At 60.0% G+C, this 55,400-nt stretch carries 55 protein-coding genes and 4 pseudogenes (2 of these 59 cut by a window edge); 26 read left to right on the forward strand and 33 right to left on the reverse strand.

All coding sequences use genetic code 11. The features are described 5' to 3' along the window. Together AAZU54_RS00515 and AAZU54_RS00520 are read right to left on the reverse strand one after the other, a co-directional pair. Positions 1-679: the 5' portion of an MFS transporter gene (locus AAZU54_RS00515; protein WP_312151288.1), read on the reverse strand. It extends 515 nt beyond the left edge of the window; the window shows 679 of its 1,194 coding nt (coding positions 1-679); its start codon is at positions 677-679; the stop codon falls past the left edge of the window. Positions 680-760: 81 nt separating this feature from the next. Then, the gene (locus AAZU54_RS00520) at positions 761-1,789 is read right to left on the reverse strand and encodes an alpha/beta hydrolase (protein WP_312151299.1); all 1,029 of its coding nucleotides are present in this window, start codon (positions 1,787-1,789) and stop codon (positions 761-763) included. A gap of 223 nt (positions 1,790-2,012) precedes the next feature. On the opposite strand from AAZU54_RS00520, the gene AAZU54_RS00525 reads away from it, so the two are divergent. After that, complete coding sequence (locus AAZU54_RS00525; protein WP_312151287.1) at positions 2,013-2,960, forward strand: AraC family transcriptional regulator; 948 nt, start codon at positions 2,013-2,015, stop codon at positions 2,958-2,960. A gap of 469 nt (positions 2,961-3,429) precedes the next feature. On the opposite strand, the gene AAZU54_RS00530 is transcribed toward AAZU54_RS00525, so the two are convergent. The 5 genes from AAZU54_RS00530 to AAZU54_RS00550 all read right to left on the reverse strand — a co-directional run bounded on the left by AAZU54_RS00530 (position 3,430) and on the right by AAZU54_RS00550 (position 8,053). Next, positions 3,430-4,431 carry an NADP-dependent oxidoreductase gene (locus AAZU54_RS00530; protein WP_434726309.1) on the reverse strand — a complete coding sequence of 334 codons (1,002 nt, stop codon included), beginning with the start codon at positions 4,429-4,431 and terminating at the stop codon, positions 3,430-3,432. Positions 4,432-4,484: 53 nt separating this feature from the next. Continuing rightward, positions 4,485-5,228, reverse strand: coding sequence for an SDR family NAD(P)-dependent oxidoreductase (locus AAZU54_RS00535; protein WP_312151285.1), 744 nt, complete (start codon positions 5,226-5,228; stop codon positions 4,485-4,487). A 26-nt stretch (positions 5,229-5,254) separates the two neighbouring features. Beyond that, positions 5,255-6,241, reverse strand: a complete 987-nt coding sequence (gene acuI / locus AAZU54_RS00540) for an acrylyl-CoA reductase (NADPH) (protein WP_434726310.1) — start codon at positions 6,239-6,241, stop codon at positions 5,255-5,257. A 62-nt stretch (positions 6,242-6,303) separates the two neighbouring features. Beyond that, a complete protein-coding gene (locus AAZU54_RS00545; protein WP_405129777.1) occupies positions 6,304-7,158 on the reverse strand; it encodes an alpha/beta fold hydrolase in 855 nt (284 codons plus the stop codon). A gap of 55 nt (positions 7,159-7,213) precedes the next feature. Beyond that, positions 7,214-8,053, reverse strand: a complete 840-nt coding sequence (locus tag AAZU54_RS00550) for an alpha/beta fold hydrolase (RefSeq protein WP_312151283.1) — start codon at positions 8,051-8,053, stop codon at positions 7,214-7,216. 129 nt (positions 8,054-8,182) lie between these two features. Here AAZU54_RS00550 and AAZU54_RS00555 point away from each other — a divergent pair, with 129 nt between their 5' ends. Beyond that, a complete protein-coding gene (locus AAZU54_RS00555) occupies positions 8,183-8,773 on the forward strand; it encodes a TetR/AcrR family transcriptional regulator (protein WP_312151297.1) in 591 nt (196 codons plus the stop codon). 62 nt (positions 8,774-8,835) lie between these two features. On the opposite strand, the gene AAZU54_RS00560 is transcribed toward AAZU54_RS00555, so the two are convergent. Continuing rightward, positions 8,836-9,720: a LysR substrate-binding domain-containing protein gene (locus AAZU54_RS00560; protein WP_312151281.1), complete on the reverse strand. Its 885-nt coding sequence runs from the start codon at positions 9,718-9,720 to the stop codon at positions 8,836-8,838. 150 nt (positions 9,721-9,870) lie between these two features. On the opposite strand from AAZU54_RS00560, the gene AAZU54_RS00565 reads away from it, so the two are divergent. The 8 genes from AAZU54_RS00565 (at position 9,871) to AAZU54_RS00600 (ending at position 17,554) form a co-directional block, all read left to right on the forward strand. After that, complete coding sequence (locus tag AAZU54_RS00565) at positions 9,871-10,728, forward strand: transketolase (protein ID WP_264233523.1); 858 nt, start codon at positions 9,871-9,873, stop codon at positions 10,726-10,728. Continuing rightward, positions 10,725-11,726, forward strand: coding sequence for a transketolase family protein (locus AAZU54_RS00570; RefSeq protein WP_434726311.1), 1,002 nt, complete (start codon positions 10,725-10,727; stop codon positions 11,724-11,726). The genes AAZU54_RS00565 and AAZU54_RS00570 overlap by 4 nt, the downstream gene beginning before the upstream one ends. Positions 11,727-11,854: 128 nt before the next feature. Further along, a complete protein-coding gene (locus AAZU54_RS00575; RefSeq protein WP_434726312.1) occupies positions 11,855-13,156 on the forward strand; it encodes an MFS transporter in 1,302 nt (433 codons plus the stop codon). A 30-nt stretch (positions 13,157-13,186) separates the two neighbouring features. Then, entirely contained in the window at positions 13,187-13,588 is a 402-nt protein-coding gene (locus AAZU54_RS00580; protein ID WP_434726313.1) for a glucose dehydrogenase, read from the forward strand. An 11-nt stretch (positions 13,589-13,599) separates the two neighbouring features. After that, positions 13,600-15,630, forward strand: coding sequence for a pyrroloquinoline quinone-dependent dehydrogenase (locus tag AAZU54_RS00585; protein WP_434726314.1), 2,031 nt, complete (start codon positions 13,600-13,602; stop codon positions 15,628-15,630). Between the two features lie 60 nt (positions 15,631-15,690). After that, positions 15,691-16,443, forward strand: coding sequence for an SDR family NAD(P)-dependent oxidoreductase (locus AAZU54_RS00590; protein ID WP_434726315.1), 753 nt, complete (start codon positions 15,691-15,693; stop codon positions 16,441-16,443). A 36-nt stretch (positions 16,444-16,479) separates the two neighbouring features. Next, positions 16,480-17,115 carry a glutaredoxin 2 gene (gene grxB, locus AAZU54_RS00595; protein ID WP_312151271.1) on the forward strand — a complete coding sequence of 212 codons (636 nt, stop codon included), beginning with the start codon at positions 16,480-16,482 and terminating at the stop codon, positions 17,113-17,115. Positions 17,116-17,125: 10 nt separating this feature from the next. Beyond that, a complete protein-coding gene (locus tag AAZU54_RS00600; RefSeq protein WP_434726316.1) occupies positions 17,126-17,554 on the forward strand; it encodes a winged helix-turn-helix domain-containing protein in 429 nt (142 codons plus the stop codon). Positions 17,555-17,628: 74 nt separating this feature from the next. Here AAZU54_RS00600 and AAZU54_RS00605 read toward each other — a convergent pair whose 3' ends face one another. The 7 genes and pseudogenes from AAZU54_RS00605 to AAZU54_RS00635 form a co-directional block, all read right to left on the reverse strand. Further along, positions 17,629-18,393, reverse strand: coding sequence for a DUF72 domain-containing protein (locus AAZU54_RS00605; protein ID WP_434726317.1), 765 nt, complete (start codon positions 18,391-18,393; stop codon positions 17,629-17,631). 80 nt (positions 18,394-18,473) lie between these two features. Continuing rightward, positions 18,474-19,319, reverse strand: a complete 846-nt coding sequence (locus AAZU54_RS00610; protein WP_331245230.1) for an IS3 family transposase — start codon at positions 19,317-19,319, stop codon at positions 18,474-18,476. Then, complete coding sequence (locus AAZU54_RS00615) at positions 19,316-19,675, reverse strand: transposase (protein ID WP_225915574.1); 360 nt, start codon at positions 19,673-19,675, stop codon at positions 19,316-19,318. The genes AAZU54_RS00610 and AAZU54_RS00615 overlap by 4 nt, the downstream gene beginning before the upstream one ends. 15 nt (positions 19,676-19,690) lie before the next feature. Then, positions 19,691-20,084: pseudogene (locus AAZU54_RS00620) on the reverse strand (ferritin-like domain-containing protein); the annotation flags it as partial. Positions 20,085-20,333: 249 nt separating this feature from the next. Next, on the reverse strand, positions 20,334-21,218 hold the full coding sequence (locus AAZU54_RS00625) for a manganese catalase family protein (RefSeq protein ID WP_312155634.1): 885 nt from the start codon (positions 21,216-21,218) through the stop codon (positions 20,334-20,336). Positions 21,219-21,899: 681 nt separating this feature from the next. After that, positions 21,900-22,124, reverse strand: coding sequence for a DUF2188 domain-containing protein (locus AAZU54_RS00630; protein ID WP_264233501.1), 225 nt, complete (start codon positions 22,122-22,124; stop codon positions 21,900-21,902). Positions 22,125-22,347: 223 nt separating this feature from the next. After that, positions 22,348-22,465, reverse strand: a pseudogene (locus AAZU54_RS00635) (DUF6555 family protein); the annotation flags it as partial. Between the two features lie 98 nt (positions 22,466-22,563). Between AAZU54_RS00635 and AAZU54_RS00640 the strand changes: the two are divergent. After that, positions 22,564-22,836, forward strand: a pseudogene (locus AAZU54_RS00640) (PLP-dependent aminotransferase family protein); the annotation flags it as partial. Here the strand turns inward: AAZU54_RS00640 and AAZU54_RS00645 are convergent. Both AAZU54_RS00645 and AAZU54_RS00650 read right to left on the reverse strand, forming a co-directional pair. Further along, entirely contained in the window at positions 22,829-24,019 is a 1,191-nt protein-coding gene (locus AAZU54_RS00645) for a CynX/NimT family MFS transporter (RefSeq protein WP_434726318.1), read from the reverse strand. The pseudogene AAZU54_RS00640 and the gene AAZU54_RS00645 sit on opposite strands and share 8 nt — an antisense overlap. Continuing rightward, positions 24,016-24,474 carry a nucleoside deaminase gene (locus AAZU54_RS00650; RefSeq protein WP_264233497.1) on the reverse strand — a complete coding sequence of 153 codons (459 nt, stop codon included), beginning with the start codon at positions 24,472-24,474 and terminating at the stop codon, positions 24,016-24,018. The genes AAZU54_RS00645 and AAZU54_RS00650 overlap by 4 nt, the downstream gene beginning before the upstream one ends. A gap of 216 nt (positions 24,475-24,690) precedes the next feature. On the opposite strand from AAZU54_RS00650, the gene AAZU54_RS00655 reads away from it, so the two are divergent. Further along, positions 24,691-26,220: a catalase gene (locus tag AAZU54_RS00655; protein WP_186555175.1), complete on the forward strand. Its 1,530-nt coding sequence runs from the start codon at positions 24,691-24,693 to the stop codon at positions 26,218-26,220. A 6-nt stretch (positions 26,221-26,226) separates the two neighbouring features. Here AAZU54_RS00655 and AAZU54_RS00660 read toward each other — a convergent pair whose 3' ends face one another. Beyond that, a complete protein-coding gene (locus AAZU54_RS00660) occupies positions 26,227-27,243 on the reverse strand; it encodes an AraC family transcriptional regulator (protein ID WP_186555174.1) in 1,017 nt (338 codons plus the stop codon). A gap of 169 nt (positions 27,244-27,412) precedes the next feature. On the opposite strand from AAZU54_RS00660, the gene AAZU54_RS00665 reads away from it, so the two are divergent. From AAZU54_RS00665 to AAZU54_RS00675, 3 genes are read left to right on the forward strand one after another with little or no spacing between them, the layout of a single operon-like run. Continuing rightward, positions 27,413-28,597 carry an acetyl-CoA C-acyltransferase family protein gene (locus AAZU54_RS00665; protein WP_186555173.1) on the forward strand — a complete coding sequence of 395 codons (1,185 nt, stop codon included), beginning with the start codon at positions 27,413-27,415 and terminating at the stop codon, positions 28,595-28,597. A 12-nt stretch (positions 28,598-28,609) separates the two neighbouring features. Then, positions 28,610-29,458 (forward strand): 3-hydroxybutyryl-CoA dehydrogenase, encoded by an 849-nt coding sequence (locus AAZU54_RS00670; protein WP_186555172.1) that lies wholly within the window; start codon positions 28,610-28,612, stop codon positions 29,456-29,458. Positions 29,459-29,471: 13 nt separating this feature from the next. Then, entirely contained in the window at positions 29,472-30,056 is a 585-nt protein-coding gene (locus AAZU54_RS00675; RefSeq protein ID WP_434726319.1) for a TetR/AcrR family transcriptional regulator, read from the forward strand. Positions 30,057-30,096: 40 nt separating this feature from the next. Here the strand turns inward: AAZU54_RS00675 and AAZU54_RS00680 are convergent, their stop codons facing one another. Next, on the reverse strand, positions 30,097-31,089 hold the full coding sequence (locus tag AAZU54_RS00680; RefSeq protein ID WP_405130352.1) for a bile acid:sodium symporter family protein: 993 nt from the start codon (positions 31,087-31,089) through the stop codon (positions 30,097-30,099). 123 nt (positions 31,090-31,212) lie between these two features. Between AAZU54_RS00680 and ampC the strand changes: the two genes are divergently transcribed. Beyond that, on the forward strand, positions 31,213-32,364 hold the full coding sequence (gene ampC / locus AAZU54_RS00685) for a class C beta-lactamase (protein ID WP_434726320.1): 1,152 nt from the start codon (positions 31,213-31,215) through the stop codon (positions 32,362-32,364). A gap of 327 nt (positions 32,365-32,691) precedes the next feature. Beyond that, on the forward strand, positions 32,692-33,024 hold the full coding sequence (locus AAZU54_RS00690; protein WP_186555168.1) for a hypothetical protein: 333 nt from the start codon (positions 32,692-32,694) through the stop codon (positions 33,022-33,024). Positions 33,025-33,106: 82 nt separating this feature from the next. On the opposite strand, the gene AAZU54_RS00695 is transcribed toward AAZU54_RS00690, so the two are convergent. From AAZU54_RS00695 to AAZU54_RS00710, 4 genes are all read right to left on the reverse strand, one after another. Continuing rightward, positions 33,107-33,412, reverse strand: coding sequence for a hypothetical protein (locus AAZU54_RS00695; protein WP_186555167.1), 306 nt, complete (start codon positions 33,410-33,412; stop codon positions 33,107-33,109). A gap of 142 nt (positions 33,413-33,554) precedes the next feature. Then, a complete protein-coding gene (locus AAZU54_RS00700) occupies positions 33,555-33,743 on the reverse strand; it encodes a hypothetical protein (RefSeq protein WP_186555166.1) in 189 nt (62 codons plus the stop codon). Positions 33,744-33,883: 140 nt separating this feature from the next. Continuing rightward, positions 33,884-34,204 (reverse strand): YbjQ family protein, encoded by a 321-nt coding sequence (locus AAZU54_RS00705; protein WP_186555165.1) that lies wholly within the window; start codon positions 34,202-34,204, stop codon positions 33,884-33,886. Between the two features lie 92 nt (positions 34,205-34,296). Next, a complete protein-coding gene (locus AAZU54_RS00710) occupies positions 34,297-35,184 on the reverse strand; it encodes an EamA family transporter (protein WP_392463847.1) in 888 nt (295 codons plus the stop codon). A gap of 303 nt (positions 35,185-35,487) precedes the next feature. Here AAZU54_RS00710 and AAZU54_RS00715 point away from each other — a divergent pair. Next, positions 35,488-36,681: pseudogene (locus tag AAZU54_RS00715) on the forward strand (substrate-binding domain-containing protein); the annotation flags it as partial. A gap of 27 nt (positions 36,682-36,708) precedes the next feature. On the opposite strand, the gene AAZU54_RS00720 reads toward AAZU54_RS00715, so the two are convergent. Then, entirely contained in the window at positions 36,709-38,931 is a 2,223-nt protein-coding gene (locus AAZU54_RS00720; protein WP_434726321.1) for a TonB-dependent siderophore receptor, read from the reverse strand. Positions 38,932-39,264: 333 nt separating this feature from the next. On the opposite strand from AAZU54_RS00720, the gene AAZU54_RS00725 reads away from it, so the two are divergent. Next, complete coding sequence (locus tag AAZU54_RS00725) at positions 39,265-40,356, forward strand: TerC family protein (protein WP_186555162.1); 1,092 nt, start codon at positions 39,265-39,267, stop codon at positions 40,354-40,356. A gap of 117 nt (positions 40,357-40,473) precedes the next feature. Here AAZU54_RS00725 and AAZU54_RS00730 read toward each other — a convergent pair whose 3' ends face one another. From AAZU54_RS00730 to AAZU54_RS00740, 3 genes are all read right to left on the reverse strand, one after another. Beyond that, on the reverse strand, positions 40,474-40,872 hold the full coding sequence (locus AAZU54_RS00730) for a hypothetical protein (RefSeq protein WP_434726322.1): 399 nt from the start codon (positions 40,870-40,872) through the stop codon (positions 40,474-40,476). Beyond that, positions 40,865-42,271 carry a PAAR domain-containing protein gene (locus AAZU54_RS00735; protein ID WP_434726323.1) on the reverse strand — a complete coding sequence of 469 codons (1,407 nt, stop codon included), beginning with the start codon at positions 42,269-42,271 and terminating at the stop codon, positions 40,865-40,867. Before AAZU54_RS00735 ends, AAZU54_RS00730 begins: the two co-directional genes overlap by 8 nt. Before the next feature lie 140 nt (positions 42,272-42,411). Continuing rightward, entirely contained in the window at positions 42,412-42,894 is a 483-nt protein-coding gene (locus tag AAZU54_RS00740) for a GNAT family N-acetyltransferase (RefSeq protein WP_186555159.1), read from the reverse strand. 320 nt (positions 42,895-43,214) lie between these two features. On the opposite strand from AAZU54_RS00740, the gene AAZU54_RS00745 reads away from it, so the two are divergent. After that, complete coding sequence (locus AAZU54_RS00745) at positions 43,215-44,567, forward strand: SPFH domain-containing protein (RefSeq protein ID WP_186555158.1); 1,353 nt, start codon at positions 43,215-43,217, stop codon at positions 44,565-44,567. A 77-nt stretch (positions 44,568-44,644) separates the two neighbouring features. Here the strand turns inward: AAZU54_RS00745 and AAZU54_RS00750 are convergent, their stop codons facing one another. Then, complete coding sequence (locus AAZU54_RS00750) at positions 44,645-45,871, reverse strand: acyl-CoA dehydrogenase (protein WP_186555157.1); 1,227 nt, start codon at positions 45,869-45,871, stop codon at positions 44,645-44,647. A gap of 140 nt (positions 45,872-46,011) precedes the next feature. Between AAZU54_RS00750 and AAZU54_RS00755 the strand changes: the two genes are divergently transcribed. Both AAZU54_RS00755 and AAZU54_RS00760 read left to right on the forward strand, forming a co-directional pair. Next, a complete protein-coding gene (locus AAZU54_RS00755; protein WP_186555156.1) occupies positions 46,012-46,938 on the forward strand; it encodes a LysR family transcriptional regulator in 927 nt (308 codons plus the stop codon). A gap of 164 nt (positions 46,939-47,102) precedes the next feature. Beyond that, complete coding sequence (locus tag AAZU54_RS00760; RefSeq protein ID WP_434726324.1) at positions 47,103-48,257, forward strand: cysteine desulfurase family protein; 1,155 nt, start codon at positions 47,103-47,105, stop codon at positions 48,255-48,257. Positions 48,258-48,324: 67 nt separating this feature from the next. Here the strand turns inward: AAZU54_RS00760 and AAZU54_RS00765 are convergent, their stop codons facing one another. The 3 genes from AAZU54_RS00765 to nfsB all read right to left on the reverse strand — a co-directional run bounded on the left by AAZU54_RS00765 (position 48,325) and on the right by nfsB (position 49,514). Continuing rightward, positions 48,325-48,534, reverse strand: a complete 210-nt coding sequence (locus AAZU54_RS00765; protein WP_186555154.1) for a hypothetical protein — start codon at positions 48,532-48,534, stop codon at positions 48,325-48,327. 68 nt (positions 48,535-48,602) lie between these two features. Beyond that, entirely contained in the window at positions 48,603-48,758 is a 156-nt protein-coding gene (locus AAZU54_RS00770; protein WP_405129456.1) for a hypothetical protein, read from the reverse strand. Positions 48,759-48,863: 105 nt separating this feature from the next. Then, entirely contained in the window at positions 48,864-49,514 is a 651-nt protein-coding gene (gene nfsB, locus AAZU54_RS00775; protein ID WP_186555152.1) for an oxygen-insensitive NAD(P)H nitroreductase, read from the reverse strand. A gap of 185 nt (positions 49,515-49,699) precedes the next feature. Here nfsB and AAZU54_RS00780 point away from each other — a divergent pair, with 185 nt between their 5' ends. Beyond that, positions 49,700-50,530 (forward strand): AraC family transcriptional regulator, encoded by an 831-nt coding sequence (locus AAZU54_RS00780; protein ID WP_186555151.1) that lies wholly within the window; start codon positions 49,700-49,702, stop codon positions 50,528-50,530. A 50-nt stretch (positions 50,531-50,580) separates the two neighbouring features. Further along, positions 50,581-51,165, forward strand: coding sequence for a LysE family translocator (locus AAZU54_RS00785; protein WP_186555150.1), 585 nt, complete (start codon positions 50,581-50,583; stop codon positions 51,163-51,165). Between the two features lie 18 nt (positions 51,166-51,183). Here AAZU54_RS00785 and AAZU54_RS00790 read toward each other — a convergent pair whose 3' ends face one another. Next, positions 51,184-52,389 carry a sugar transporter gene (locus AAZU54_RS00790; protein ID WP_405129454.1) on the reverse strand — a complete coding sequence of 402 codons (1,206 nt, stop codon included), beginning with the start codon at positions 52,387-52,389 and terminating at the stop codon, positions 51,184-51,186. Positions 52,390-52,589: 200 nt separating this feature from the next. Here AAZU54_RS00790 and AAZU54_RS00795 point away from each other — a divergent pair, with 200 nt between their 5' ends. Then, the gene (locus tag AAZU54_RS00795) at positions 52,590-53,906 is read left to right on the forward strand and encodes a hypothetical protein (RefSeq protein WP_186555148.1); all 1,317 of its coding nucleotides are present in this window, start codon (positions 52,590-52,592) and stop codon (positions 53,904-53,906) included. Positions 53,907-53,968: 62 nt separating this feature from the next. Here AAZU54_RS00795 and AAZU54_RS00800 read toward each other — a convergent pair whose 3' ends face one another. Further along, entirely contained in the window at positions 53,969-55,021 is a 1,053-nt protein-coding gene (locus AAZU54_RS00800; RefSeq protein WP_186555147.1) for an NAD(P)-dependent alcohol dehydrogenase, read from the reverse strand. A gap of 179 nt (positions 55,022-55,200) precedes the next feature. Between AAZU54_RS00800 and AAZU54_RS00805 the strand changes: the two genes are divergently transcribed. Beyond that, on the forward strand, positions 55,201-55,400 hold the beginning of the coding sequence (locus AAZU54_RS00805; RefSeq protein WP_186555279.1) for an AraC family transcriptional regulator. 706 nt of this gene lie beyond the right edge of the window; 200 of the gene's 906 nt are visible here — the first part of the coding sequence; the start codon lies at positions 55,201-55,203; the stop codon falls past the right edge of the window.

The raw sequence follows: 55,400 nt of genomic DNA on the forward strand, positions 1-55,400 counted from the left end.
ACAGGAAGGCTACTGCAGCCATGCCGAGGGCGACCTTGCTATCTACCAGCAAACGCAGGGATCCGAGGGCCGATACTTGGGTCCGTTCGCTCGGCATGGCTGGCAGCGTGAAGGCTTGCCAGATCAACGCCAAGGCGGCCAAAGGCACAACGCAAACGAATGCTCCTCTCCAACCAATCATGCCACCCAGATAACTTCCAGCGGGCGCCGCAATTGCCGTAGCCAACGCGGTACCGCCCTGCATAACGGCAATGGCCTTGGGCACAAGCGCCTCAGGTGCGATGCGCATCATCACTGCAGTGGACATCGACCAGTAGCCGCCAATGGCAATGCCCAGCACGGCGCGCCCTACCATCAACGTCAGGTAGTTTGGGGCAAACGCCACCATCCCCCCGGAAACCAGCATGAGCGAAGTTGTGACCAACAGCACAGGCTTGCGGTCGATCCCCTGGGTGACGGTGGCAAGCAGCAGACTGGTGATTACAGCGAACAAACCCGAGATGGAAATGGCCTGCCCAGCTTGGCCTTCGGTAAGTGACAACTCGGACGCAATCGGCGTGAGCAAGCTCACTGGCAGGAACTCAGAGGCCACCAGGGCGAAGGCACAGAGCGACATCGCAAGGACAGCGCTCCATATCTGACGGCTTGAATGTTGAAGGGATATTGCAGTGCTGCTCATGGCGGTTCTCGATGTACCCATTTCAAAAGACACGGATGCCCTAGCCCAGCGTGTAAGAGCGGGGCCCAGTGACAGCAGTAGTTACTTGAGGTTCTCGCCGAAGAAAGTGGTCAACGTGCTGAAGGGGATCAATTCAACGCGGTCGTAGAGATCGACATGGCCTGCGCCTGGTACGATTACCAGCTCTTTAGGCTCACCGGCCAGGCGATAGGCCTCCTCGCTGAACTCACGGGAATGAGCGTTCTGCCCTGCAATGAACAGCATCGGACGTGGCGAGATCGTCTCGATGTCATTGAACGGATAGAAGTTCATGAACCTGACATTGCTGGTCAGCGTGGGATGCGTCGTCAGAAGCGGCGACAACCCTTTGGGGGTGAATTCACCGCGTGGGGTGCGGTAGAAATCGTAAAACTCCCGCTCGATGTCATTGGACTGCTCAGTCAGCTGATCAACCGTGCCGCTGGTGTATTGGGTGTCCCCACCGGCAAATTCGACATCACGCTGGGCAGCCGCTTCGGCAATAACCTGCTTGCGCTGCTCGACAGTAACACCCTGCTTGAGTCCATTGCGATTGGCGGCGCCCATGTCGTACATGCTGACCGTCGCAATGGCTTTCATGCGTGGGTCGATCTTCGCGGCACTGATGGCGAAGCTACCGCTGCCGCAGATGCCCAACACGCCAATACGGTCACGATCCACGAAGCCCTGGGCGCTGAGATAGTCGACTGCCGCACTAAAGTCTTCGGCGTAGATGTCCGGTGATACCAGGTTACGTGGACGCCCGTCGCTTTCGCCCCAAAACGACAGGTCGATGGCAAGGGTAACGAAGCCTTGTTCAGCCAGTTTCTGTGCGTAAAGATTCGAGCTCTGCTCCTTCACCGCCCCCATTGGGTGCCCGACGATGATGGCAGGATGCTTGGCATTGACGCTCTGTTTTCTCGGAAGGTACAGGTTGCCGACCGTGGTCATCTGGAACTGGTTTTTGAAGGAAACCCGTTCGAGTGAAACCTGCTCACTCTTGTAGAAATTGTTGGCCCCAAAGGACATATCGGCGGCTCCCGCAGTGAATGGAATGACCATCAAGGCAAACGCAACGAATAAAGACCTCATGCACATCTTCCTGTCTGCTCAAAATGGGAGTGCAACGAGTGGCCTTCATTGCTAAAAACACTGACCATCTCGCCTAGCCCTAATCTTCTGCGCGTGAAGCGGCGCATCAGTAGAGCAAACGGTCAGTTTTCTTGCCTAAATGTCCAGACCGTACGCTTCGGACATGGACAGCTGAAGTGACGCGCAAGTAGTGTTTTGCCATACGATGATCGGAATCCTCACCATGGCCGCCACCGCACCGCTACCCGTAAGCACGAACCCACTGGCCACCCTGTGCAGGGTGATCGGCGCCCACGCGCCCACTGCCGGTGATTTCGCGACAGGCATTGCCGACCTCAGCGTGTATAGACGTAACGCCCCAGCCCCTCCAATCACCTGCATCGTCGAGCCGAGCGTCGTGCTGGTCGCGCAGGGCGCCAAGGAAATGGTCATTGGCGGTGATGTATTCCCCTACGATACGACTCGCTTTCTGGTCACCTCGCTGAACATTCCCGCCAATTCAGCCGTCACGATGGCCAGCGATGCAGCACCGTGTCTTGGCTTGGTATTCAAGCTCGACCTGCGCACGCTGGCGGAGCTGATTGCGCAAGATGGTCATCTTCCTGTAAATGGTCAGCCTTTCCATACCAGCGCTGGCGTGGGAGAACTGAGCCCGAAATTGCTGGAGAGCTTCGCCCGTCTGATTCAGCTGCTAGAGGAGCCGGCTGCGATACCGGTACTTTGGCCTCTGGTACAACGAGAGATCCACTATCGGTTGCTGTTGAGTGACCAGGCACCTCTGCTGCGCCATATCGCCTCCGTAGGCAGCAAGGGCCATCGAATTGCCAAGGCCATCGACTGGATGAAGCTGAACTACGCCGCGCCGCTGCGAGTGGACGAACTGGCCTCCCAGGTTCAGATGGGGCTCTCCACCTTCCATCAGCATTTCCGTCAGCTCACCGCCATGAGCCCGCTGCAGTACCAAAAATGGCTGAGGTTGAACGAGGCAAAAAGGTTGATGCTCAACGAGCATCTGGATGCCGCTACCGCTGCCTTCAAGGTCGGCTATGAAAGCCCGTCACAGTTCAGCCGCGAGTACGTGCGTCAATTCGGTACACCGCCAAAGCGCGACATCGCAGAACTGCGCTCAAGTGCAGAGAGAGCTGCTGCCGTCACTCCTGGCCTACCTTGAGCCTCAGCGCTCCCATAGAACGGAACGGTGATCGCGATCTGACCGATTGCTTTGAGCGGTTATCAGACTGAACCATGAATTAGACAAGTTCATGACTGAACACAGCTTCTTGAACACGATGTTTCAGGCCAGCAGGGCGATGCGGCCCTCGCCAGTCGACCCCTGCATATGAAGCTGGGCGGCAAGGCTGATCTTTGAGACAGGCATTTCAAACAGAGGAATGTGAATGACCGCAATGGATCGAAAGGATTACCTGAAGACCACCTGCGGCACCCCTGCTCACGTTTGCCCCCGCATGCGGTGCTTGGAGTGGTGCTCGTGAGTGCCATGGTCACAGCATTCGTGTGCTTCTTGACTACCGAACCAGGGCCAGGGCGGAATACGTCGTCGATGGTTTATTGAGCCACACCCCTACGAACCCCCTAGCCATGAAAAAGGGGAGCTTTCGCTCCCCTTTGCTCTCAGGTGATCACCTCACCTTCACGACCACCTTGCCTTTGGCTCTGCCTTGCGCGACGTAAATCAGAGCATCACGCGTCGAGCCCAACGGGTAGGTGCGATCTACCACAGGCTTGATATCGCCGGCTTCAACCAGCTTGGCCAGTTCAGCCAGTTGCGCACCACTTTCCCTCATGAACAGAAACTTGTAGCTGACGCCCTTCTGCTCAGATTTTTTCCTGATCCCACGGCTGATCAAACGCACGACCTGCTTGAACAACCAGGAAAGGCGAAGCTGCTCAGCAAACTCAGGGGTAGGTGGGCCAGAGATGGAAATCAACTGACCACCTGGCTTCAGTACCTGGAGGGATTTTTCGAGAACATCACCGCCCAGCCCACTGAGCACGACATCGTAATCACTCAACTGCGATTTGAACTGCTGGGTCTTGTAATCGATCACCACATCGGCACCCAGCGCCTTAACCCACGGCACATTGACGGTACTCGTGGTTGTTGCGACGAATGCTCCCAGGTGCTTGGCGACTTGGATGGCGATGCTACCGACGCCACCGGAGCCGGCATGGATCAAAACCTTTTGCCCTGGTTGAACGTTAGCCATTTCCGCCAAAGCCTGCCAGGCTGTGAGAGCCACCAATGGCAGTGAAGCCGCCTCCTCCATGCTCAGATTGGTAGGCTTGGGCGAGACTGCCGCTTCTTTGACGGCGACGAATTGCGCAAAGCCGCCCATACGCGCCTGGTCTACACGTGCGTAGACCTCGTCGCCCACACGCAAACGACTGACTTTCCTACCAATCCGCTTCACGCTGCCAGCGACATCGTTACCCAAGATCAGGGGCATCTGGAAAGGCAGAATCAACTTGAACTCGCCCTTGCGGATTTTGATATCAAGAACGTTCACGCTTGCAGCGTGAGTCTCAATCAAAACATCGAAATCGCCCACCTTGGGCTCTGGAACTTCAGAGATATCACCAACGACATTTTTGCCGTAGCGATCAATCAGAAACGCTTTCATATCTTCAGCATTCCAAAATGTTGACGTGCCCGAACTGCTGGAGGATCAGGCAATCACCAATTTTCTTTGAACGGCCTAAGGTCGAGTTCTTGAGTCCAGGCGGATCGTGGCTGGCGATGTAACGTCCAGTAGTTCTCAGCAATCGCCTCGTATCCCAACAGCCCTTCTGCCCCGATGCTCTCCACCCTGCCCGGGGCGGCATTTCGCAGTCGGTCACCCAGGATGCCGCCATCGATCACGACATGAGCAACGTGAATGCCGTTAGGCCCATACTCGCGTGCCATGCTCTGGGAGATCATTCGCAATCCCGCCTTGGCGGCGGCAAAGTGGGCAAAGCCAGGCTTACCCCTCAAGCTTCCAGAAGCACCGGTAAAAATCACGGTGCCTCGCCCGAGAGGAACCAGCCGCCTGGCTGCTTCTCTGCCAACGAGGAAGCCGGCGTAGCAGCCTACTCGCCAAAAGTCCTCGAACTGGCTGGCCGTGAGCTGAGTGAAATCGATCAGGGCGTTATTGCCCGCGTTGAAGACCACGACGTCGGCAGGGGCTCGGCCCGCGCCTGGAGACATCGCAAGATCAAACGCTGCGATGACTTGCTCTTCGACGGTGACATCAGTTTGCAACGCTTCGGCGCTCCCGATGCCGGAACTCCGAATGTCTGCAACGACTTCCTCGATCTTTTCCAAGGTTCGGCCTGTGACAATGACGTGATACCCCTCTTGGGCAAAACGCTTACAGACCGCTCCCCCAACACCGCGGGTAGTGCCAACACCAAACACGATTGCGCTAGGCTGACTCATTTATCCGACTCCTCGAAGTGATGGCCTCACTCGTTCACATTGACCACAGTACGTCCACGCACCTTCCCTTCGAAAAGCTCTCGAACAACGCGCGGTACATCTGCCAAACCAACGGTTTGGACGGTCTGACCCAGCTTGACCAAATCGAGGTCGCGTGCCAGGCGAGACCACGCTTGAAGGCGCACTTCACGCGGTGCATTCACCGAGTCGATTCCGGCAAGCGTCACGTTGCGCAGAATGAAGGGCAGCACCGACCCAGGAAGATCAGCGCCTTGAGCCAGGCCAAAGGCGGCTACCACACCGCGATATTTCGTTTGAGCCAAGACGTTGGCCAGGGTATGGCTGCCAACCGAGTCTATCGCACCGGCCCAACGCTCTGCCCCGATTGGGCGACCTGCTTCAGACAACGTATGACGGTCGATGACCTCAGCGGCACCAAGCGACTTGAGGTAATCCGACTCGCTGAGACGACCTGTTGAGGCGACCACTCGATAACCAAGCTTCGCCAGCAGCGCGATAGCGATAGAGCCAGCACCTCCGTTGGCCCCGGTCACCAAGATATCGCCACGCTCGGGAGTCAGTCCGCCGTGCTCGAGTGCCAGCACGCTCAGCATCGCTGTGTAACCAGCGGTTCCGATGGCCATGGCGTCTTTGGTGGTGAATTCATCCGGGATTTTGACCAGCCACTCGCCCTTCACCCGGGCCTTTTGAGCAAAACCACCATGGTGGCTCTGGCTAAGCTCCCAGCCATTTGCGAGCACCCGATCTCCTGCCTTGAATTCCGGGTTGCTCGACTCGATGACGGTACCGGCGAAGTCGATCCCAGGGATCAAGGGGTAACTGCGCACCACACCACCGCGACCGGTGAGAGCCATCGCATCTTTGTAGTTCACCGTGGAAAACTCCACAGCGACGGTAACGTCCCCTGGCATGAGATCCCCTTCGGAGAAATCAACCACGTTCGACGAGACCGATTCGCCCTCTTTGGTGAGAAGCAGCGCTTTGAATGTCATGAGGTACTCCTTCAGCAAGAAAAACGGGAAGCCCCGCTCTTGCTCAAATGTTGATAAATGGATCAGGCAGCAAGAAATGCGAGCGCTTTCGCGGAGAAGTCAGCGTGGTTCTGGAAAATCCCCCCGTGGCCCGCATCCTCGTAGATAACCAGCGTAGAGCCGCAAATGCGCTCTGCCATATCACCGCTCAGTTCGGACGGCACCATGATGTCTTGGTCGCCGTTGGCGATGAGTACTGGAATATCCAGGCTAGACAAGTCCTGCGGGGCTTGCTGCCCCCAAGCCTGGATGGCTTGAAGCTGGCGACCGAAGACTTCCTGGGTGACTGGAACATCCCGGTCGGTCTGGCGCTCAAGCATGGCCTTCAGAAAAGCGTTGGCAGCCTGCTGGCTCGCCTCACTCGAAGTGAAGAAGAGATAGGTCTTCGGATCGATCCCTTCGGACATCGCCCTCTCAATCAGCGGCATGGAAACTACGGCGACCTGGTCGATGTCCTTGCCCCCTGCAGGGCCTGTGCCGGTCAGAATCAGTTTGCGCACCAGGCCGGGTTGGGTGATCGCGATATCCTGAGCAACAAAGCCACCCAACGAGAAGCCGAAGAGGTCGACCTTGTCGAATCCCAATGCCTTGATCAAGCCTACGCAATCGCGGGCCATTTCTGCGACGGTGAGCGGTGCAACGCCACCAGACAAACCAACGCCGCGATAGTCCGTGGCAATCACATGGTGATGCTTGGCCAACTCATCGACGATGCGTGGATCGAAGTTGTCGAGAACGGCCCCCCAGTGGTTCAGGAGGATGAGGGGGACACCACCTTTGCGTCCCAGCTCACGGTAAGCGAAGGCAACACCATCGACCTTGAGAGTCTTGTTGGGTGCAGCGATGTACTTGATTTCAGTGTCAAAAGACTGAGTCATGTGGCTAATCTCAAATGGGTAACGGTCCGCTTGCAGCAGCCCAGCAGGCGTGGTCTTACTCTTCCAGGAATTGGAGCGCGTGCTTCAGGAAGCGCTCGGGATACTGGAAATGAGCGGCGTGACCGGAGTCGGGGTAGATCAGCAACTGGGCATCGGGGATGTTCTGCACCAGGTTCCACGAATTGATCGAAGGGATCATGACGTCGTCGACGCCATTGACTACCAAGGTGGGCTGCTTGAGATCGTGGAGGTAGGAGAAGCGGTTCTCTCCCTGCGCCGACTGGACATAGGCTGCAAAAGCAGCGCCCTGGGCCAGGGCGACGTCAATGGAGCTTGGGGTGTCCTGATCGGAACGCTGGTTGCGCCGTTCCCAGAAAGCCAGGCCCGCTTTTTTGGCAGTTTCCGAACGACCGAAGAAAAGAAACAGGAAGTCTTCGATGGTCGGAACGGGGTTCGAAGCGGCTTCTCTCACACCCTCCGCCATGGTTGGATCACCGCCGCGCAGTCCGGTGCCGATCAGCAGAAGCTTGCGCACCAACTCAGGGTGACGAAGTGCCACTTCCTGAACCTGCAGTCCACCGATTGAGAAGCCGAGCAGGTCGACTTGGGTCAGCCCCAAGGCCTTGATGGCTGCTGCAATGTCATCCGCCATTTGCTCAATGGTCGTGGCCGGAATACCCGACGAAGAAGCCACACCTCTACCGTTGAGCAGGATGACTTCACGTCCCGCCGCCAGACCATCAGTGATGATCGGATCCCAGTGATCGAGCCCGCCACGGAAGTGGGCGATGAAGACCAGCGGCACACCAGAAGGATTGCCCCAGCGACGGTAAGTGAAAGCGTCACCGCCTACTTCAACTGTGCGGGTCGGAACGGTGAAATGGGTATAGCTCATGACGTTTTGCTCTCTCGGTGGAAGACATGGGCTAATGATGATGATCATAATCTTACCAGTCAACGCCTTTGATGATGAACATCATCAATGTATGATATTGGTTGGCTTGATAGCGGAGACAGCACAGAAATGAAGGTCACAAAGGCCCAGGCACAAGCTAACCGGGCCCATATCGTGGAAACGTCTTCTACGTTATTCCGTGAACGCGGCTACGACGGCGTGGGTGTTGCCGACCTCATGGCTGCTGCCGGCTTTACCCACGGCGGTTTTTACAAGCACTTCAAGTCCAAGGCGGACTTGATGGGCGAATCCGCGACTTGCGGAATCAATAAGACGGCCGAGCAGCTGCACGGCATCCAGTTGGCCGACTTCGTCAATTTCTACCTGTCTCGCAAGCACCGCGATGAGAAAGGAAAAGGTTGCACGCTAGCGGCACTGGGAGGAGACGCTGCTCGCCAGTCAGATGACATCAAAGCAGTTTACGAGGCTGGAATTGAGGGGGTGCTGGAGGTTTTACAGGGAAACGAGCCTAAGGTAAGCCGGGCGGAAATCATCGATACATTTGCGCACGTCCTCGGCGCCTTGATTCTGTCTCGAGCCTGCCCGGACGATTCTCCGCTTGCTGATGAAGTGCTAAGCGTGTGTCGTGAGCAGATCTTGGACAAATTGGCGCCTCAAGGCGATAAAAAGCAGGTGCAGCAAGGCCGCCAGCCGGTCTGATATTACGAGCTGAACTTGAAGCTTGTCCCGAAATGATAGGAGTTCCGAGCCCCCATTCAGCATCAAGGGACAGCTAACTCTTTGAACAGCCACTGCTTGAACTGAGTCACTGCGTGCGGTTGCCTATGCCGCCGAGGATGCACGAGGTAGTGGCCAACGTAGCGGACACTGTTGCTGACATGCCGAAGCGGGCTGACCAGCCGACCGCTTGCCAGCTCCTGCTCAGCCACCAGGTCAGATTCAAGCACTACTCCCAGGCCGCCCGCCGCTGCTGCAATACCCATGGAGCTTCGATCGAACGCCAAGCCATAACTGTTCGGCGGAGGCATTCCATTGGCCGCAAACCACCCTTTCCATTGCACGGATTGACCATCGCTCTGGATAAGAAACTGGGAGTACAGATCCTGCGGCGAGCGAAGATGCTGGGCAACCTCAGGACTGCATAGGGGTGTTAGCTCTTCAATGCGCAGCGGCGTCTTTTCGTGCGAAGAGACCCTGGGTTCGCCGTAGACGATGTCCAGGTCGAAATCATCGTTGTCGAACAGTGCATAGTCAGTACTGGCGGATATCCGCAGGTCGATGCCGGGATGATCACGCAGAAAGCCGGCCAGGCGCGGCACCAACCACTGGCTGGCGAACGTCGGTGCCACGTGAAGGCGCAGCGGCACTGCGGGCTCATTGGTCGCAATCGCCAATCCCCGGCTCATCTCCTCGAAACCACGCTGCACATGATCCAGCAGCATGGCGCCCTCGGTTGTCAGCGCCGTATGGCGCGTACTGCGAGTGAAAAGAGAGACTTCAGCGGCGACTTCCAATTTGCGTATGGCATGGCTTACCGCGCTTGACGAGAGATCCAGCTCCTTTGCTGCTTCTACAAAAGAGCAGGTTCGACCCGCCGCTTCGAATACCCTCAGGGCTGAGAGAGGTACCTTTTTCAAGATCTTCATTGGTGAATCCAATTCATTGACTGGCGAATTTAAACCTTTTGTCGAGCCTGTATTTTTACATGATCATCAAGGGGTTACTCAATTCGGCTGGTTACTGATGAATCCGTTGCGTCAGTAACTCCGGATCGCTGGTCACCAATGGAGAACAATATGACCGAGAGTCGCAATGACCATTTTGCCCGGATGTCGACGCATGCATGGCGAATCCGACGGTTCGCCCTGCGTATGGGCGAAGTCCAGGGCCAAGGATATGTCGGCCAGGCATTGGGCTGGGCCGACGTACTGGCTGTTGCCTACTGCCACGCGATGAACATTCGCGCGGATCAACCCGAGTGGGAAGGCCGTGACCGCTTCCTGCTTTCCCATGGGCACTACGCAATCGCCCTGTATGCCGCGCTGCTGGAAGCCGGCGTATTGCCAGAAGATGAGCTGCAAACCTATGGCTCCGACGACAGTCGCTTGCCGATGTCCGGCATGGCCACGTACACACCCGGCATGGAAATTTCGGGCGGCTCCCTAGGCCAGGGGCTGGCTATTGCGGTGGGTCAGGCGCTGGGTTTGCGCATGAAAGGTAACGATGCGTTCGTCTACAACTCGATGTCCGATGGCGAGCTGGACGAGGGCGCGGTGTGGGAGGCTGCCATGTCGGCTTCGCACCACAAGCTCGGCAACCTCATCAATCTGGTGGACATCAACCGCCAGCAAGCGGACGGCCCTTCCCACGACATCCTCCAGTTCGAGCCTCTTGTCGACAAGTGGGCCGCGTTCGGTTGGCATGTGCAACGCGTCGACGGCAATGATCTGCAGGCTGTGATCCAGGCCTTCGACATCGCGCGGGCGGTACAAGGCGAAAAACCGAGAGTCATTCTTTTCGACACTCTGATGGGTAAAGGCGTGCCCTTCCTGGAGCAGCGTGACAAGAACCACTTCATCCGGGTCGAGCCCCAGGAGTGGCAGCAAGCCCTCGCAGTCCTCGATGAGATCCACGCGCCAAGGAGCCCACAATGACCGCCGCCTCCCCAGCAAAGCCGAAGCTCACCACGTCGTCCATGATCGCGTCCATCGCCAGCGAGGGACAGCGCACCACGTCCGCACCGTTTGGCCACGCCCTGGTCAAGGCAGGCCAGAAGGACCCTCGCATCGTCGGCATGACAGCTGATCTGGCCAAGTACACCGACTTACATATCTTCGCCCAACGCTATCCAGAGCGATTCCTGCAGATGGGTATGGCCGAGCAACTGCTCATGGCTGCGGCTGGAGGTATGGCAAAAGAAGGTTTCGTACCGTTCGCCACCACCTATGCGGTATTCGCCACTCGCCGAGCTTATGACTTCATTCATCAGGTAATCGCTGAAGAGAACCTGAATGTGAAGATTTGTGCGGCGCTACCGGGCCTGACTACCGGCTACGGCCCAAGCCATCAGGCCACCGAAGACTTGGCGATGATGCGAGCAATCCCCCAGATGATGGTCATCGATCCTTGCGATGCGCTGGAGACGGAGCAATGTGTAGCCGCTATAGCGGAGCACAACGGCCCGGTCTACATGCGCCTACCTCGTGGACGCGTACCCCTCATCCTCGATGAGTACGACTACACATTCGAGCTGGGCAAAGCCAAGTTGCTGCGTGACGGCAAAGATGTGCTGATCATTTCCTCGGGCCTCATGACTATGCGCGCCCTTGAAGCAGCAGACGAACTGGCCAAGCACACAATCGACACCGCGGTCTTGCACGTACCGACGATCAAGCCGCTCGATGTCGCGACCATCCTGGAACAATGTCGCCGCGAAGGCCGGCTGGTTGTCATCGCGGAAAACCACACCCAGATCGGTGGCCTCGGTGAGGCCATAGCCATGGCGCTGCTACTAGCCCGCGTGCAACCGGAAGTTCGTCACGTGGCGCTGCCTGACCAGTTCCTGGATGCAGGTGCGCTGCCGACCCTTCATGACCGCTACGGCATTTCCAAAGAAGTCATGGTCGCCAACATCCAGCGTTGGCTGGGCTGATCGATTGCTGATCTGCGATGGCCGCTCACTCTGCGTTGCCCACTGCCCGGGCAAGGTGAGCGAGCCATTGTGCCGACGCCCCGAGTGTTTCGTCCCTGGATCGTCCCTATAACTACAAGGTGATGGCGATGCAAAAAGACACCAGTCTGTTGAAGAAAAAGCGTGTGTGGATCTACGCGTTTCTCTTCACCCTGACACTGATCAACTACGTTGACCGAGTTTCGCTTTCGGTTGCCTCCAAAGTGCTCAAAGAGGAATTCGATATCTCGCCGGTTGCGATGGGCTACCTCTTCTCGTCCTTCGTATGGCTCTACTTTCTGGCCCTCATCCCCATGGGCTACCTCGTAGGCCGCTTTGGCCCTAAAAAGGTCAACGGTTACGGCATCGGGGTATGGTCGGTAGCCACTGCCTGCACCGCATTGTCGACCGGGTTTATTTCATTGCTCACGTGCCGGCTAATCATGGGCATGGGCGAAGCCACTACCTACCCTGCCGGCGCGCGCGTCATCCGCGAATGGATGCCACTCAAAGAGCGTGGCATGGCCACCGCCGTGTTCCACAGCGGCAGCCTGGTAGGCCCGGCCATCGGCGCCATTGGCTTTGGCTGGCTGATTAGCGCGTTTGGCTGGCGCATCGCGTTTGTCGTAGCCGGTGCGTTGGGATTCCTCTGGCTGGCTGCCTGGTTGAAATGGTACAGCCACCCTGCCAAAGCCCCATGGCTTGACGATGCTGAACGCGCGGAGATTGCTGAAGGTAGCGTCTCACACGGGGCCGAGCCGGCGCAGGCTGTGTCGCTTGGCCTCAAGGGCCTCGCACGCTCCAGCAGCATGTGGGCCATTGCCCTATCGCATGGGTGCGCTGTTTACGCTACCTACTTTTTCCTGACCTGGCTGCCGACCTACCTGCAGGCTGAGAAAGGCCTGACAGTGATGTCCAGCGGCATCTACACCGCTATCCCATACCTTGGTGCGGCGATTCTCGCCATCGTTATTGGCCGCCTGAGTGACAAGGCGATGCGCCCAGGTGCAGCCGAAACAGGACAGCGTCGCATGGTGGTAGCGAGTGTGTTGCTCGCCTCTTCGGTCATCTTTCTGGTGCCAGCGATCGACAGCACCTGGTCAATTCTGTTTGTGATCACCCTGTCGTTGGCGACCTGCGCTTCGGCGATTTCTCTGAACCTCTCGCTTGTGAACGACTTGGTGCGCTCTGAAGACGACGTCGGCACTGCAGCAGGCTTCATCACAGCGGTCGGCAATCTGTTTGGGCTGCTGGCGCCGATCGTGACCGGATATGTGGTTGCCGGCTCGGGCAGCTTCGCCTTGGCCTTCGTGGTGGTTGGCGCCTTGTTGGTAGTGGGCGCCATCCTCTCGATGTTCTGTACACGCCGCCCGATCGGGCTGGTCAACACTGACAATCGGGCAATGGCCTGAATTACTTGAAATGAAGGAAGCAGTAGCGTCATGAATCAACGTAGTGGTGTATCCCGCAACAACGGCCAGGCCCAGCCTGGTTCTGGCGGGAAGTGGCGGCTGGCAACCGTTGTATTGGCTTTGGCCCTTGGTGCTTTTGGCATGGCCCTGTTCGGAGGCGGGGTATGGCTGATCGCTTTGGGCGGTAGCTGGTACTACGCCCTGACCGGCGCAGGATGCGTGATAACCGCCGCCCTGCTGTGGGGGCAGAGACGCGGTGCCCTGCATCTGTTCGGCGTGATCTGGGTGTTGACCGTGATCTGGGCATTGTGGGAGGTCGGGCTTAACTGGTGGGGTCTGGTGCCACGTCTGGTGGCTATGACCGTGATTCTGTTGCTCATTCTTTTCCTATCGCCGGCGCTGCGCCGCGCCCCCCACCGCACTGCTGCGTAACGAGGACTGTTATGTTCACATCCGTCAAAAGCGGTGGCGCACTTGCCATTGCGATCTCTTGCGCATTGCAGATGCAGTTCGCTCAGGCTCAGGACGTGCCGCAGGTCGGCAGCGACTGGCCGTTCTATGGTGGCGATCACAACGCCCAGCGGTTCAGTCCGCTCAAGCAAATTACGCCAGAGAACGTCGGGCGCCTTGAGCGCGCCTTCGTCTATCACACTCGGGATCTTCCGAACCCAGGCAGCCGCTATTCGCCGGAAACAACACCAGTGAAGGTAGGCAACGATCTGTTGATGTGTTCTGCCAAGAACATACTTATCTCGATCAACGCCGCAACCGGTAAAGAGAACTGGCGCCATGATCCGGGCGTCCCTGATCAGGCAATTCCTCATGCTGCTGCCTGCCGAGGCGTCGCGGTGTATACCGCGCCGCAACTCCCCGAGACCGCCCAGTGCCGGAGCCGCGTGGTTGAGGCCACGCTCGATGCTCGACTGGTCGCGGTCGACTTGCGCACCGGTGAGCCCTGCAAGGACTTTGGTCAAAACGGCACGGTTGATCTGTGGGAAGGCTTGGGCAAGAAAGTGCCCGGCTGGTATGCAGTGACAGCTCCGCCAACCATCGTCAACGGCGTGGTTGTCACCGGTGCGCAAATTCGTGATGGCCAAGATGAAGATGCGCCCTCAGGTGTCATTCGCGGCTATGACGCAGTAACGGGAAAAATGGCTTGGGCCTGGGATCTGGCTAACCCGGATAACGTTCATGGCCCAGCTGAGGGCAGCACCTACACCCGTGGCACGCCGAACATGTGGACGGCAGCAGTTGGCGACGAGGAGCTTGGCTATGTCTATCTGCCGATCAGCAACTCTTCGATCGATTACTATGGCTCCAACCGCAGCGCAGCCGAGAACAAATATTCCACTTCACTGGTGGCGGTAGACGTAAAAACGGGTAAAGACGTCTGGCACTTCCAGACCATTCGCCACGATGTCTGGGACTACGACCTGGGCAGTCAACCGACCATGCTGGATTACCCGGGCAAGGATGGGAAGCCGGTACCCGCGGTGCTGCTGCCGACCAAGCAAGGTGATATCTACATCCTGGATCGTGCCACAGGCGAACCGCTGATCCCTATCGGCGAGGTGAAGGCCCCGAAAGGCGGATCTGTGGAGCCAGACTTCCTGGCCGATACTCAGCCCACCTCCGAGTGGCACACCTTGCGCAAGGCCCCCAAGACCGAAGCAGACATGTGGGGCTTTTCCCCACTTGACCAGCTGATGTGCCGTATTCAGTTCCGCCAGGCGAACTACGAGGGCTATCTAACGCCGCCTTCCGTCGATCGCCCATGGATTCAATACCCTGGCTACAACGGTGGGTCGGATTGGGGCTCGGTGGCCATCGATCCGGTGCGACGGCTGTTGATTGCCAACTACAACGACATCCCCAACCTCAACCAACTGATCCCGCGAGAGCAGGCTGACAAGATGGGGCTTAAACCTATCTACGCGCCGAAGCCTGACGAGACGGCCTTGAACAAGGCCGGCAGCAAGTCAGGTAAAGGTGAAGGCGGCGCCTCGACTTATCCGCAGGTCAACGCACCGTATGCGATCAGCGTAAATGCCGGCTGGCGCAACTGGGGCACCGGCGTGCCGTGCTCGGCGCCACCCTACGGTGGAATTCGTGCAGTCAGCCTGGACACCGGTAAGACCGTATGGGACGAACCTCTGGGCACCGCGCGTCGCAACGGCCCGTTCGGCATCCCGTCGCACTTGCCACTCAATATCGGCTTGCCCAACAACGGTGGCACCGTGACCACGGCGGGCGGACTGACATTCGTTGGGGCTGCAACTGACAACCTGTTCCGCGCCATCGACACGGCCACCGGTGAAGTGCTGTGGGAAGACGTGCTGACAGTGGGTGCGCAAGCCAATCCGATTTCCTATGAAGTCAACGGCGAGCAATACGTACTGGTTTCTGCTTCTGGTCATGCCTTTATGGAAACCGGAACCAGCGACGAGATCATTGCCTACAAGCTACGCAAGTAAGGCCAGCGTCGGGGCTCGCTAGGGCCCCGTCTTGGAGCTATTCGACAGAGGAGAAAAACCATGGATCTAGGTCTGCAGGGTAAACGCGTTTTGGTCAGCGGCGCATCGCGGGGCATTGGCCGAGCAATCGTCCAGCTCTTTCTCGCCGAAGGCGCGCACGTTGCGTTCTGCGCTCGCGGTGAAAAGGGCGTGCGCAACGCCCAGATCGAATTTGGTGAACACGCCTCGGGCACTGCCGTAGACGTCACCCAACCAGAACAGGTTCGTGCCTGGGTAGATAATGCGGCGACGCGCTTGGGCGGGCTCGACATTGTCATACCAAACGTCAGTGCCCTGGCCGGGGGAGATGATCTGCAGACCTGGCGCCGAGCTTTCGATACCGACCTGCTGGGCAGTGCCACGATGATCAAAGCGGCTATGCCTGCTCTGCGCGAGTCGCAAGCAGCTTCGGTAGTCTTGATCTCAAGCGTATCGGGCCGTGAGGTTGATATGTTCGCAGAACCCTACGGCATCTTGAAGGCCGCCTTGCTTCACTATGGCAAAACCCTGTCGGTTCGCCATGCAAGCGAGGGTATTCGAGTCAACTCAGTATCCCCTGGCAACGTGTACTTCCCTGATGGTGTATGGGGTGACATCGAGCGGGAGCAGCCCGAAACCTTTGCCAAATGCCTGGCCGAAAACCCGATGGGACGTATGGCTACGCCGGAGGAGGTAGCAAAGGCCGTGGTTTTCCTGGCCAGCCCTGCTGCCAGCTTTACAACGGGCACCAACCTGCTGGTCGACGGTGGACTCACTCGTTCAGTGCAGTTCTGAGTCCATCACGCCGGACAGGTTATTGGAGAGGTCAACATGATGAAACTCTACATCTACGAACACTGCCCATTCTGCACACGGGCCCGGATGATCGTTGGGCTCAAATGTCTTCCAGTTACTCTTGAAGTAGTCATGGAGGGTGACGCCAAGACGCCGATTCGACTGATCGGTAAGAAGGCTCTGCCCATCTTGCGCAAGGATGACGGAAGCCACATCGGCGAAAGCCTGGACATTGTTCGATACCTGGATAGTTTGGGGCCCACTGCCCTCCTTGCTCCGCAAGACCGCGCACTGGATGAGTGGATCAAGGAAGTGTGGCCAACAGCACTCAGACTGTTTATCCCACGATTCGTAGAGGGCAATTTCGCAGAGATCGCCACGCCAGAGGCGAAGCAGGCCTACCGTCAGCGTGAAGAGCTGGCTTTTGGTAATCTGGAGATGTTGCGCGAAGCCATGCCAAAACTACTTGCATCTATCCAGCCTATGCTTGAGGCCTTGGCACCACTTGTAGCTGAGAGAAAGGCTCTTGGCATCAACGACATCACACTGTGGCCGGTGCTTCGGTCGCTGTCTATCGTCCGTGAGATTGAGTTCCCGAAGCTGGTTCGTGACTACATGGAGCGCCTGAGCGATTCATGTGGTGTTCCACTTTTGTTCGGGCACCACGGCTGAGCGACATACCATGTCCAGATCCGAGGTGGTTGCCCAGTGCGGGCGGAGGGCGGGAAGCAGTATCGAACAGCGGTTCTGGTACAGCGAAGCTGGCCAGATAAAGATATCTGCTGTCGGCCTGGATGCGACTCTAATCCTGGATACACGCGTCAATCTCTTACGCGTCAATGAGCGATGCCTATTGCTCCAGGCGACGCCCGCCCGTCTCTTGGCACTCCTCCTTCTCAACCAAGGGACGGTGATGAGCAGAAAAACGATATTCAGCGAGGTCTGGGGATATCAATTCAACCCTGGCACCAAGATCATCGACGTTCAGATCTGCTATTTGAGAAAAATACTTCACACACTGCAGGCGCCGTTTGAAATAAAGACATTCAGAAGGCAGGGACTTCGACTGCAAGCTCTTGAGCAATGCTCCACCTGCCAAAGTCTCTCATAGCAGCTTATGCCGCCTGAACTCATCAAGCCGTGAATATCCCTGAGAGCGAATTGCTACCCAGGACCTACACTGGTCTAACACGCCTTACTTGGTGCCACACTCACTCGCTGTCTCGCGGCCTCAACAGGGTTGAGCAATGCCTGCATCATAAGAGCGTTGCCTAACGCAGCTCCGGACGTGGTGTTGTCGAAAATGCACCAGGTGGGCACATTGTTGGCCCTACTCACTTCGAGCCGTTGCGACAAGCGCTGCAGATACTCTTTCGGGTATGAACTGTAGTAAGTCCGGGGGACTCCATGCAGTCTCCAATACACCATGCCTGGCCAACCACTGGGCTGCTCATCGTCACCGAAACGGGGTGGACTCGCGCCTACCTGGGCAATTTGAAAGGCCGACAATTTAGCGTCTGCATCCCGCCAGGATGGATGCCGAGGTTCTAGCGCCAGTGGCCCCGCGTAGTGCTTGCGCATTAGCTCAAAAAAGTTCTGAGCAATTTTTGCCTCGTACTGCAGTGACGGTGGTAACTGCAGCAGAATGCAACCGAGACGGCCTTCGAGCTGACCGCACTGCTCTAGGAAGTCCTTCAGCGGTGTCTCACAATTCATCAACCGCCGTTCGTGGGTGATTGTCTGTGGCGCCTTGACCGAGAATCTGAAACCTTCTGGCACCGACGCTGCCCACCGAGCATAGGTTTGGGGCCGATGCGATCGATAGAACGAACTGTTGACCTCTACCGCGTTAAGGCGAGTCGCGTAACGCTGCAAGTGGCTACCCAAAAAGGGAAATTCTTCCAAAGAAGGCCGTGACAGGTTCCAGCCGGCGCACCCGATGTAGATCATTACCAATGCTCCTCGATATCCGGCTTTTTCCAAGGGGCTTGCCTGAACTGGTCAACTTATTTTGGACACCAGTTAAGGTTTCATGCCGCATCCTTGAGCTTTTTCTCCATGGCTACCGGGGTTTGATAACCGTTGTAGCTGTGGAGGCGCTTCAGGTTGTAGCGGACCAAATAAGCCTGAACGTCAGCCCGCGCCTGTGCTTCGGTTTCATAACCCCCTGCGGGAATCCACTCTGACTTCAGGGCCCCAAAAAAGCGCTCCATGGCGGCGTTATCCCAGCATTGTCCTCGATGGCTCATGCTCTGATTCATGTCGTACTCTTCAAGTGCAGCCCTGAACTTGTGGCTGGTGTACTGGCATCCCTGGTCGGAATGAAACATCACATCCTTCGGCTTGCCGCGGGATTCGGCCGCCATGCGTAGCGCGTTGCAGGCCAGCCTGGCGTCCGCAATCATTGAAAATGCCCAGCCCACCACCCGTCGTGCGTACAGGTCGAGCACAGCTGCCAAGTACAGCCAGCGCTTGCCAACCTGGATATAGGTCACATCCCCGCACCACACTTCGTTGATCGTCGAAACTTTGAAATTCCGCTTCAGCTGATTCTCTGCAATCAGCGCTTCCGCGCCTGAAGAACGGTACCGGTGCGGCCGGCGCTGCCTGCATTTCAGGCCAGCTTCACGCATCAGACTACGCACTTTGTAGCGTCCGACTTTATGGCCGTCACGCCGCAGTTCCTCGGTTAGTGTTCGCGATCCAGCCGAACCTCGAGAGACTTTGAAATGGCCCTCTACAGCCGAGCGTAACTGATCCCGCTCTGGATTTTTCCGGGCTTGGCGTTTGCGCCATGCATAGAAACTGCTGCGCTTGACCCCAAGCACGCGACAGCATTCGACGATACCGTATTGCTCACTCAGCTCGTTGATCAGCGAAAACGATCTTTGGAGTCCCGAAGCAGGAGAGCACTGGCCTTTTTTAGGATTTCGATATCTCGGTCTTTCTGCCGAACCAACGCCTCCAACTCTTGGATTCGTTGTTGATCCGGGGTGATAGCCTTGGCTCCAGCCGGTACCTTGCCCTCTCGCTCCTTGCGCACTTGCTCAACCCAGCGACGCAGGGCTGTAGGCCCAATTTCAAGCATTTCACAGACTTCGGGTACTGATTGACCACCGTCGAGCACCATCTCAGCAGCCCGGATTTTCTGTTCTTTCGAGTATGACTTTCGCACTGATTTTGCCTCCAATTGGGCGCCATCATAGCGCCCGTAGAAGGTGTCCAAAATCATTAGGCCAGATCAAGCCGCCTCCTTCATTCGCAAGTGTTTAGCCATCGCGATAAGCGTGCCATAAGCCGCGATCTCGTAATGCTCAACTTTCTGTGCAGCCCCGATGAGTGCGGCATCCAATACAGCACCCTTTTCAATTTCGTCCAAAAGCTCCTTGCTCTCTTCAATCAGGCCCTCCATGGCGACGCACTTCATTCTCTTGAGTTTCAAGCCTGCAAGCTCAACCAGCTGGTCAATTCGCTCGATCTGGCCCTGCGTTTCCTCCAAGTGAGAGAGGAAGGCTTCAGCAAGCAGTGGATTAGGAGGCGCGCGCCAAATGAGGCAGGGCCTTGGTGATCTGCTTCTCGGCGCTATACACATCCGACAGCTCGTGAATGAACAAATCTTCAACGCTTTTACGTGCAGGCATGGGTATTTCCTCAGAAAACTACTATCGGTTAAAAATGCTTTCCATGGGTAGCTGGCAGGCGTGGCGGCTCGGGCACATCGTTCGCAAGCAGTGTCCCAACGCCGAAGACCACCATGGCCATGCGGATTCGCAATGCCCTGCACGCCAGGCGCGAGTCCACTTCAAACGCCATCAAGGCCCTGCGCATTGCAAGCTCAGCGCCCTTGTCTTTTGTGACATTGCCGGCCGGTATTCGGGTTCGCATCGGAACTACTCGCTGTCGCGCCCCTGCACCAACCCCGACCCCAGGTCTGCGCCGGTAATCGGATTACTGTCCGGCTGAGAGGTCGTGCGCAACTTCATGGCCTCAACCGCTTCTAACTCCATCTCGGAGAGGGTTACCGAAGCGCTGCCATCCCCACCGTCCACCGCTGGGGCGGGATCTTCGACGTAGTCCCACTCGCTGCCTTCGTTCCAAGGACCACGCACATTAGGCTCACCCGACATGTTGAAATACTTGTTGGTGAACTCCGGCATGCCCGGGAGCTTGCCTTGGGGGAAATTCGGCTGGATGGCATGTAGGGCTTTTTCGAATGAGAGCTGGTGAGCGATTTCACGTGTCATCAAGAAGCCCAACGCTTCCCTGACGCCTGGATCATCTGTCACGTTCATCAACCGCTCGTAGACGATTTTGGCGCGCGCTTCGGCGGCGATGTTCGAGCGCAAATCTGCAGTCGGCTCACCGATGGTGTCGACATATGCAGCACTCCAAGGCACGCCTGCAGAGTTGGTCAGTGGTGCACCGGCCCCATACAGGATGCTGGTGATATGCGAGTCATTACCGGCGCCGTTGATGGCACGGTAAAGCTCTCCCTCCTCCTCAATCCCTTCTGCCAGGCGTCCTTTGGCCCCTTTATTAAGCATGACAATAATCGACCCCACGATCTCCAGATGGCTCAATTCCTCAGTTGCAATGTCCATCAGCAGGTCTTTGCGGCCAGCATCGTCCTCCGCCAGCGCCTGGGTGAAATATCGACTCGCCGCGGCCAATTCCCCTTGCGCGCCACCAAATTGTTCCAGCAGCAAATTGGCCAGACCAGGATTAGGCTGGGCAACGCGCACCGTATACTGTAAACGTTTGTTATGAATGAACATATTATGCCTCCACGGCAAATACAGCGCCGCAAATACGATTATTTGCCGTGCGTTATTATGGGAGATAATACGTAAAGGAAATGTGCGGACAAAAATCTGAAAAGCAGACAAATGGTATAACCACTGCAGGTCAAACTTAACCAATAAACAGGATCGTGTTATTTTGCGCAGCAGATTCAACGCGCGCAAATATTAGAAAGAATATTGACCCCAAGATCTACACATAGCTGATTTCGGCCGCCACCCAATTGCCGCACAGGCCTTAATGATGGTGCTGAGAAAATTCTCGCATGAATATCTCCAATGTTTTAGGGCCCACGCCTTCGAAGCTCAGCAGCCAGCGCTTAAAATCGTCGCTACTGAGAGAACCCGCTTGCATGTCTTGAAGTTGACCCTCCCACTTTGAAGCCAGGGTGCAGCCTAGCGCATGGAGACGCCGGGCAGTCGACTGATCGTAACGGGCATAACCTCCCTCGCCCAGCAAACGGACGAGTGTCGAATGCGAGCAGCGAGCGAGTCTACCCGGTGTATCGGCAGCTTGTTGGTCGACCAGGACTCGATAAGTCTGCACGGCGACGCTTGAGCGAATCCGCTTCCCCATCAGGAAACTGGCGAGCAACCACCTGAACAAACCGTCGGCGCTGGTGAGATCGATTCCGAGATCACGCGCTGTGACAGTGTTCACCCCTTGGTTCGACGTGGGTCAGCTGAGCGAGGGTAAGTGCGCTCCTCTTCAATCGTGCCATCTGCTTGGTGAATTTTCACAGAAGCCGTTTTGCCTTCAAAGAAGGCTGGCAACATGCTGACCAGTTCCTGCTTCGTCGCAGCCCGCTTGGATGCCCGGTCAGCACCGGCTTTCTTCAACTCCCATCCATCCGACGTCGGGTTTAGGTGATAGTTATCCATAGTCTTCTCATCCAGCTAAATTGACTGGCCATCGTCCTGTATATCCTCTTCAGCTTCCGCTGCATCCGTGGCGTCAGCGTCATTCAAGGGTGGCGAAGTAGGCTTTTGCGGGTCATTGATGAAGGGGACATCGCTTGGCCCCTTCTCTTCGGGGCCCTCGGTCTTTGGTTGCATGACTAAACCTCCAAGCTAATGGGTCAGGTGTCCAACACTAAGCACTCAACCTGGGGATGATGCCGACGCCGGCATCGCAACTGGCCCAATACCAGGTGACGGCGTTGTCCATTTTTTCTAGGCAAATGATGAATCCGGTGATTGCCGTGCAGTTCGTGGTCGATCACGTACGTGCAAGTGCTGGCACAACAATCCCTGCCTAGTCATGCGCTATTGAGGTATCTAATGGGAGAAAAATTCAATCGGATGAGTCCAGAAGAGCTTGGCAGCCCGTCGTAGGATCCTGGCGCGCCTGGACACCGACCTGGCGCCCTGGTTGACGGCGGTACCGGCCAACGCCGGCTGTCACCTGAGCGCGTTGGCCAGCCCCGGGGTGGAGGTCGAGCTGTTGATCAGCCTGGCCCGCAAGGTCGAGGTAGGTCTGTACTCTCTGGCGCCGTTCTTCAGCGAAGCGCCGGTGCGACCGGGGCTGGCCCCGGGCTTTAGCGCCAACGAACTGCTAAACCGGGTGCGCGATACCCTGCATCAGCTCAGCTAAGCGCTTGGGCTGCCCGCTCGGGTCGGGCGATAGCGCCAGCGTAGCCCTGCGGGGCGAACCGCGCGGTCACCAGCAGCATGGCCAGTACCGTGCAGGTCAGGAGCACCCACGAAGCCTGGAAGTCGCCGCTTACATCGCGCAGCCAGCCGGTGATGTAGGGCACGATGCCAGTGATGATAAAGCCGATGCCCTGTACGAACGAGGCCAGGCTACCAGCCTCGGCCGGGGTTTTCAGGTGTTCCAGGGTCAAGGTCAGGCTTAGGCTGAAGCACGAGCCCAGGCCCAGACCGATCAGCGCCACCCACAGCCCCATCGCCGCAGTCGGCGCCAATAGCAGGCCAAGGAAACCGCACAGCTGAATCGACAACGCCAGCCAAAGCCCCAGACGGCGATCGGCAAAACGTCGCAGCAACAGCGGCAAACCCAGTGCGCCTGCAACCTGGAAGAGGGTCATCAGGCCCACCAGATCGGCGCCACCTTGAGCAGTGCCACCGTGCTCCAAATGATAAGCCGGCAGCCAGGCGACCATGCTGGTGTAGCCGCCGTTGATCAAGCCGAAGTACACCGCCAGCAGCCACGCACGACGGTTGCCGAACCAGTGCCCACCGCCGCCACTGGCGAGCGTGGGCGTGTCCTGGCGCGGGCGCAGCACTGCCCAGGCAAGCAACCCCAGCAAGGCCGGCACTGCCCAGATACCCAGGCCCGCCTGCCAATGGCCGAAATAGCCACTGATGTGCGGGCCGAGTACGGCAGCCAAGCCACCACCACTCATCAAGGCCGCCGAGTACAACCCCATGGTTGCCGCCAGACGGCCGGGGAACCAGCGGTTGACCAACCCCGGCATCATGCCCTGCACCACTGCCACCCCCAGGCCTGCGACAACCGCACTGGCAATCAGCGCCCAGACCGTGTCCAGCTGCAAGCGCCAAAGACAGGCCACGGCAATCGCCGCCAAGCCCATCAGCATGCCGCCATGCTCACTCAGCCAGCGGCGTAGCCACGGGTGAAGCAAGGGCATCAGGCCCATGCACAGCACCGGCAGTGCTGTCAGCAGCGCCGCTTGTTGATAGCCAAGGCCAGTGCTGGCGCGCATCGGTTCGAGCAGCGGGCCTATGCTGGTGAGAATCGGCCGCAGGTTGAGCGCCAACAAGACCACCAGCAGCAGATTAAAAGCGCCTCTCATGCCTGCTGAACCTGCTGCCATTGGCGGTACAGATCAGCTTCGCCTGCCGGCTTGAGCGGGCGCAGCGGCAGGCTTTGCTGCTGCGGTGGCTTGGCCATCTGCGCATAGACTGCGGCAGTAGACAGGCCATAGGGCTCGCCTTCGTCGTTGTCATAGGCAAACCAGGCCCGCTCGATGCCGCACAAATGCATCGCGGCCAGGCACATCGGGCAAGGGTGGCCAGTAGCGTAGATCTCGGCCCCATCCAGGCGTGGCCGGCCCAAGGCCTGCGCGGCCTGGCGGATGGCTTGCATTTCGGCGTGGGCAGTCGGGTCCTGGCTGCGATGAATCTCGTTGACCGCGCGGGCGAGCACCTGACCTTGATAGACCAGTACGGCGCCAAACGGACGGCCACCGGCTTGAATATTGGCGCGGGCCAGATCAAGGGCCTCGCGCATGAACTGTTGGTTGGACATGAAGCACTACTCCTGTTGCAGAGGGCAGCATTATCCCGTCTCGCGGGCTGTGGCTGAAATGAAGAGATTGGATGCACCTCAGTGGCCACCTGAATAAGCCGATGCCTGATAAGCGCCGTCTAAAAAGCATCGCGCAGAAGGAGAAAGATCCGACAGTGGTGGCGCAGCAAGCTACTTAGCATCGCAGGCCCGACCCACTAGACAAGGGCTCCTCAGATGCCAGTAACCCGCCCCACCCGCTTGGCAGCCGCGCTGCTCGCTTCGGCCTTGTTCGCCAGCAACGGCCTGTATGCCGCCCACCTGACGCGCGACAATGGCGCGCCCGTGGGCGACAACCAGCACTCGCAGACTGCCGGCGCTGCAGGCCCAGTGCTGCTGCAGGACGTACAGCTGATCCAGAAGCTGCAACGCTTTGACCGCGAGCGCATCCCAGAGCGTGTGGTACATGCCCGCGGCACGGGCGCCCACGGGATATTCACCGCCTTCGAAGACCTCGGCGAGCTGACCCAAGCCTCGCTGTTCACTCCTGGCCTGCGCACGCCGGTGTTCGTGCGCTTCTCCTCGGTGGTGCATGGCCTGCATTCGCCAGAAACCCTGCGCGACCCACGCGGCTTTGCCACCCGCTTCTACACCGCCAGCGGCAACTGGGACCTGGTGGGCAACAACTTCCCAACCTTCTTCATCCGCGATGCAATCAAGTTCCCGGACATGGTGCATGCCTTCAAGCCCGATCCACGCACCAACCTGGGCGATGACAAACGGCGTTTCGACCTGTTCTCGCACATGCCCGAAGCCACCCGCACGCTGACCCTGCTGTACTCCAACCAAGGCACGCCAAAAAGCTACCGGCACATGGACGGCAACAGCGTGCACGCCTACAAGTTCGTCAACGCCAAGGGCGAGACGACTTATGTGAAGTTTCACTGGAAAAGCCTGCAGGGCCAGGTCAACCTCGACCCAGCCGCCGTTGAGCAGATCCAAGGCAAAGACTTCAGCCACATGACCGCTGACCTGATCAACGCCATCAGTCGTGGCGAACACCCCAAATGGGACTTGTACATTCAGACCCTGAGCCCAGAGGCGCTGGCCAAGTTCGATTTCGACCCACTAGACCCCACCAAGATCTGGCCCGATGTAGCCGAACGTCGTGTCGGCCAAATGGTGCTCAATCGCAACGTCGACAACGTCTTCCAGGAAACCGAACAGGTGGCCCTGGCCCCGTCCAACCTGATCGCCGGGATCGAGCCTTCCGAGGATCGTCTGCTGCAAGGTCGGCTGTTCTCCTATGCGGATACGCAGATGTATCGCGTCGGCGCCAACGCCAGCAGCCTGCCGATCAATCAGCCACGGGCAGCGGTAGACAATGGCAACCAGGATGGCGCGCACAACCCCGGTCGCAGCAAAGACAGCGTCAACTATCAACCCAGCCGCCTAAAACCACGCACCACGCCTGAGGCGGCGCGCTACAGTGCCCTGCCACTGGCGGGCAGCACGCAGCAGCAAGGGATCGCCCGTGAGCAGAACTTCAAGCAGGCTGGCGAGCTGTTCCGCTCCTTCTCCGAGGCTGAGCAGCGCGACCTGATCAACAGCTTTGGCCAGTCGCTGGCAGCAGCCGATGATGAAAGCAAGCTGATCATCCTGTCGTTCCTGTACAAGGCTGATCCGGCCTATGGCGAAGGTGTGGCCAAGGTGGCCAAAGGCGATCTGGAGCAGATGAAAGTACTGGCGGCCAAACTCGAAGACTGAAAGCGCCTAGCGCTCGTGGCGATTGAGCCGCGAGCGGTAACTGCCCGGGCTATGCCCGGTCCACTTCTTGAACGCGCGATGGAACGCGCTGGGTTCCTGAAAGCCGGTCTGCTCGGCGATCTCGGCGATGCTCAGGCTGCCCTCGCGCAGACGCTCGAAGGCCATGGCCCGGCGCACTTCATCCTTGATCTGCTGGTACGAGCGCCCTTCACGTTCCAGCTGGCGGCGAAAGCTGCTGGCACTCAAGCCCTGACGTTCAGCCAGGGCAGTCAGCGTCGGCCACTGGCCATAGCGCCTGGCGCGCAAATGCCGGTAAACCTCGGCGACCAAACCATTTTGATTACGAAAGCGGATCACCAGCCCCTGGGGTGCGGTGCGCAAGAAGGTTTTCAAGGCTGCCACGTCTTGCACCACCGGCAGGCGCAGGTAGGCATTGTCGAACTCGACCTCGGTGCGGCCACTGCCCAGACGCAGATCAGGCCCCCACAACAGCGTGTCGTCTTCCTGGGTGGGTCGGGCGACGGCAAGTTCGGTGCGGTCGATGACGATACGCCGCCCCGCCAACCAACACAGCAAACCGACCACCAACACCAGGTAGGTTTCTTCGGCATAGACCCGGGTCAGCGGGTCTTCGATACTCGACTGCACGCTGATCACCGCGCGCCCGCCGCGCACCGAAAAACTCCCGCGCAGGTCACGCAAAAACAGGGCGAAATTACCCAGGCACTGACGCAGGGCCTTCTCCAGGTTCGGCTCCTGCACCAGCCCACGGCAGATCAAGGCAAAGCTGCCAATCGGCATGCCGTGGCTGTCGAGGCGGAAAAACTCATCGTCAAGCGCATGGATCAGGTCTAGCCACAGGCGCGCGAAGGCCTTGGCCGGCACCCGCTCCTGGGGCTGATCGAGCAAGGCGGGGTCGATGCCAACGGCCAACAAGTGGCCATCGCGCTGCTCGGGCTGATCGCGCAGGGCATGCACCATGGCATTGAGAAAGTACACCGCGACCGAATCGCTATCGCGCATGGTTGATGTTCACTGTCTAGGCTGAGTGGCAAAAAATGCCAGGTTGACTGAGCAGATCCGACATAGGCCCTGCCTCGACCTTTGCCTAGACTCGACCCACTGTGGATACCGCGGTCATTCTCGCAGAGCCAGGCCCTATCCCGCCACGCCTTCGCAATTGGAGCCTCATATGAGCAGTGCAGAAATCTACGTTGTCAGTGCCGTGCGTTCAGCCATCGGTGGCTTTGGCGGTTCGCTCAAGGACCTGCCCCTGGCAGATCTGGCCAGCGCGGTTACCCGTGCGGCGATCGAGCGTTCAGGCGTGGCGGCCGAGCAGATCGGTCATGTGGTCATGGGCAACGTGATCCCCACTGAACCGCGCGACGCCTACCTCGGCCGGGTGGCGGCGATGAACGCTGGCATCCCCAAGGAAACCCCGGCGTTCAACGTCAACCGCCTGTGCGGCTCAGGCCTGCAGGCAATCGTCTCGGCAGCCCAAGGCTTGTTGCTGGGGGATTGCGAGGTAGCCTTGGCTGCGGGTGCCGAATCGATGAGCCGCGGCCCCTATCTACTGCCGCAAGCTCGTTGGGGTGCACGCATGGGCGACCTGCAGGGCATCGACTACATGGTCGGCATTCTTCAGGATCCGTTCGAACACTTCCACATGGGCATCACTGCCGAGAACGTTGCGGCCAAGCACGGCATCACCCGGCAAATGCAGGATGAACTGGCCCTGACCAGCCAGCAACGCGCCGCCCGCGCCATCGCCGAGGGCCGTTTCGCCAGCCAGATCGTGCCGCTGGAACTCAAGACCCGTAAGGGCAGCGTGCAGTTCGCCGTGGACGAGCATGTGCGCGGCGATGTCAGCGCCGAGCAGTTGGCCGGCATGAAGACCGTATTCAAGAAAGATGGCAGCGTCACTGCGGGCAATGCCAGCGGCATCAATGACGGCGCCGCCGGGCTGGTGCTGGCCACTGGCGATGCGGTGCGCCGACTGGGCCTGAAGCCATTGGCGCGGCTGGTGGCCTACGCCCATGCGGGGGTGGAACCGGCATTGATGGGGCTGGGGCCGATTCCGGCCACGCAGAAGGTGCTGGAAAAGGCAGGTCTTTCGGTCAGCGACCTGGACGTGATCGAATCCAACGAAGCCTTCGCCGCCCAGGCCTGCGCGGTCGCCCGCGCGCTGGACTTCGACCCGGAAAAGGTCAACCCCAACGGCTCGGGCATTTCTCTGGGCCACCCGGTAGGCGCCACCGGGGCGATCATCGCCACCAAGGCCATCCATGAACTACAGCGCATCCAGGGCCGCTACGCCCTGGCTACCATGTGCATCGGCGGCGGCCAAGGCATCGCCGTCGTCTTCGAACGCGTGTAAGGAATCGTCAATATGAGCATTGAACAGATCGCCGTGATCGGCGCCGGCACCATGGGCAATGGTATCGCCCAGGTGTGTGCCGTGGCGGGCTTCCAGGTGCTGGTCATCGACGTTTCGGACGCTGCCCTGGAACGCGGCGTGGCGACCCTGAGCAAGAACCTCGAACGCCAGGTCAACAAAGGTACCCTCGCCGCTGATCAGGCCGAGGCGGCCAAGACGCGGATCCGCACCAGTACCGACTACGCCGCCCTGAGCAGCGCGCAGTTGGTGATCGAGGCCGCGACTGAGAACCTTGAGCTGAAGCTGCGCATCCTCAAGCAGGTGGCCGCCAACGTTGGCGCCGATTGCCTGATCGCCACCAACACCTCGTCGCTGTCGGTCACCCAGTTGGCCGCAAGCATCGAGCACCCTGAGCGCTTCATCGGCGTGCACTTCTTCAACCCGGTGCCGATGATGGCGCTGGTCGAGATCATTCGTGGCCTGCAAACCAGCGACAGTACCTACGCCCAGGCCTTGCTGGTGACCGAGAAGCTCGGCAAGACGCCCATCACCGCCGGCAATCGCCCAGGCTTTGTGGTCAACCGCATCCTGGTGCCGATGATCAACGAGGCGATCTTTGTCCGCCAGGAGGGCCTGGCCAGTGCCGAGGATATCGATACCGGCATGCGCCTTGGCTGCAACCAACCGATCGGCCCGCTGGCATTGGCTGACCTGATTGGCCTGGACACGCTGCTGGCGATCATGGAGGCCTTCCATGAGGGCTTCAACGACAGCAAGTACCGCCCTGCCCCGCTGCTCAAGGAAATGGTCGCCGCCGGGTACTTGGGGCGCAAGAGTGGCCGCGGGTTCTTCACCTACTGATGGAGCGAGTGCCATGCCAGTCAACGCTGCCCTGCGCTGTGCCAACTTCGATGAGCGTCGCGACAAGGCCATGGCACTGTTTGCCGAAAAAGGCTTCGGCCAGGTCAGCATGCGCGAGCTGGCGGCGCATGTCGGCCTGACGGCAGGCTCGCTGTACCACCACTTCCCCAGTAAACAGGACCTGCTCTACGACCTGATCGAGGAGTTGTACGAGGAGCTGCAAGCGACCCTCGATCAAGGGCGACGGGCTTTGGCGCGAGGCAAGCCGGTGTTGGCAAGCCTGGTAGCCGCGCATTGGCAACTGCATGCCGAACGGCCGCTGCAGTTTCGCCTGGCCGAGCGCGACCTGTGCTGCCTGAGCGAAGGCCAGCAAGCGCGTTTGCTGGTCGCTCGCAAGCGTTACGAGGCGGGCTTGTTACACCTGATTGCGCCCAAGACCTCGTTGGCAGGTGAGAGGCTGGCAGCCACTGCGCATGTGCTGGCGACCCTGCTCAATCAGTTGCCAGGGTGGCTGCATGGCCGGGGCTTGCCCGCAGATCAGAGCCTTGCGCTGATGGAGAGTGTGTTGCTGGGTGGGATCGAGCGGACCTTGCGCTAGGCTGTGCCCGCAATGAGACCGGCACAGCCCCACGTCAGCTTCAGGACGCCGCCGAAACCTCTTCAGCAGGTTCTTCCCGGCTGGCATAACGCTGCGCCAACACCGCACAGACCATCAACTGGATCTGGTGGAACAGCATCAACGGCAAGATCATTGCGCCAATTCCACTGCCAACGAACAGTACCTGCGCCATCGGCACGCCGGTGGCCAAGCTCTTCTTCGAGCCGGCAAACAGGATCGTAATCTGGTCCTCGACATTGAACCCCAGCACCCGTCCCAGCAGTCGCGTGCCCACCAGCACCACGGCCAACAGAATCCCGCAGACCGCAAACAACCCCGCCAGATGCTGCGCCGACACGGTATGCCAAAGGCCGGTGACCACCGCCTCGCTGAACGCGGTGTAGACCACCAGCAAAATCGAGCCTTGATCGACCAGTTTCAGCCAGCGTGCATTGCGCTTGACCCAATCACCGATCCAGCGTCGGGCAATCTGCCCGGCCACGAACGGCACCAGCAGTTGCAGGGTGATCTTCAGCACCGCATCGAGGCCCGAGCCGGTATCGCCGTCGGCACCAAGCAGCAGCATCACCAGCAATGGCGTCAGGAAGATCCCTAACAAGCTGGAAGCGGCCGCGCTGCAGATCGCAGCAGGTATGTTGCCCCGCGCAAGCGAGGTGAAGGCAATCGCCGACTGCACTGTGGCTGGCAAGGCGCACAGGTACAACACGCCCAGGTACAGCTCGTTGCCCACCAACGGCACGAACAGTGGCTTGAACGCCAGCCCCAGCAGCGGGAACATCACGAACGTGCAGGAGAACACCAGCAGGTGCAGCCGCCAGTGGCTGGCACCGGCAATGATCGCCTCGCGCGATAGTTTGGCGCCGTGCAGGAAGAACAGCAGGCCGATGGCCAGGTTGGTCAACCAGCCGAACAGTACCGCGCCCTCGCCCGAGCACGGCAGCACGCTGGCAATCAACACCACCCCAAGCAGGGCCAAGGTGAAGTTGTCGAATAACATGCGCAAATACTTCATTCCGGGTTCCGTCTTGTCATTGTGCGAATGCAGACGATAAGGTCTGGCCCTCTTTATCGCTAACGCCGGAACCCCTAGCAGTGTCGCCCAACGGACACTGCACGCATCAGGCAAGGAAAACCCATGCGCAATCGCCCCACCCCTCTGCTCATGCTGGGCCTAGCGCTCTCCCTGAGCAGTGCCCAAGCCCTGGCAGACAACCTGCAATCAAAGGTCGATGCGATCATTGAACCGCTCATGCGCGACCATGCCATTGCCGGCATGGCAGTGGCGGTGTTCGCCAATGGCCAGGAGCACTACTTCACCTACGGCCTGGCCAACAAGCAAGACCGCCAGCCGGTAAACCGCGAAACACTGTTCGAAGTCGGCTCGCTGAGCAAGACCTACACCGCCACCCTCGCAGCCCTGGCCAGTGCCGAAGGCAAGCTTGATCTGAACGCCCCTGCCAGTCGCTACCAACCGGCCCTGGCGGGTGCGCCACTGGGCAAGGCCAGCGTGCTGGAATTTGGCGCCTACAGTGCCGACTGCCTGCCGTTGCAATTCCCGGATGAGGTCACCACCGCTGCCCAGGTGATGGCGTTCTACCAACAATGGCCACCCCGTAGCGAGCAGGGCACTCAGCGTTGCTATTCAAACCCAAGTCTTGGGCTGTTTGGCGATCTGGCCGCGCGCGCCCAGCAGCGCCCGTTTGCCGAGTTGATGACGCACACCGTGCTGCCGCAACTGGGCTTGAAGCACACGTACCTGGCGGTTCCCGCTGCTGCGCAGGGCCTCTACGCGCAGGGCTACGATGCGCAGGACCGAGCGGTGCGGGTCAATCCTGGACCTTTCGCCGATGAGGCCTACGGCATCAAAACCGATGTGGTCGATGCAATGCGCTACGTGCGCCTGCAACTGCAGCCCGAGCGCCTCAGCCCAACGCTCAAGCACGCCATCGCCATCACCCACACCGGCTACTTCCAGGTCGGCGCCATGACCCAGGGCCTTGGCTGGGAGCGCTACCCCTACCCGGTCAGCCTCGACACCCTGCGCAAGGGTCATGGCGCAGACTTTGCCCTCAAGCCCCAGGCTACCCAGCGGCTGCTGCCGGCAAGCCCTGCAGCGCAAGCCGCCTGGTACAACAAGACCGGTTCTACCGCAGGCTTTGGCGCTTACGTCGCCTTTATCCCATCCAAGGGCATGGGTGTTGCCCTGCTCGCCAACCGCAACTACCCCAACGAGGCCCGGGTGGAGGCTGCATATCGCATCCTCACGCAGATGCAGGCGCCTGAATAATCTAGCTTTTAGCGCTGTTCGGGTGCTTCACGCAGGGCGCTGTCGAGAGGATTGTCAGACAGGATGTAGTGAGAAAAAATATTCACTACAAAACTGTTGACGACGTGAATCGGCCTTGGGCATGATGAAGCCGTCTCCCTGATCGGGAGCGGTGGCAAGGGTGTTCCAGACGGCCTGCGCGGTAACGCAGGCCGTCCGTGGAGAGGGAACTGTCCAAAAGGCAGCGTGAGAAAGCCCCTGTTGCAATGCTGCTGTAGCAGCCTTGGTAGCGCGCTACATGGGTAGCGCCAAGTGTGAAATCACTCATCGACGGGTAATGGGGGCTTTATGATGAACTTGAACGACAAACCGACTATCGACCAATTGGCCCAGCTGTTCGCCGCGCGCAAGGACAGCCTTGACGACCACCTGCTGTGGCTCAGCCAGACCGGCGAGGTACGCCTCGACCGCCTGCCGCCGAACAGCGTCGAAGATCAATTCGAAGCGGACCTGCCAACCATGCGCGCCCGCTTTAAGGTCTACCGCCGTGGCCAAGGCTACGTCGGCAAGAAAGCCGCCGCCGACACCGAGTTCGTTGGCCGCGTGCTGCAGACCCTGCAACAAGAATGGCCCGCCGCCCGTGAGCGGCAGGCAGTCAAGGTGATCGACCCACTGAACTGAGTTGTCCACCGCTACTTGAGCCCGGCCCGCAAAGGCCGGGCTTTTTCATGGGCGGTTTCGCCGGTTCTGCAACCGCCGTCCTTCAGGCCTGAAGCCTAGGCCGCTGCACCTGTGGCAGTGGCAAGGCGCCGGTTGCCAGCGCCCGCCCGCGCTCAACGCCCCAGACCAGCGCTCGTGTCATGGTCTCGCCTGGACGCGTCGGATGATACTCTTCGTGCAACGCGGCACCGTTCTTGGCATACAGCCCCAGGAATAACTGGGTGGCACCCAGGCGTGACAGGCGCACCTGCACATCGATGCTGGTGCCGTCACTGAGTTCTTCATCGTGGCTGCGACTGTGCAACTGCGCATCGGCCCACTGCCAGTAGGCCTCTTCCCTGATTCGCATCGAAATCAATCCTCCATTGGCGAAATGCCGCGCAAGAAGACCACAGCATCGAGTCGCGTGCGAGGGCAACACGCCGATACCATGAGCAGGATCAACAAAGGCAAAAAAAACCCCGCCGTTGAGCGGGGCGTTGACGGTCGGCTTACTTCTTGGTCGGCACCCGTGGGGTAAAGCGACCCTTCTTGCTGCGCTGCAGCGACGCAGGCTGCAGCTGCTCCGATTCGTCCAGGGTCATGTTGGCAAAGCCCAGGCGAAAAGCCGTCTGGCCGCAACGGACTTGGCTGTTGATCGGGAATGCATCATTCATGTCTTCGAAAAAGGATTCGCTCATGCCCTGTCTCCCTCCAGAGGTGACCGTGTCGGCAAGCAGCGTACTTGCCTAGATGAACAGCGGCCTGTTGAAGTGAGACTAGCCGGTCATTCTCGGACCGCCCGGACAAAACCCACGGACCCGACCAGTGGCACATGGCCTTACTTCAAACGCACCGCCGTACCGGTGGCAAACACCACGACCATGCCGCCCTGCACCGACGGCATGCTGATCTCGAAGTCCACGCCTACCACGGCGTCAGCTTGCAACTGACGTGCCCGGGCAATCAGTTCTTCAGTCGCCTGCTCACGCGCCAGCTTCAGCGCGCCTTCCAGGGTCTGCGAGCGGCCACCGAAAAAGTCGCGAAAGCGTGCGAAGAAATCGCGCACGAAGTTGATGCCCTGCACCGATTCGGCGCTGACCACGCCCAGGTATTCAGCGACCGGACGGCCTTCCAGTTGGCTGGTAGTGGAAATGATCATGTGCGGGCGCTCCCTTGGTTTAGGCAAAAAAAGCGCATGCTAACAAACCTCGCACCGCCTCCGGGCAAGGTCTGCCGCGTTTTCGTCAGCGCTTATTGCGCGCTGGCAGGGCGCAGGCGCTGGCTGATCCGCGGACCGAACACGTTGATCAGCAGCCCCAGCATCACCAACAACGCGCCCCAGCCCTGCATGGCGCTCAGTCGCTCATCCAGCAACCAGGCCGATGAACTCAAGCCCACCACCGGCACCAACAGCGAGAAAGGCGCGACCTTGCCCGCAGGGTGACGCGACAGCAGCGTGCTCCACAGGGTGTAGCCGAGCATGGTCGCGGCGTAGGCCAGAAACGCCAGGGCCAACACCGAGCTCAAGCCGATGTTGCTCAACGCATCAGCCATGCGCTGCGGCCCCTCCAGCCACCAAGACAGCAGCAGAAACGGCAGCGGCGGAATCAGCCCGCCCCAGACCACCAACGCCACCAGGTTCACCGAACCGAAACGGCGCGTGATGATATTGCCCATACCCCACATGGCACCGCCGCACAGGGTCAGCAACAGGGCGACGAGCGGCACATGGCTACTGTTCTCGCTGCCGATCAGGGCCAAGCCGCTCGCAGCCACCAACAAGCCGATAAGACTGGCCGGGCGCAGACGCTCCCCCAGAAACAACGCAGCAAAGCCCAAGGTGAAGAAGGCCTGAGACTGCAACACCAGCGAAGCCAGCCCCGGTGGCATGCCGCTGTGCATGGCCTGGAACAGGAAGGCGAACTGACCGAGGGATATCGTTGCGCCATAGGCGATCAGCCAGCGCCAGGGTAAGTTCGGCCGCTTGACCAGCAACACCGCCGGAAATGCCACCAGCAGAAATCGCAAGGCGCCAAGCAACATGGGCGGCAGGCCGTCGAGGCCGACCTTGATCACCACGAAATTGACTCCCCAGACGATGATCACCACCAGGGCAATCAGCAGGTCCTTGAGTGGCATTGCGATTTCCTTCTTCAGGCTGTTCTAGACATATTTCGTTACAGCATAAGGGCTTTTGCTGGCGCCGGACCGACACAGTTGCGGCCCAGGGTTGCGCAACAGTCTGAGATTGTTCCTCGCTCAAAGGGGGCTGTGCTGGCGGCGCAAGCACACTGAGGCCGTCGCCCGGCAGGTAGCGCGGCTACCTGCCTGCTCCAGCCCCGCTGGATTACCCGCGGCGCAACCGCTGTCATATTGACTGTCATCTAGCGGTCATCCCACTGTCGTAATCTGCGGCGCATCTCTATGCCACAGGTCCCCGGCATGCACCGCCTCTGCGTCTTGCTCTTGTGTCTTCTGCCCCTGCTGGTCTTGGCTGAGCCGGCGCAGCTGCGTGTGCAAGGCTCCAACACCATCGGCGCGGCGCTGGGTCCCGCGCTGATCCGAGGCATGCTGCAAGCGCAAGGCGCCAGCGCTGTCGAGCAGGCACCAGGTGCGACGCCTAACGAAACCGATATCACTGCGCGCGATCTCAAGGGCCTGTTGATCCGAGTCGCAATCGCAGCGCATGGCTCGAGCACAGGGTTTGCCGCGCTAGGCAGTGGCGCTGCCGACCTTGCCGCCGCCTCGCGCCCCATCAGCGAAGCCGAAACCCAGCGCCTGCGGGGACTGGGCGATTTACGTAGCCCGGCCCAAGAGCAGGTGATCGGCCTGGACGGCGTTGCGCTGATCGTGCATCCGGACAACCCGCTGGCCAAGCTCACTACCGAGCAACTGGCGCAGGTGTTCTCAGGCCAGGTGTCGCGCTGGGAGCAGTTAGGCGTGCCCGGCGGGCCGATTCGTCTGTACGCGCGTGACGATCGCTCCGGCACCTTCGAAACCTTCAAGGCGCTGGTACTGGACACTCACGCCAGCGTGCTGGACAGCCAGGCGCTGCGCTTTGAATCCAGTGAGCAACTGGCGGAGCGGGTCAAGGCTGATCGCCAGGCGATTGGTTTTAGCAGCCTTGCCGCGGTGCACGGGGCCAAGGTGCTGGCCATCGCCGAGGGCGACGCGCCGGCCCTGTTGCCCAGCCGCGCACTGGTGGCCAGCGAAGACTATCCGCTGTCGCGGCGATTGTATTTTTACTTGCCCAGCAACCCGCAACCGTTGGCCCGGGCACTGGCCGAGTTTGCGCAGAGCCCGGCAGGCCAGGCGATTGTCGCTGAACAGGGGTTTGTCTCGCAGCAGGTCAAGGCGCTGACGGTGCCCACGCAAGCGGATATGCCGCCACGCTACCGCAACCTGGCCGATGAGGCGCAGCGTCTGACCGTCAATTTTCGCTTTCAGCAAGGCAGTGCCAGCCTCGACAACAAAGCGTTGCGCGATGTGCGGCGGGTGGCTGATTACCTGCGCCAGACGGGCAAGTTGCACAACAAGACGGTGCTGGTCGGCTTTGGCGACCCCAAGGAGACGCCAGGGCGCGCCGCGCTGCTTTCGCGCTTGCGGGCGATGGCGGTACGCCGCGAGTTGGCCCGCGATGAGGCCGGTATTGCCCGGCTCAGCTTAGAAGTCGTACCGCGTAGTCAGCATGAAGTTACGCGGATCGCCATAGAACCCACCCTCATAGAAACCCAGGTTGCTGTAGTAGCGCTTATCGCTCAGGTTGTTGCCGTTGAGCGTCACCGACAACTGATCGGTCACCTGGTACTTGGCCATCGCATCCAGGGTCAGGTAGCTGGCCTGGGTGTGGCGATAATCGTTTTCACCACTGGCTGGGTTGTACAGATCCTTCCAGATCTTGCTCTGCCAGTTGGCCGAGCCGCCAACCGTAAGCTTGCTCCACACCCCAGGCAAACGATAGGTGGTGGACAGGCGCAGCAGGTTTTCTGGCTCGATGGTGGAGATCTTGTCGCCCTCGCCATCGCGCGTGATGCGGTAGGTGAAACCACCCTGCACATGCCAGTCGGTGGTCAGTTCACCCGCGACCTCCAGCTCGAAGCCACGAGTCTTGGCACCTTGCACCGCGCGGTAGATCGACTGGTTGTTGACCGCATCGAAACCCACCATTTCCGGCAAGTTGTCCTGACGCACCTCGAACACCGCCAGGCTGGCGTTCAGGCGGCCGTCGAAGAACTCGCTCTTGACCCCCAGCTCGTAGGCATCGCCCTCCTCCGGCTCGATGATCTTGCCGCTGATATCCTGCTCGCTCTCGTGCGGTTTGAAGATGCTGGTGTAACTGCCGTAGACCGACCAGTTGTCGTTCAAGTCATAGACAACCCCGGCGTAGGGCACGACCACGCCGTTCTCTTCCAGCTCCTGCTGCTTGGAGCGCTGGCCGGTAGTGGTATCCAGGCGGGTGCTATCGAGCTGCCAGTTGGACAAGCGGCTGCCGACGATCAGCGAAAGCTGATCGGTAGGCTTGAAGCGCGCGCTCAGGTAGGCGGCGCTTTCCTGCAGGCGGGTGTCGACCTTGCTGGTCGGGCGGCCCCAGTCAGGTTCGGGGAAATCGCCGTTCCATTGGAAGATGTTGTCGGCGCTACCAAAGAAGAACGGCCAGTTCTCTTCGTGGGCACGGATGTCGCGGTGGGAAATACCGGCGACCAGTTCGTGCTCGCGGCCCATCAGTTGGAATGGCCCGCTGGCGTACAGGTCGTAGGCGTTCTGGTCGGTCTTGTAGCGGTAGCGGCCCAGCCACACGCCCATGCCGCTGCCATCGACCGGATTGGGATTGCCACTGGCGGCCGAGCCTAGGGTGATCGGCGAGTCGGTTTCGGTGCGGCTGACCGAGGCCTTGACCGACCAATCGTTGGCCAGGCGCTGTTCGAGGGTGACGAACAGGTTGTCGGCGGTGTTATCCCACTGGCTCCATTGGGTGGCCGGGTTGAACGAGCGTGGCATGCTGAAGCCATTGCCGGTGCTGTCGACCAGGGCAGTGGATGGCCCCCACGACGAGCCTTCCGGGCGATTGGTCTGGCGGCTCAGGCCAACGCTGAGCAGGGTGTCTTCGGACAGGTCAGCTTCGACGATGCCGTACATCACCTGTTTTTTCTCGGACAGGTTATCCATGAACGACTGGCCGTCTTCATAGGCGGTGACGAAGCGACCACGCACGTTGCCGGTCGGTGTCAGCGATCCACCGATGTCGAATTCGCCGCGGTAGGTGTCCCAGCTGCCCGCGCCAAGCGAGGCGTAACCGGAAAACTCGCGGGTCGGCCGTTTGCGCACCAGGTTGACGGTGGCCGACGGCGAGCCAAAGCCACTGAGCAGGCCAGTGGCGCCGCGCAGCACTTCAACCCGGTCATAGATGACCATGTCGGTCTGGTCGATGCCATTGCCAAAACGGAACGCCGCTGGAATGCCGTCGATCTGGAAGTTGTCGATCTCAAAACCACGCGCCTGGAAGCTGGCGCGGCTGCTGTCGAGTTTGGTGACCGTAATACCTGGGGTCTTGCCCAGCACGTCACCAATGCTGGTGAGATTCTGGTCATCCATCTGCTGACGGGTAATCACACTCACCGACTGCGGGGTCTCGCGCGGCGACAAGGCCATGCGCGTGGCCGTGCGCGTGGCGCCGGTGGTGTAGGAACCAGAGCCCTCGGTGGTCTCGCCCAGATGGGTATCGTTGATGGCGGTGGCGCCCAACTCCAAAGCGCCCTTGTCGCTGGCCTCCTCTGCCCAGGCCATGGCGCCCGGTGCTGCCAGGCTGGCTGCGAGAATTGCCAATGCCAGCGGATGACGCCGCGGGCGTTCACTGCTGGCAATCCTTGCCGCTTGAACCGTGTTCACAGAGTGGTGCAGTTGCACGCTGGTAGACCCCTAGTTGTTATTTGCTCGTACGTTGGCGCTAATCACTGGTTGTTATTTTTTGCTTGATCACGCCCTGGCGTGGCTGCTCTGCGGCAATGGGAATGAATCTTAATCGCTTCCAACATTTGATTACAATTAGTAATCATTCGTAATAATTGGATCCAAGCAAAGAAATGTAACAGCGCCGCATTCGAGCACTGGGGGAAATGGGTCTAGGCTCAAACCCATGTGATACCGGGCCCCTCTGACGGCTGCCACGCCGCCATGTCGGATCACTGTTGCCATGCAACGTCGACAATCAAGGAGGGGCTCATGACGGCTCTACACACCTATCTCACTACCCCATTGCTCGGCACCAGCGCCTGGTTGTGGCTGGTATTCATCGCCATCGTCGTTGGTCTGCTGGTGTTGGACCTGGGCGTGCTGCACCGCAAAGACCGCGAAATCGAGATGCGCGAAAGCCTGCTGCTGTATTCGGGCTACTTCAGCGTGGGCGTGCTGTTCGGGGTGTGGGTGTGGTTTGAACTGGGTGCGCAGTCAGCGCTGGAGTTCTACACCGGCTTTTTGGTCGAGCAGTCGTTGTCGATGGACAACGTGTTCGTCATGGCCATGATCTTCAGCTTCTTTGCCATCCCCCGCCGCTACCAGCACCGGGTGTTGTTCTGGGGCATTCTCGGGGTGGTGTTCTTGCGCGCGATCATGATCGGCGTGGGCGCGGCTTTGGTGCAGAACTTTGCCTGGGTGCTTTATCTGTTCGGCGCGTTCTTGCTGTTCACCGGGGTGAAGATGGCCTTTTCCAAACAAGATAGCCATCCGGACCTGGCCAATAATCCGGTGCTGCGCTTCGTACGGGGGCATATGCGCGTCACCGACCAGATCCACGGCCCGCACTTTTTCGTCCACCTGACCCCACCAGGGCAAAGCAAGGCGCTGCGCTATGCCACGCCGCTGTTTCTGGCCCTGGTGTTGATCGAGCTGGCTGACCTGGTGTTCGCCGTCGACAGTGTCCCGGCGATCTTCGCCATCACCCAAGATCCCTTCATCGTCTACACCTCGAACATTTTCGCCATCCTCGGCCTACGTTCGCTGTACTTCGCCCTGGCGGCGTTGATGCACCGCTTCGTCTATCTCAAATACGCGCTGGCGCTGGTGTTGATCTTCATTGGTTGCAAGATTTTCTACCACGGGATGGTGGGCAAGGTGCCGGCGTTGCTGTCACTGGGGGTGACGTTCGGCTTGTTGCTCGGCGGGGTGCTGTTGTCGCTGTTCAAGACGCGGGATAGCCAGGAAAAGGACGCTGGCCTTAGCCCCATCGCAACAGGTGAAGCTACGGACTCACAGGCAGTCAAACCCGGCCAAACGTCTAGCGCTGAAGAAAAGAAAGACCCGCATTTGCGGGTCTGAGTTGCCATTCAAAGCATAATGCCTGGCGACCTACCTAGGTGATTTATAAAAGTACTGGCGAGTCTGCAGGCCTGAAACGCCAGCATTATGAGTTAGCAAGCATATAGTGCTTAGGCTTCATGCTTGGGACAGTCGGATGAGGACAAAGGCAACCATCATCCAAGTGAATCCGATTATGGTAAGCCATACAGAAACCAGCATCCTTCGTTTCAAACCCCGAGGAAAATTGCGCAGCTCGTTAATATCTAGCAACCCCCTGCGTATATGTGGTCCAGGGAGTAAGAGCAAGCCGCAAACGAAACAGACCAGCATCCAGCGAGATTTAAACCTGCCGACACCCCACCCTCGTTTCTGTTGCTCAAGCCATGGACTACTTTGAATGGCAGACAACATGATGTGGAATTCGCGAGTACAGGCGATGTACAGGCTCATGGCAACACCTGGCAATCCAACTAAAAACGGCCCTGCCAAGAAGACAATTCTTACAAGCTGCGGCCAACTGTCAAAATCAATCATGTCCGAACTCATATAACTCCTCTGCCAGCCTTTCACCTACCGCACTACCTCCAAGTCCTCCAACTGCGGACCCGCCACCCACCAGAACCAAAGCACATATGGGCGTACCAAGACCCCCTGTTCCTATGGAGAACACACCGCACACTGCACCTGCTGCAACCCCTCCGAGCTTTGCGCCTAACGTCGCTCCACCCATTCCGATCGCGAAGCTCCCAGCCTCCGTCATCCGAATTTTTCTACACTCAGCCGACTCTCCTGCGCGGCAAACCTCTTGCACCTTCAGGTAGGAAGCTGCCCCTCCCAGCCCAGTGCCGACAGCCCCGCCATACTTTAGATACTTCGCCGTTTTCGCCACCTCATCCAAATGCGTCGCATACCCCGGTATCTGCCCCGGACCACCCGCCCTCGACCAATGGTGAATGAGGCTCTTGGTGGAAATTCCAAGATCCCGTCGCAGTCTCTCATAACTGCCCAGATTCAATTGTTTATTGAGAAAGGCGGTCTTCAACTGGCCGTCCAGTTGATTGAGCAGTCCTTGCCGCGCTGCAAAAAACTCCGGGCTTTTCAGGTGCCCGTAGCGCGCAAACTGCTGCTGATGCAGGCGCTCGATATCCACCAAGGTGGCTCTGACCTGCCCCAGGCCCTGCTCGAGCATGTCCTTGCCTACGCCCATCGACTGGCTGGCACCGTTGAGCAGCCCGGCAATCTCGGCTTGGTGAAGCATCATGAAATCCGCCTCACCCCGGTCCAGCAGCGCCAATGATTCACGGGCCTGCTGCGCCGCAGCCATCAGCTGACCTTCCTCGCGTGTGCAGGCATGGCCGTTGTCCGGATCGCCGATGACAAAGATCTCGCCCCCTTTGAAGCCCTGCTGGTAGGTAGGGTTGAGCATCTGCAAACGCGAGAGGGGTAAGGTGCTGTCCTGTTCGGCCAGGTGCATCAGGACCTGTGGAAAGGACATGCTGCGCGGCACGAGGTAGAAACCCGGCTCTTGAGTGAACGGCAGCGAATCAACCGCGTGGCGTGGCGCAGCGCTGGACAGGCTCCTCGGTGTTGCTGTGGCCGCTTGCGAGTACGACGAATCTGCCACTGGCGTCGCCCGCGCGATCGGTTCAACGCGGTTTAGCGGGGCCACGACCCGGTTACTTCCACTCGGACAACCACAGGCCACCAGCGCGCCATCCATGGCCACGGCTTGACCATCGGAGATGAAGAACGAAACGCCTTCAACGACCTTGCCGATTTCACCACACAGCGGACACGCTGTGATGCTGTCCTCCATACGCAACACCATTCGCCCATTGGACGTATAGCTCGCGCCCGTGGCGATGCAGGTGGCGCCGGTGGTGGTGAGATCACCGTCCAGCGCCTGCCCCTTACACCCCAAATCTATACGCATGTGCAAGTTCCTTATGCTGGCTAGAGCAACGGAACCTAGCAGTTGCAGGGCGTCCTTTTTCCCTTGGAACCAAGAAACAGACAGGTCCTACACACCTTGCGGAAAGCTCTTTATCGCTGAGGCAAAAACTTAAACGTTTCTCACGGCCTCACCGACTGGCCCAGCACTTTGAGCATCGGCACGCAGGCCAGCTGCAAGCCCGAAGGTGACTGATAGATCGACCGCTGCTCGCCGACGAAACCGCACGCGCGATAGAACGCCACCGCGTTAAGCGTGGCATCCAGTTTGATCTGGGCCAGGTTCGCCTCAAGCGCCAGCCCTTCGAGATGCTCGATCAGCAACCGACCGATGCCACGCCCCATGAACTCGGGATGAACGAAGATCGCGCCGATTTCACCCACCTCAACATCCAGCATGCCGGTAGCGACCACCCTGCCCTGCGCGCACACCAGCTGAAAGTGCTGCTGCACCAAATCAGTAAACCACTTGTTGAGTGATCCCCGCGTCCACGCCAGCATGTCTTGCTGGTTATAGGGGCCGATGCACTGGGCACGGATGGCCAGTCGGCGAATGTCGAAGGCGATCTGGGCGTCATCACGGGTGGCGCGACGAATTTCGAACATGCTCTGTCTCCATTTAATTGTGCGAACGGAGCAGCAAAAGGCCCCGTCCATTGCTGGCGGGGCCTTCAGGTTCTATCCGGGGCTGCTAGGCAGCCGTGACCTCATGGCCCGCCAGAGGCGGTCATGTAGGTGCACATCAGGGGGGATTGGGCGAGATAGATCATGCTGCCGAGTGTAGCGCAGCTACCACGTGATGGATGAGCCTTAAAGGTATTTGCAGAACAAAAATAGAAGCTTCCTACAGCCACGTATGATTTAGCTGACTGTGAAGCTTGTCCCCTGTTAACCAGCATGCACGTCCCTTCACAAGGAGTGCCCTCATGGAAAAGCCACCGATACCTGACCTCAGCCAACTGCGCGTCAACCGCAAGCTCATTGCCGTCATCGCCATCCCGCTGATCGCCGGCGCCGCCCTGGCAGCGCTGTTCAACCAAGTGCTGTTCTACAACGAAGCAGGTCAGATGACCCATGTACGGACGATTTTCGGCGAGGAAAAAGTCGTCGAAGACGTAGGCTACGCAACCAAATGGTTCGGCCGCAGCACCTCCTGGCGGCGCACTATCGGCGTCCAGTCGGCCCTGCAGGCGGACAACGAGGAAGGCAATCGCAGTGGTCATCCGTCAGTAACCCTGGAAAACCTGCCCATCGTGTTCCTGGGCAATGTCGACGCCAAGGCCGAGTTCAGCACCCAGTTTCGCCTGCCCTCAGCGGACGCGTTCCTGAAGATTGCCCAGGAGTACCGCACGCCGGATAACTTCCTCCAGCGTGCGCTGCTGCCGGCAGTCAAGGAAACCCTGCAAGCCACGGCGTCACTGATGAGCGCCGACGATTACTATGCCGGCAATCGCAGCCACTTTGGTGCCGAGTTCGAGAACCAGTTGCGCAATGGCCTGTACCTGACCAGTCGCAAGGAGATCCGCGTACAGCGCGACCATTTCCCAGCCCAGACCGCCGTGCTCCAGGCCGGCACCGACCAGGGCAGTTTCGGCGACAACAGCGCCACCCGCTTCGTCATCGAAAAGAAGCTCGACAAAGATGGCCAAGAGCTGCGCAAACAGCAGCAATTTCGCCTGTTTGGCGTCGAAGTCGTCGATGCTCGGGTAACCCATATCGACCCCAACCCGCAGTATCAAGAGCGTATGGTGCGGGTGCAGCAAGCGCTGGCGGAACTGGCGGTGGCCCGGCAAAACCGCCTCAAGGAAGAAGAGGAAAAAGAGTTGGTGTCCGCTCGTGGCGCCAAGGACGTGGAGGCCAAGCGCCAGGAAAGTCTGCGCCAGCAGATCGAGCGCACCACCGAGGCGGAGACGGAAAAGCAGTTGGCATTGATCAATGCCGATCGGGAAAAACGCCGCGCCGAGATCGATAAGCAGACTGCTGAGCTGCTGCGCGATAAAGCCCAGGTCAATGCCCAAGCCACCAAGATCAGTGCCGACGCCGAAGCCTACGCCCGCGAGGCGTCGCTCAAGGCCGATGGTGCCCTGCAAAACAAACTCGATGCACTGGTGCAGATCAACCGCGCATGGGCTGAAGCGGCGGCCAAGGCCCCGGTACCGAGCGTGATGATGGGCGGCACTGAATCAGGCATCGGCCGCCAGGATGAGATGAGCAGGCTGATGAGCGTCTTGGCCACCAAGGCTGCCAAGGATCTGCTGGTGGACCTGAAAACACCCTGAATCCTGAGGGGCGCCACCCCGGTAACTGGCAGTGCTGCACACGGCCAGTTACCGGTAAAGAGGCCGGCCTGGCGCTATCAGTGCCCGCGCAACATCTCCTTAGGCACGTACTTGCCAATCTCGTACTTACCAATCGCCGCCCGGTGCACTTCATCCGGCCCATCGGCCAGGCGCAGGGTGCGCTGCATGGCGTACATGTAGGCCAGCGGGAAATCACCGCTGACCCCTGCCCCCCCATGAATCTGGATAGCCCGGTCGATCACGCGCAGGGCGACATTGGGCGCCACGACCTTGATCTGGGCAATCTCGCTGCGCGCGACCTTGTTGCCGACGGTGTCCATCATGTATGCAGCCTTGAGGGTCAGCAGCCGCGCCATGTCGATCTCCATCCGTGAATCGGCGATCTTGTCGACGTTGCCGCCCAGACGCGCCAGTGGGCGGCCGAACGCGGTGCGCTCGACCGAACGCTTGCACATCAATTCCAGGGCGCGCTCGGCCATGCCGATCGAGCGCATGCAGTGGTGAATGCGCCCAGGCCCCAGGCGCCCCTGGGCGATCTCGAAGCCGCGACCTTCACCAAGCAGGACATTCTCATAAGGCACCCGCACGTTCTCGAACAGCACCTCGGCGTGGCCATGCGGCGCGTCGTCATAGCCGAATACCGGCAGTGGGCGGACAATCTTCACCCCCGGCGCATCGGTCGGCACCAGTATCATCGAGTGCTGCTGGTGGCGGGGTCCGTCCGGGTTGGACAGGCCCATGAAGATCATCACCTTGCAGCGCGGATCGCAGGCGCCGGAGGTCCACCATTTACGGCCATTGATCACCCACTCATCACCGTCGCGCACTGCGGTGGCTGCCATGTTGGTGGCGTCCGAAGAGGCGACGTCGGGTTCGGTCATGGCGAACGCCGAACGAATCTCGCCACGCAGCAGCGGTTCCAGCCACTGGCGTTTTTGCGTCTCGCTGCCGTAGCGCACCAGCACTTCCATGTTGCCGGTATCGGGCGCCGAGCAGTTGAACGGCTCCGGCCCCAGCAGCGAGCGGCCCATGATCTCGGCCAGCGGCGCGTATTCCAGGTTGCTCAGGCCGGCTCCGAGCTCTGACTCAGGCAAGAACAGATTCCACAGTCCCTCGGCGCGGGCCTTGGCTTTGAGTTCTTCCATGATCGCAGTGGGTTGCCAGCGGTCGCCCTCGGCAACCTGGCGCTCGAACACCGGTTCTGCGGGGTAGACATAGGCCTCCATGAACGCACTGACGCGCTCACGCAGAGCCTGGACCTTGGGCGAATAGGCGAAATCCATTGGGGCTACCTTCACGGGATGAAGAACATGGGCCAGAGACTAGAACAGCCGCAGTCGATCCACCTAGTCTATTTTGCGCGTGTATAAACATTCATAACCGATATATGATCGAGCCATAACTCCAACAACGAGCGGCGCCCATGAACCTCAGCAAGGTTGACCTGAATCTGTTCATCGTCTTTGACGCCATCTATACCGAAGCCAACCTGACCCGCGCCGGACAGATTGTCGGCATCACCCAGCCGGCGGTGTCCAACGCCCTGTCGCGGCTGCGCGAAACCTTCAACGACCCGCTGTTCGTACGCACCGCCCAAGGCATGGTGCCCACGCCGATGGCGCAGAACATCATTGGCCCGGTGCGCAACGCGCTGGCGCTGTTGCGGGTGTCGGTGCAAGAGAGCCGCATCTTCAATCCACAGCAGGCCAACAAGACCTTTCGCATCAGCATGACCGACCTCACCGAGGCGGTGATCCTGCCACCGCTGTTCCAGCGTCTGCGACGTCTGGCGCCGGCGGTGATGATCGAGAGTTTCCTGTGCAAACGCCGTGAAACCACCAAGGAGCTGGCCGCCGGGCGCCTGGACTTTGCCGTCGACGCGCCATTGAACACCGACCCGCAGGTGCGTCACGTCAAACTCATGCAGGACCGTTACGTCTGCGCCCTGCGCCAAGGTCACCCCTTGGCCGACGGCAAGCTGACCTTGGACAACTACCTGGGCATGACCCATATCCATATCTCCAGCCGCCGCAACGGCCTGGGCTATGTCGATCTGGCCCTGGGCAAGATGGGCGTGCAGCGCAAGATCGCCCTGCGCTCGCAGCACTACCTGATGGCCTCGCAGGTATTGCAGCAGACCGACATGGTGATGACCGTGCCGGAACGCTTCGCCCGCCGCCACAACCTGCGTCACCTGCCCCTGCCGGTGGAAGTGCCGCCCTTGGAAACTCATCTGTATTGGCACGAAAGCACTGACCAGGATCCAGCCAACCGCTGGATGCGCGAGCAAATTATCGAGCTATGCGAGCGGGTGGTAATCGAAGAAGAAAAGGCGCTTGAACCTCTCTAGGCTGGCCTCTGGAGAATACTTGCTACCTAAGCCTTAATTTGGAGAAGTATTTTCTACTGAAAGGGCAAATAGCCGAAAAGATAGAAAAAATCTTTCCGACCACACCAGTAGCATGAATGCATCGATCGCCACCTCCAAGGCGACATGCACGGATTCGCCTCATCATGCCCAGCGCCCCGCTCTACTTCGATTACGCCGCCACTACCCCGGTCGACGACCGGGTTATCGAAACCATGCTTGCCTGCCTTGGACGAGAAGCGAACTTCGGCAACCCGGCCTCCAGTGGCCACTTTTATGGACAAGCCGCACGCGAGCTGGTCGAGCAGGCGCGTAAACAAGTGGCGCAACGGGTAGGCGCGCATCCGGACGATCTGGTCTGGACCTCCGGCGCCACCGAATCGAACAACCTGGCGCTCAAAGGCGTCGCCCAAGGCTGTGGTGAACCAGGCCACCTGATCACCAGCCTGCTGGAACACAAGGCCGTGTTGGACACCGTGGCCGAACTTGAACGCCAAGGCTGGACAGTGACCCGACTCAAGCCTGATGCGGCCGGCTTGATCCAGCCCGACGCGGTGCACCAGGCATTGCGCGAAGACACCCGACTGGTGTCGCTGATGGCGGTGAACAACGAACTTGGCACGCTGACTGACTTCACTGCGATTGGCGCCTTGGTTCGCGCCCATGGTGCGCTGCTGCATGTCGACGCCGCCCAGGCCGTGGGTAAGGTGCACCTCGACCTGGCCGAGCAGGCTGTCGACCTGATGTCCTTCTCGGCACACAAGGTGTATGGCCCCAAGGGTATCGGTGCGCTTTACGTCGGCGCTCGTGCGCGCCCGAAGCTGTACGCGCAAATGCACGGTGGCGGCCACGAGCGCGGCCTGCGCTCGGGCACCCTGGCCACCCATCAGATCGTTGGCATGGGCAGCGCCTTCGCCCTCGCCGGCGAGCCCGGCGACAGCGAGCACCAACACATCCAGGCCTTGAGCGCGCGCCTGCGCAACGGCCTGCTGGCCTTGCCCGGTGTCAGTCTCAATGGCTGCCCAGAGCAACGCATTCCCCACACCCTGAACCTGTGCATCGATGCCAGTGGTTTCAATAGCGCTGCATTGGCCAGTGAGCTGGCGCTGTCGAGCACCTCAGCCTGTAACTCAGCCAGCAATGCTGCCTCACATGTATTGCTGGCACTCGGGCTGGACGAGCGCAAGGCACGCAACAGTGTGCGCCTGAGCCTTGGCCGTTACACCAAGGAAGCGGATGTAGACAAAGCCGTGGAGGTGTTCAAGCGAGTGGTATCGGCTGCTGCGACTGCATTGTGGTAGCTGCCTGTCCAAGTTCATGTGCCTGCTGTACTGCGCATGACCCTGGTCAGGTGTTCTGGCGGTGTTGTCAAAGCCCCAGGGTTGGGCCGCGAATATCATTGGGCGGTGGCACATCGGGATAGCGCGGTAGATGCGGCGGCGGCACGTCCGGCCCACCGCAGATCGGCCTGCTCACCGGCGGAAATACCGGCATGATGGTCGCATCCGAGCCACCCGCGACCTGATCCAGCTCCTCGACGCTCAACTCGCGCGGGGTTTGTGCATGTACAGAAGGCATAAATAACGCTCCTTGAAGTAGATGAGGCAGGCCGAGGCTGAATCAGCCGAGGCCAGGCACGTCGCCAATCAATGGCTGTCGCCGAACAGCTCAGGCCATTCGGGAAACTGCGGCGGCGGCCCGCGGACGATTTCCGGTTGGCCGGCACCGCCGCTGATCAGCTCGGTTTCTTCTTCACTCAAGTCACGCAATACGTCATGGCTGAACGCATCAGGGCTAGTCATGATCAACACTCCTTGTGGTCAATGAAACGCCCCGATTATTGCCCCCCTCGCACCTTTTGACTCTAGGGCGAGTGTCCTAACTGCACAGTGCCATCACCTTGGCCTTCAGAGGAAGGTGAACACCGTCGAGGCGGGCAGGCGCGACTTGTTCAGACCGGCGTTGAAGTCTTCCGGGCTGCGGTAGCCCAGGCACAACAGCACGACGCTGGTGAAGCCACGCTCACGCAGGCCCAACTCTGCATCCAGCGCCTTGCTGTCGAAACCTTCGATTGGCGTAGCATCAATGTTCAGCGCGGCCGCACCGAGCAGCGCCGTGCCCAGCGCCAGGTACGTCTGCTTTTCCATCCAGTGCTGCACGTCCTTTTGATCGAAACGGTGCAGATTGACGTAGAAACGGCGGCTTTGATCTTGCCCTGTGCGTGCCTGATCGTCACGGAAGCGGCCATCTAGGGTTTCCTGATCCAGCACTGCCTGCAGATGCGCATCAGGCATTTCGGTACGGGTGGCGAAGACGATCACGTGCGAAGCGTTGAGGATCTTCGGCGTGTTGTAGGCGAACGCCTCGGTGCTCTTGGCAATACGCGCCTTGCCTTCATCGCTGTCGGCAACGATGAAGTGCCACGGCTGCGAGTTGACCGAAGAAGGGCTGTGGCGCAGTTGCTCAAGCAAGGTATCGACGGTCGCCTGGGGAATCTTGCGGGCGGCGTCGTAGGCTTTGGTGGTATAGCGGCGTTTGGCCAGGGTCACGGTGTCCATCGATTGAGCTCCTTGGGAGTACGGATTTGAGGCGCATATTAGCGTTACTGAAAACAAGAAAAACCAGTGAAATACAGCAACACTTTCAAGCCGATGACGAAAATCGATACTCGCTGCACATTCGTTCTAAACCTGCCGCCTGCATCTGGGATAAGGTTGAAGACTCCTCACAAGCGGCCATGGCCATGAGCAACTGGATCGACCTTGCCCAAGACGTCGATACCGGCATCGAGTCGGTACGGGCGCATTTCATCGGTCATGCCTACGACCCGCACTGGCACGACAGCTATCTGGTGGGCGTGACCGAACAAGGCGTGCAGCAGTTCCACTGCCGCCGCGCCCGCCATCGCAGTACGCCGGGCCAGGTGTTCTTGCTCGAACCTGGCGAACTCCACGATGGCCAGGCCCCCACCGAGGATGGCTTTACCTATTCGACGCTGTATCTGGACCCCAACTGGATGGAGGCCGAAGTGCGCGCCTTGTTCGAGCACGCGCCCGCCGATGGCCTGCCCAGCTTCGCCGATACCCTGTGCCGCGACGAACGCCTGACGGGGGCTACCTTGCGGGCGTTCCAGGCCATGCACGGCAAAGAGCTGCGCATCGTACGGCAAACCGCCATGGACGATCTGCTCGCCTGCCTCACCCAGCACCTGCACTGGCGCAAACGGCTCAACCCAGACCCACGCCTACCACTGACCGCGCAGGTGGCCCGTGACTATCTGCATGCGCATCTGGATCAGGACATCGGCTTGGATGACCTGGCGCGCACCTGTGGCGTTGACCGCTTCCGCCTGACCCGGGCGTTCAAGGCCGCCTTTGGCCTGGCCCCGCATGCCTACCTGATCCAGCTGCGGATCGCCCGCGCCCGCCGCCTGCTGGGGCAAGGCCAAACGCCCGCCGAGGTGGCCAGCGCCCTGGGCTTTGCCGACCAGAGTCACCTGGGGCGCTGGTTTCGCCGGGCGTATCAATTGACCCCGGCAGACTACCGCCGCCGCTGCTCAATCGTTCCAGACTGATCCGCCGCCAGCGGCGAGCATGGTGCTCCAATTGTGTGGAGTAGCCCGTCATGGCGCAGTCGCTGTTGCCCTTTGTCCTGTTCGCCCTGGTTGCCAGTATCAGCCCGGGGCCGACCAATCTGCTGATCCTCGCCCACGGCGCCCAGCGCGGCCTGCGCGCCAGCGTGGCGCCGATCCTCAGCGGCTGTCTGGCTGCAGCGGGGATGGTCTGGGTGGTGGGCTTGGGCTTGGCCGAAGTGCTGTTGCAGCACCCCGTCGCGCAGCAGCTGATGAGTTGGCTGGGCGTACTTTGGCTGAGTTGGCTCGGCTGGCAGTTGCTGCGCAGCGCCGCTGCGCCTTTGCACGGTACCCAGCGGGCACGCTTTGGGGCAGTGAGCGCGGCCACCTTGCAGTTGATCAACCCCAAGGTATGGATGATGGCAATCGCGATCATCGGCGTGTTTGCCGCGCCTGGACAGCCGGTGTGGCAGTTGGCGCTGATCTTTCTGATCATCGCCCTGCCGTGCATGACTGCCTGGGCGCTGCTCGGGGTCGGCAGCGCCCGCTGGTTGCAGTCACCGCAGCGGGTGCGGCGGTTCAATCAGCTGTTGGCGTGGCTGCTGATCGTCTCGGCCTGGTCGGCGTTGTTGGCCTGACCAAGGAAGCTGACTCTCTCAGTGTGGCGCTGGCACTGCCTGACGAAATAGCGTGGTGCTGGCCACGGCCAGCACCAGCCCAACCAAGGCAACACTGCCACCGACCAGGCCGATATTGGCCACACCCATCTGGCTGCTGACGATACTGCCCAGCAATGCCCCGCCGCCGATGCCGATGTTGTAGATACCGGAGAACAGCGCCATGGCCACATCGGTGGCATCGGATGCGAGCTTCAAGGTCTTCGATTGCAGCGACAGGCTGAAGCTCAGAATCGCCACGCCCCAAAACATGCTCAGCACAGCGAACGCTGTGAAATTGCCCGACAGCGGCAACAGCAACAGCAGGCATGCCGCCAGGCAGCCGATCGAACCGACCAGAAAGCCATGCGGGAAGCGATCGCTATAGCGGCTGAACAGCACCGAACCCAATACCCCGGCGCCGCCGAACAACAGCAGCAACAAAGTGGTGCGCTCACCGCCGATCTGCGCCACATGCAGGGCGAACGGCTCGATGTAGCTGTAGGCGGTGAACTGCGCAGTGATCACCAGGGTGACCAGCAGGTAGGTAATCACCAGCGCCGGGCGCTTGAACAGGATCGGCAGACTGCGCAGCGACCCTGAGTTCTGGCTCGGCAGCAGCGGCAGCGACTTCATCAGGCAAAGCATGGTCGCCAGCGCCACCCCAGCAATGCTCAAGAAAGTCACCCGCCAACCCAGCGCCTCACCCACCACGCGCCCCAAGGGGATACCGAGCACCATCGCCAGCGTGGTGCCGGTGGCTAGCAAGCCCAGGGCCTTGGCCTGCTGCCCAGGTGGAGCTACGCGCACCGCCAGAGAGGCGGTGATCGCCCAGAACACGGCATGGGCCAAGGCGATGCCGATTCGGCTGACCAGCAGCATGGCAAAGCTCTGCGACAGCCACGACAACAAGTGGCTGAGGATGAACACCAAAAACACGAACAACAGCAACCGGCGCCGCTCGACGTTGCGCGTCAGCAACATCATCGGCAGCGAAGCCAGGGCGACCACCCAGGCATAGATGGTCAGCATCAGGCCGACCTGGGCGGTGGTCATGTCGAAACTGCGGCCGATGTCACTGAGCAGCGCCACCGGGACGAACTCGGTGGTGTTGAAGATGAACGCCGCCAGGGCCAGCGCGATCACGCTCAGCCAACTGCCGCCGCCCACCGGTGCGGGCATGGATGTAGGGATGGGACCATTCATGGAAGTGGCGTGTAGCTCCAAAGAAAAAAGACGACGACACCCCCGCCAGCCAGCGAGTCGGCCCTCTGGCGGGTGTGGACAAAAATTATTGGAAGGATGCCCGGCATGGTACGCGTCAAGCCTGGGCCTCACAACCGCAGTGCAACCGGAGTACCATGCGCGCTTCTGATAGACCGCGGAACAAGGAGTCCGATCCGCCCATGGACAAGCAACACCCCCAGCAGCAATGGCAACAGGCGGTCAGTAGCTATGCCCAGGCCATCAATCGCTTCGTCAGCCAAGGGCAGGCGCAAGGCTGGGACGATCTCCAAGAGCCGCAAGCGCCGCCCACCGAACACCTGCTCCCAGCCTGGCAAGCGGCCTTGCAGGCGATTAACCAACCCGGCGTGAGTGACGCGCAGCGCCAGGCATTTCGCGAGGCCTGGCCGCCGGCGCACCAGCCGCTGCTGCCCTTGCTCGAGCAACACGGTCAGGCTATCGGCACCCTGCTGCTGCTTGATGACGGCAGCCTGCTGGCGCGCATCGGCACGCCGTTCGACCGCGGCCAGGTAGTGCGCATCGATGGCTACAGCGTGACCCCGGTGATCGGTGTCGAGCATTTCGGCCGCTGCCCACAACGCCGCTACTTTGCCCTGGCCAACGCCGAGGGGATCCGCGTCACCGATGGCTGGGGCGGGCCACAGGTCGCCCGGTTTGCCTGGCCCAACGGCCTGGAGGGGTTGCCTGCCGGCTACCCGTTCGAGCCGTTCGACCTGCCGCCAACGCCGACCGCGATCACGCCGTTCCCCGATGGCCAACGGCTGCTGCTGGTCAGCAGCGAAGGCGTGTTCGTGCTGGCCGCCACTGGCGCCACCCGGCTACTGCCCGATGAGCAAGCGATCCTGCAAGACCTGGCTCAAGGCATCGACCCTGACGACATCAACCTGGGGCTGGGCATGGAGCACGGCGCCCTGTCCGCCGACGGCAGCCTGATCGCCATCGGCGAGCAGTGCGGCCGCCACCGGGTCCTGGACCAACAGCTGCGACTGCTCGCCGAGATCGGTCCGGTGAGCGAATACCCGCACTTTGCCCTGTTCAACCAGCGCGGCGATCAGTTGCTGCTCAACGCCTGCCACTTCTACAACGGCGCCACCCTCGGGGTGCGCACTGCCGACCTGCCTGGGCTGGACACCGAGCACTACAGCGACGACCCACGTACCCCACTGTTGCACGAGGGCGCGCGAATCTACGCCGGTGTAGCACGCGAGCACGAATACATCGTCGGCGATGCCCATGGTTACCTGCGGGCCTTTGGCGAGGATGGTCGTGAGCACTGGCAGCATCACCTGGGCTCGACCCTCTGCGCGATGGATATCAGTGCCGATGGCCGCACCCTGGTGGCCGCCAGCTACGCCGGGTTCATCTCGCTGATCGCCCTGGACAGTGGCCGGCCTGACTGGCAGATCGGCACCGGCGAGCATGCCGAGGTGCGCCGTTGGTTGTTCTGGAAGGGGCTGGACAAGCCGCTGGCCTGGTAAGCAGTTTGCCCCGGCCTCATCGCGGGGCAAGCGCGCCCGCGGTGAGGCCGGAGCCGGCTCCATCAGGCCTTCAGCGTGGCCATGTCGATCACGAAGCGATACTTCACATCGCCAACGATCATCCGCTCATAGGCCTGGTTGATGTTGCGGATATCGAGCATCTCGATATCGCAGCTGATGCCATGCTCGGCGCAGAAATCCAGCACTTCCTGAGTCTCGGCGATACCGCCAATCAGCGAACCCGCCAGCACCCGGCGCTTCATCACCAAATTGGCCGCATGCAGCGGTGGCTCGACCGGCTCGATCAAGCCGACCAGAATGTGCACGCCATCGAAGGTCAGCGTTTCCAGGTAGGGGTTGAGATCGTGCTGTACCGGAATGGTGTCGAGCAAGAAGTCAAAACGCCCCGCTGCAGCGCGCATCTGCTCCGGGTCAGTGGACACGATTACGTGATCGGCGCCCTGGCGACGGGCTTCTTCGGCTTTGGCCGCCGAGCGGGTGAACAGCGTCACTTCAGCGCCCAGCGCCTTGGCGAACTTGATGCCCATGTGGCCCAGACCGCCCATACCGAGGATGCCAACCTTGTGCCCAGGGCCGACGCCATGGTGCTTGAGCGGCGAGTAGGTAGTGATACCGGCGCACAGAATCGGCGCCGCGCTGGCCAGGTCCAGGCCCTGGGGAATGCGCAACACGAAGTGCTCGCTGACCACGATGCTGTTGGAATAGCCACCCATGGTGTTGCTGCCGTCGACCCGATCAGGGGTGGCATAGGTCATGGTCGGACCTTCCAGGCAGTACTGTTCCAGGTCCTTGGCGCAGGCCTCGCAATGCCGGCAGGAGTCGACCATGCAACCCACGCCCACCAGGTCGCCGACCTTGTGCTGAGTGACCTTGGCACCGACCGCAGTGACCCGGCCGACAATCTCATGGCCTGGCATCAGTGGGTACACGGCAATGCCCCACTCGTTGCGCGCCTGATGGATGTCAGAGTGGCACACACCGCAGTAGAGGATCTCGATGGCGACGTCATCGGCACGCGGGCTGCGGCGCTCGAAGGTCATGGGGGCCAGCGGACTGGTGGGAGTTTGGGCGGCGTAACCGATGGCGGTATACATGCAGGACCTCGCAAAAAGTGAAACGATTCAGGCGGCGCATTTTGTTCGCCAAAAGCCGCTCCGCCCACAGCAGATTCTCCGGCATGCATGCCTGATTCTCCGAACCTGGCTGTGAGCATCTGGCGCTGGCGCTGCAATCTGCGAAGATGCCAGTGTCTGATCCTCTGCCCTGGTCCATCATGCAGCTCACTCGCCACGTCGACGCCAATGCCCCGCTTTGCGCCCTGATCCGTAGCCTGGCCACGCGCCCAGGCTTTGTACCAACTCACTTGCCCCAGGTGCAGGTATTGAGTTGGGATCATTACGTGGCCAGTAGCCCGCAGCTCTATGAGCCCAGCCTGATGATCCTGGCCCAGGGCAGCAAGCTGGCACGCCTGGG

The organism is Pseudomonas sp. Je.1.5.c (assembly GCF_051129895.1).
Taxonomy (GTDB): Bacteria; Pseudomonadota; Gammaproteobacteria; order Pseudomonadales; family Pseudomonadaceae; genus Aquipseudomonas; species Aquipseudomonas urmiensis.

Bases quoted from the DNA above. Each gene is read 5' to 3' on its own strand.
- AAZU54_RS00795 (WP_186555148.1), top strand. From the start codon at position 52,590: ATGGACAAGCAACACCCCCAGCAGCAATGGCAACAGGCGGTCAGTAGC.
- AAZU54_RS00760 (WP_434726324.1), top strand. From the start codon at position 47,103: ATGCCCAGCGCCCCGCTCTACTTCGATTACGCCGCCACTACCCCGGTC.
- AAZU54_RS00765 (WP_186555154.1), bottom strand. From the start codon at position 48,534: ATGCCTTCTGTACATGCACAAACCCCGCGCGAGTTGAGCGTCGAGGAG.
- AAZU54_RS00695 (WP_186555167.1), bottom strand. From the start codon at position 33,412: ATGCGAATCAGGGAAGAGGCCTACTGGCAGTGGGCCGATGCGCAGTTG.
- AAZU54_RS00755 (WP_186555156.1), top strand. From the start codon at position 46,012: ATGAACCTCAGCAAGGTTGACCTGAATCTGTTCATCGTCTTTGACGCC.
- AAZU54_RS00745 (WP_186555158.1), top strand. From the start codon at position 43,215: ATGGAAAAGCCACCGATACCTGACCTCAGCCAACTGCGCGTCAACCGC.
- AAZU54_RS00575 (WP_434726312.1), top strand. From the start codon at position 11,855: ATGCAAAAAGACACCAGTCTGTTGAAGAAAAAGCGTGTGTGGATCTAC.
- AAZU54_RS00590 (WP_434726315.1), top strand. From the start codon at position 15,691: ATGGATCTAGGTCTGCAGGGTAAACGCGTTTTGGTCAGCGGCGCATCG.
- AAZU54_RS00580 (WP_434726313.1), top strand. From the start codon at position 13,187: ATGAATCAACGTAGTGGTGTATCCCGCAACAACGGCCAGGCCCAGCCT.
- AAZU54_RS00565 (WP_264233523.1), top strand. From the start codon at position 9,871: ATGACCGAGAGTCGCAATGACCATTTTGCCCGGATGTCGACGCATGCA.
- AAZU54_RS00780 (WP_186555151.1), top strand. From the start codon at position 49,700: ATGAGCAACTGGATCGACCTTGCCCAAGACGTCGATACCGGCATCGAG.
- AAZU54_RS00700 (WP_186555166.1), bottom strand. From the start codon at position 33,743: ATGAGCGAATCCTTTTTCGAAGACATGAATGATGCATTCCCGATCAAC.
- AAZU54_RS00585 (WP_434726314.1), top strand. From the start codon at position 13,600: ATGTTCACATCCGTCAAAAGCGGTGGCGCACTTGCCATTGCGATCTCT.
- AAZU54_RS00545 (WP_405129777.1), bottom strand. From the start codon at position 7,158: ATGACTCAGTCTTTTGACACTGAAATCAAGTACATCGCTGCACCCAAC.
- AAZU54_RS00550 (WP_312151283.1), bottom strand. From the start codon at position 8,053: ATGAGCTATACCCATTTCACCGTTCCGACCCGCACAGTTGAAGTAGGC.
- nfsB (WP_186555152.1), bottom strand. From the start codon at position 49,514: ATGGACACCGTGACCCTGGCCAAACGCCGCTATACCACCAAAGCCTAC.
- AAZU54_RS00790 (WP_405129454.1), bottom strand. From the start codon at position 52,389: ATGAATGGTCCCATCCCTACATCCATGCCCGCACCGGTGGGCGGCGGC.
- AAZU54_RS00665 (WP_186555173.1), top strand. From the start codon at position 27,413: ATGAGCAGTGCAGAAATCTACGTTGTCAGTGCCGTGCGTTCAGCCATC.
- acuI (WP_434726310.1), bottom strand. From the start codon at position 6,241: ATGACATTCAAAGCGCTGCTTCTCACCAAAGAGGGCGAATCGGTCTCG.
- ampC (WP_434726320.1), top strand. From the start codon at position 31,213: ATGCGCAATCGCCCCACCCCTCTGCTCATGCTGGGCCTAGCGCTCTCC.
- AAZU54_RS00560 (WP_312151281.1), bottom strand. From the start codon at position 9,720: ATGAAGATCTTGAAAAAGGTACCTCTCTCAGCCCTGAGGGTATTCGAA.
- AAZU54_RS00690 (WP_186555168.1), top strand. From the start codon at position 32,692: ATGATGAACTTGAACGACAAACCGACTATCGACCAATTGGCCCAGCTG.
- AAZU54_RS00600 (WP_434726316.1), top strand. From the start codon at position 17,126: ATGTCCAGATCCGAGGTGGTTGCCCAGTGCGGGCGGAGGGCGGGAAGC.
- AAZU54_RS00740 (WP_186555159.1), bottom strand. From the start codon at position 42,894: ATGTTCGAAATTCGTCGCGCCACCCGTGATGACGCCCAGATCGCCTTC.
- AAZU54_RS00710 (WP_392463847.1), bottom strand. From the start codon at position 35,184: ATGCCACTCAAGGACCTGCTGATTGCCCTGGTGGTGATCATCGTCTGG.
- AAZU54_RS00675 (WP_434726319.1), top strand. From the start codon at position 29,472: ATGCCAGTCAACGCTGCCCTGCGCTGTGCCAACTTCGATGAGCGTCGC.
- AAZU54_RS00785 (WP_186555150.1), top strand. From the start codon at position 50,581: ATGGCGCAGTCGCTGTTGCCCTTTGTCCTGTTCGCCCTGGTTGCCAGT.
- AAZU54_RS00735 (WP_434726323.1), bottom strand. From the start codon at position 42,271: ATGCGTATAGATTTGGGGTGTAAGGGGCAGGCGCTGGACGGTGATCTC.
- AAZU54_RS00770 (WP_405129456.1), bottom strand. From the start codon at position 48,758: ATGACTAGCCCTGATGCGTTCAGCCATGACGTATTGCGTGACTTGAGT.
- AAZU54_RS00570 (WP_434726311.1), top strand. From the start codon at position 10,725: ATGACCGCCGCCTCCCCAGCAAAGCCGAAGCTCACCACGTCGTCCATG.
- AAZU54_RS00730 (WP_434726322.1), bottom strand. From the start codon at position 40,872: ATGATTGATTTTGACAGTTGGCCGCAGCTTGTAAGAATTGTCTTCTTG.
- AAZU54_RS00650 (WP_264233497.1), bottom strand. From the start codon at position 24,474: ATGTCCAACCAACAGTTCATGCGCGAGGCCCTTGATCTGGCCCGCGCC.
- AAZU54_RS00615 (WP_225915574.1), bottom strand. From the start codon at position 19,675: ATGATTTTGGACACCTTCTACGGGCGCTATGATGGCGCCCAATTGGAG.
- AAZU54_RS00555 (WP_312151297.1), top strand. From the start codon at position 8,183: ATGAAGGTCACAAAGGCCCAGGCACAAGCTAACCGGGCCCATATCGTG.
- AAZU54_RS00670 (WP_186555172.1), top strand. From the start codon at position 28,610: ATGAGCATTGAACAGATCGCCGTGATCGGCGCCGGCACCATGGGCAAT.
- AAZU54_RS00725 (WP_186555162.1), top strand. From the start codon at position 39,265: ATGACGGCTCTACACACCTATCTCACTACCCCATTGCTCGGCACCAGC.
- AAZU54_RS00605 (WP_434726317.1), bottom strand. From the start codon at position 18,393: ATGATCTACATCGGGTGCGCCGGCTGGAACCTGTCACGGCCTTCTTTG.
- AAZU54_RS00800 (WP_186555147.1), bottom strand. From the start codon at position 55,021: ATGTATACCGCCATCGGTTACGCCGCCCAAACTCCCACCAGTCCGCTG.
- AAZU54_RS00705 (WP_186555165.1), bottom strand. From the start codon at position 34,204: ATGATCATTTCCACTACCAGCCAACTGGAAGGCCGTCCGGTCGCTGAA.
- grxB (WP_312151271.1), top strand. From the start codon at position 16,480: ATGATGAAACTCTACATCTACGAACACTGCCCATTCTGCACACGGGCC.
- AAZU54_RS00630 (WP_264233501.1), bottom strand. From the start codon at position 22,124: ATGGATAACTATCACCTAAACCCGACGTCGGATGGATGGGAGTTGAAG.
- AAZU54_RS00750 (WP_186555157.1), bottom strand. From the start codon at position 45,871: ATGGATTTCGCCTATTCGCCCAAGGTCCAGGCTCTGCGTGAGCGCGTC.
- AAZU54_RS00645 (WP_434726318.1), bottom strand. From the start codon at position 24,019: ATGAGAGGCGCTTTTAATCTGCTGCTGGTGGTCTTGTTGGCGCTCAAC.
- AAZU54_RS00530 (WP_434726309.1), bottom strand. From the start codon at position 4,431: ATGAAAGCGTTTCTGATTGATCGCTACGGCAAAAATGTCGTTGGTGAT.
- AAZU54_RS00655 (WP_186555175.1), top strand. From the start codon at position 24,691: ATGCCAGTAACCCGCCCCACCCGCTTGGCAGCCGCGCTGCTCGCTTCG.
- AAZU54_RS00660 (WP_186555174.1), bottom strand. From the start codon at position 27,243: ATGCGCGATAGCGATTCGGTCGCGGTGTACTTTCTCAATGCCATGGTG.
- AAZU54_RS00525 (WP_312151287.1), top strand. From the start codon at position 2,013: ATGGCCGCCACCGCACCGCTACCCGTAAGCACGAACCCACTGGCCACC.
- AAZU54_RS00535 (WP_312151285.1), bottom strand. From the start codon at position 5,228: ATGAGTCAGCCTAGCGCAATCGTGTTTGGTGTTGGCACTACCCGCGGT.
- AAZU54_RS00680 (WP_405130352.1), bottom strand. From the start codon at position 31,089: ATGAAGTATTTGCGCATGTTATTCGACAACTTCACCTTGGCCCTGCTT.
- AAZU54_RS00520 (WP_312151299.1), bottom strand. From the start codon at position 1,789: ATGAGGTCTTTATTCGTTGCGTTTGCCTTGATGGTCATTCCATTCACT.
- AAZU54_RS00625 (WP_312155634.1), bottom strand. From the start codon at position 21,218: ATGTTCATTCATAACAAACGTTTACAGTATACGGTGCGCGTTGCCCAG.